Here is a 57,671-nt window from a genome sequence, read left to right as displayed (position 1 = left end):
CGACATCGCGACGTATCGAGGATCTGCTCTCCCGGATGACGGTCGAGGAGAAGGCCGCCCAGCTGGGCTCGGTCAGTCCCAGCCGGAACATCGCGGACGAGGCCGAGACCGAGGGCGACGGCGGAACCGCGCTGATCGAGGACGGCGAGCTCAACCGAGACGTGGCCGAGGAACTGCTCGCGGACGGCATCGGACACCTCACCCGCATCGGCGGCGAGGGGAGTCTCCCGCCCGAGCGCGCGGCCGAGATCACGAACGAACTCCAGACGCTCCTCACCGAGGAGACGCGGCTCGGGGTTCCCGCGATCCCCCACGAGGAGTGCCTCAGCGGCTACATGGGCCCGGAGGGCACCACCTTCCCGCAGGGCATCGGCATGGCCAGCACGTGGGACCCAGACCTGCTCGAGGCCGTCACGGACACCATCGGCGACCAGCTCGAAGCGATCGGCACGGCCCACGCGCTCTCGCCGGTCCTCGACGTGGCGCGAGACCTGCGCTGGGGCCGCGTCGAGGAGACCTACGGCGAGGACCCGTATCTCGTCGCCCAGATGGCCTGCGCGTACGTCTCCGGCCTGCAGGGCGACTCGCCGGCCGACGGCATCTCCGCGACGCTCAAACACTTCGTCGGCCACGGCGTCGGCGAGGGCGGGAAGAACCGCTCGTCGGTCAACGTCAGCGAACGTCAGCTGCGCGAGGTCCACATGTTCCCGTTCGAGGCCGCGATCCAGGAGGCCGACGCCGAGTCGGTCATGAACGCCTACCACGACATCGACGGCGTCCCCTGCGCGAAAGACGAGCGACTGCTGACCGACACGCTCCGCGGCGAGTGGGGCTTCGACGGCCACGTCGTCTCCGACTACTTCAGCGTCGACTTCCTGAAGGCCGAGCACGGCGTCGCCGCGACCCAGCGCGAAGCGGGGGTCGCCGCCGTCGAGGCCGGTATCGACGTGGAACTCCCCAACACGGACTGCTACGAGTACCTGCCCGAGGCCGTCCGCCGAGGCGAACTCGCCGAGGAGACCCTGGACGAGTCCGTCCGCCGGGTCCTGCGCGCGAAGTTCGAGAAGGGGCTGTTCGAGGACCCGACGGTCGACGTCGACAGCGCGACCGAGCCCTACGAGGACGAGAGCGCGGCGGACCTGGCCCGCGAGGCCGCCCGCGACTCGCTGGTCGTCCTCAAGAACGAGGACGACCTCCTGCCGCTCGACGGCGCCGACTCCGTCGCCGTGGTCGGCCCGAAGGCCGACGACAAGAAGGGGATGCTCGGCGACTACGCCTACGCCGCCCACTACCCCGAAGAGGAGTACGAGTTCGAGGCCGACACGCCGCTGGCCGCGGTCGAGAAGCGCGTCGACGCCGACGTGAACTACGCGCAGGGCTGTACCGCCACGGGCAACTCGACCGACAAGATCGAACGCGCCGTCGACGCCGCCGAAGGCGCCGACGTGGCGCTGGCGTTCGTCGGCGCGCGCTCGGCCGTCGACTTCTCCGACGCCGAGGGCGTGAAGGCAGAGCAGCCGATGGTCCCGACCAGCGGCGAGGGCTGTGACGTGACGGACCTGCGCCTGCCCGGCGTCCAGGAGGAACTCGTCGCACGGGTCCAGGAGACGGACACGCCCGTCGTCGTCGTCCTCGTCAGCGGGAAACCGCACGCGATCCCGGAGATCGACGCGAACGCCGACGCGGTCGTCCAGGCGTGGCTCCCCGGCGAGGAAGCCGGCAACGCCATCGTCGACGTCGTGTTCGAGGGCCACGACTCCGGCGGCCACCTGCCGGTCTCGATGCCCAAGTCCGTCGGTCAGCTCCCGATCCACTACAGCCGCAAACCCAACACGTTCACCGAGGACTACGTCTACGACGACGGCCAGCCCGTCTACCCGTTCGGCCACGGCCTGAGCTACGCGGAGTTCGAGTACTCCGACCTCGACGTCTCCGACGTGGAGGTCGATCCCTCGGGGACGCTCACCGCGAGCGTCACCGTCGAGAACACGGCCGACCGCGCCGGGAGCGACGTCGTCCAGCTGTACGTCTCCGCCGAGAACCCGGACCAGGCCCGCCCGGTCCAGGAGCTCAAAGGCTTCCAGCGCGTCGCCCTGGACGCCGGCGAATCCAAGCGCGTGACCTTCGAGCTCGGCGCCAGCCAGTTCGCCTACCACGACCGCGACATGAACCTCGCCGTCGAGGCGGGCGACTACGAGCTCCGCGTCGCTCACTCCGCGACGGAGGTCGCCGAGTCCGAGACCGTGTCCGTGACGGACACGAAGGCCGTGCCGCGAACCGCCCGACGGTACGTGACCGAGACGTCCGTCGACGGCGTCTGAACGCCCGGATCTCCGCGTTTGCGAGTGTGAAAACGCCCTCGTTCCGACTCGCGGCTATTTGATCTGGCTCCGGCGACGGACCGTGCGACCGAGTCACGATAATTATCGAACGTGATACAGAGGGCGGGATCTTCAGCCGCCCTGACTGTTCTCAGATGCGTTCGATTCTGTCGGCAGATCTCGAATATCGTCCATCTGTCGTTCAGATATATGGACAGATCTAACAGTCGGGCACGCGCGCGCGAATGGGTGTGCGATTCGTTCTCTCGGCTGATATCGGACGGCGGTCGTCGAACTTCCCGCCCCCGTCGTGGGAACGCTTTTTCACGGCGGCGACCAACCGATGGGCTATGAGTATCGAGTGGTCGGCGGGACGCGGAGGGGGTCGGACGTGAGCGAGTCGGCGGACGCGAACGAGGCGGACGCGAGGGAGAGCCGGGAGGTGCTGGCGGAGGCGCTCTGTGCCCGGTCTCGGAAGATCCTGGCCGTGTTCACGATCGCGGTCGTGTTCCTGTTCCTCCAGCTCCCGTACCTCGTCGTCGTGGAACAGGACTCGTCGCTGTTCGTCGTGGCGGTGCTCAACGTGATCGGCAGCAGCGCCTTCGCGCTCGCGAGCGGGAGCGTCCTCTGGTTCTGTCGCGAACGCGAGATGTGATCGGCAGGTGACCGCCCGTGTCGGGAGCGTCCGATAGCACCCGTTGTGAGTCGGTCGGGCGACGGACGCGTCGCTTTCGAATCGAGGTCGAAACGGAGAATCGGGGTGGCCGTCAGGCCGACGTGGTCGCGCGGGCGTACAGTTTGTTCGCGAACAGGAACCCGTAGATGGTCGTCCCGAGGAGGACCAGCGTCGTCCCGAAGATGCCCATCATCCCGGCGAGGACCTTGTGCGCGAGGACGGTCCCCTCCACGGGCTTGAACGTTCGGTGCTGTTCGGGGATCCCGTCCAGCAGCGCGATCGGGCCGCCTTCGCCGCCGATGACGATCGCCGGCGTCCCGTTGACGAGCGTCGCACCGAGGGCGATACACGCCACTCCCATCAACACGATCATCAGCGAGATGTTCCCCGTGACGAAGTAGTACAGCGCGAGCGTGTACGCCCTCGCACCTGTCGCCTCCTGCTGGGCTCGTTCGATAGCCTGCCTCATTGCGATAGACTGTTTCACACACGTATTTGAAACTTGCGCTTGCGTGGGCTGTCCGTCCCCCGCCTGAACCGACTGGCCACCATTCTGTAACCGATCTGACCACCCCCTCAGAGAACTCGTCAACAGAATAGATGATATTCGATTACAGTGTGAAATAATAGGGAAGTTTTATATACAAATGGCAGAAGGGTAGTGGTATGCGGAAGCCTGACAGCATCCGTGACAAGGAGTTATCGCGACGCCAGTATGCACAGATACTGGCTGGAATGGGAGCCGCCGGGTTGGCGGGCTGTGGGGAAGACAGCGGATCCACACCGGACGGGTCCGGTGACGACACCCCCACCCCGACCCCGAGCGGCGGCAGCGACGGTGACGGTGACGGCGACGGCGACGGCGGCGGTGACGGTGGGACGGAGACGGACGTGGAGACCGACCGGCAGGCGGTCACCGACACGATCAACTACGCGATCGCCAACTCGCCGGACGTGTTCAACTGGAACCCGTGGACGCCCCAGGACAACACGGCGGGCGACCTGTGGATGTCGGACATCCACGGACTCCGCAACGTCCACACGACGAACACCTCGTACAGCGGGACGACGGTGCAGGCCCCGCACAAGCCGGACCACGACGAGATCGAGATCATGACGTGGATCGCGGACTACGAGGTGTCTCCGCCGTACGACTGGCGGGACCACCACGACGAGCGCGCGAAATACTGGAACGGCGACCCGTTCGACGCGGTCGCCCGTGAGAAGCACAACCACGTCGACTGGTTCCAGGGTGGGAACAAGTTCGCCGAGGGTGCGACGTTCAACCAGAACGCAGAGAGTCAGTGGACGCTCCACCAGTGGATGGACAAGGGCGAAGTGCCCGACCAGGAACCCGATCCGACGGGTCGTGCGGTCCTCGAATCCGAGGCCGGCCCGGTGGACGGCAACCCGCCGATCCACCCGGACTTCACCGAGCCGTACCTCGAGCGCTACCGCGACGCCAGCAGCTCCGACCAGGCCAGTAGCGTCACGGACGACCTGACGAGCGACCGGATCAGCCTCGACCGGATGGCGATGGAGGGCGGCACCGACGAGATGCTCGCCGGCTCCGGTCCCTACCGGCTCGAATCGATGGACGACGTGGGCTCGGAGAAAGTCGTCCTCACTCTCAACCCGGACCACCCGAACGCCGGGCACACGAACGTCGAGAAACTCGCCCTCTACTGGGCCGAGGGCGACCGACGCGACACCCTCACCACGGAGGGCGTGCTCGACCTCGACGACGGCGCTATCACGCCCGGGGCGAACATCAACCGGGACGCGCTCCCGGACCACATCCAGGAGTTCACTCGCTGGCTGCGCGCCACGGGTGGCGACATGTGGAAGCTCAACTGGAACAACCCCCACCTCGAACGGCTGTGGGTCCGCCGCGCACTGGTCGAGGCCATCGACTGGAACGCGGTCAGCGCCAACGGCTGGGGCGAGGGCGGCTCGCAAGTTCTCGAGCACGACACGTTCATGCTCGACGCCCAGTCCGAGAGCACGTTCTCGGACGAGTTCCTCGACAACCTCCACACCTACTCCCGGTCCTCCAACAAAGAGCGAGCGACCCGCTACATGGAGAAGGCGGGCTACTCGAAGCAGGGCGGTCAGTGGGTCGACCCGCAGGGCAACGCCGCTTCGATCGACATCGTCGCGACGTCCGACATCACGGCGCACGTCCAGGCCGCCCAGACGATCCGTGCGAACCTGACGAGCTGGGGCTTCGGTGTCAATCTCAGCACGCAGGGCTGGTCCACCTGGTCGAACAACATCGACCCGAACGGCGGACTCAACTACGATTCGACCATCTTCTGGCACGGCGACCCGTACATCTTCCAGTACTACCACGACCGCGGTGCGTGGTGGGACGAGGCGCTCGTCGCCGGCAGTCCGACCGCCGCGAGCCCGTTCGACGCCGACCCCGAAGACGAAGTGGACACGCAGGGCAAGCCGATCACGCAGATGGTGCCCGACGAGGCCGGTGCCTTCGAAGCGCCCGACGAAGCGGGCGCGGCGCCGGACCTCGAGAACGCGACCGAGGTCAACCTCGTCGAGACGGTCAACGCGATCCGTCAGCCGGGGAACAGCGAGGAGGACCTGCAGGAGCTCTACCGGACCTGCGCGAAGTACTACAACTTCTACGTCCCGCACTTCCCGTTCCACCAGTACCTGATGGGCGCGTACGGCGACGTGCGCGACTTCGACTGGCCGGATCCGGGCGCGCGCGCCTTCGACTACGAGCGCTCGTTCGGTATCGAGGACGTGCTCGTGCTCGGCGGCATCGCACAGGCCAGCACCGACGAGGACTTCGAGCCGCCGCAGTAAGCGCTCGAACTCGGACTCGGCGCGGGTCGACGACTACCCCGGACGCGGGGCTTCTCCGTTTCTCACGTCGCGTAGCTACGCGCCCGTCACGTCGTCTGGGCGTCTCGCGGGACCGTCGTTCCAGCCGCGACGCGCCTCGAAAATCGGACGTTACTCGTCGGCCGCCGGCTCGACGACACCCTGTTTCAGCAGGTGAAACACCGGCTGGTTCCCGGGACCGGCGGCCCCGTACTCCGTGTCGCTGTCGTACTCGGGCCACTCGAAGTCGCGGGTGTTCCCCCAGAGACCGCCCACGCTGGTGCCGAGATAGATGTCGGGGAGGGCGTCGTTCCACCAGGTCGCGAAGGTCGATATCGCGTCGACGGTGGTCGCCCGGTCGCTGGGCCGCTGGATGTCGCGCCAGGCGTCGAAGAGGTCGACTGTGTGTCGGTCAGCGTCGGACGCGTCGACCTCGCCGGGCGTCTCCGGGACCGACGGTTCGACGGGTTTCCCCTGACTGGACAGCACCTCGTCGGGGCCGGAGACGCCGTACCCGATCGACGTGGCGGCGTCGCTGGACACGTCGTAGACGGAGTAGGGCCAGCCGTCGAAGCGCCAGAGCATGAGGTCGTACGTGTGATTCGTGATATCGTAGTGGATGTTGGTGTTCGAGACGCGGTCGATCGACACGTCGAACCCGAACCGTTCGAGCGTCTCGGAGACGACCTCGCTGGCGGAGACGAAGTTGTTCCACACGGGCGTCCCCATCTGTATCGTCGCGAGTCGGTCGTCGGGCCCGCGCCACCTGTCGTTCCCGTCACGCGTGTACCCGGCCGCGCGCATGTACTCCGCGGCGCGGTCCTCGTCGGCCTCGATCGGGTACTCGTGGAGTTTGTCGCGGAGCGCTTCCGGGAGCCACCGACGGTCACCGGGTGCGGCGAGCCCGGTCTGCAGTCGGGTCGGCTCGCCCCAGCTCGCGACTTCGACGACATCGTCGACCGGGAGCGCCGAGAGGATCGCTCGACGGACTCCGGGTCGAGCGAGGTGGTCGTTGCGCCAGTCGAGGACGAGCTTCGTCCCGGAGTTGACGCGAAACCGGGCGAGCTGTTCGAGATGCTCCGGCGGCGACCCTCGCTCGTTGCGGAGCAGACCGTTCCCGCCGTCGAGCCACCCCTTCTTGATGAGGTTCTCTATCGAGACCTCCTGGACGACCGGGAACCAGAGCCGCGGGATCGATATCTCGTCGGCGCGGGGGTGGTCGTCGAATCGCTCGAACATCAGCCGGTTTATCGACACTTCCACCAGCTCGTAGGGGCCACAGCCCAGTCCCTCGTCGGCTATCTCCTGGAGTCCCCGGCTATTGCCGCGGAGGTCCGAGATGATCTCCGCCCGTTCGTCCTCGGTCCCGGCGTCCCTGAGTCGATCGAGCCAGGGTTCGTACGTGTCGGCGTGGGTTCGGACGGCACCGCTCGCCACGGTCGAGAGGACGAGCGGTCTGTCGAGCGGCCGGTCGAACTCGTAGCGGAGCCGATAGTCGTCGAGGAGTTCGACGTCCGGCGTCGGCCGCTCGGTGACGAACGACTGGATGCGGTCTTCGATCCACACGTCCCGTGCGGTGACTGGGTCCCCCGACCACCAGGAGAACCCCTCCGCGAGGGCGACGTCCGCGGTCGACCCGTCGGAGTCGACGGAGTCGACGACGTCGCCGAGTCGCCGCCCCTGTCCGGGAGTCTTGTGAGACATAGCCTCGTGGAGTATCGGGTAGAAACCGAGCGGGTCGGAGGCCGACCAGGGGCCGAGGTGGACGCTCTCGGCGTCGTAGGGGAACTGGTACCCGAACACCTGCGGCGAGTCCACGATGTCGTTGGGTTCGCCACAGCCCGCCAGCGAACTGACCAGTCCGCCGGCACCGAGCGCGGTGAGATACTGCCGGCGTGTCAGCCCTGTCCCCCGCCCGTCGTCACGTCGCCCGTCCACACCTGGGTCCATTCGGCGAGAGCGTAGCGGGCGACCGGACTTAAGGGCTCCGTCGGTGAGCGCCACTGAGCCGCCGGTTCCGTGGTTCCGCCCGGCCGTACGGGGATGGGAACCGTTCTCTCGGGTGGCCCGCCCGTGGCGAGACACCGCCTGAATGGCGGAAATAACTGGGGCTGCTTGGCTCGTCCAAGCGGAAAAAACATATAGTGTGGATCGTACAAGTCGTAGTATGGATGATTATGTGTCACAGGAAGCCCTGCGGTTCGTCGTGATAGGGCTCGTCGCGATGGCCGCCATCGCGGTGGGCGCCGCGACGATCACGGCGACCGTCGATACAGGGGCTCCGACAGGTGGGGAAGCCCCGCAGGACCCGTCGCAGAACCCACGCGAAAACCAGGGTGGGGGCGGCGGTGACGACGGCAGCGGGGGCGGAAGCATCAACAGGAGCAGCGAGAGCCAGTCGGAGGAAGCGATCGAGTTCACGACGTGCATCAAACCGCTGACCACCTGGTACGGCGGGATCGCGTACTTCGGCGTGTTCGCGTTCATGGTGTACCTCGTCAAACGCCGCTACTCGTTCGGCGCGGCGTTCCTCGGCCTCTACGCCATCGCGCCCCCGGCGCTCCTGGGGTATTTCCTGGGGACCGACTGCGCGACCGTCGGTGGACCGGGGCTGGGTGACCAGGCGGTCAACGTTGGGACCAACAACACGAGCGGCCCACCGGTCGCGGGGTTGGACATCCCGCCGGCGGTCATCCTCGGCGTGTTCGGCGTCGTGCTGGTGGCGACCGCCGCCGTGTTGCTGCGAGCCTCCAGTGACCAGCAGATCACCACGATGGAAGAGGAAGAACCCGAGGCCGCCGAGGGTGCCGACGTGATGGACCTGGCGGAGGCGGCGGGTCGCGCCGCTGACCGACTCGAGGAGCACAACGTCGACGTCGACAACGAAGTGTACCGCGCCTGGTGGGAGATGACGAGCATGCTCGACGTGCCCAACCCCGACAGCGCGACGCCCGGCGAGTTCGCCGACGCGGCGATCGAGGTCGGACTCGGCACGGACGACGTGACCGAACTGACCCGACTGTTCGAGGAGGTGCGCTACGGGAAGCGCGACGCCGAGAGCCGCGAACAGCTCGCGATAGACGTGTTCCGCAACATCGAAGAGGAGTACGGCGGCACGACCGCCGGCGGACCGTCGGCGGTCGGCGACGACACGGAGGGTGACGATGGATATTGAAACTGTACTCAATCGACTGCTGATAATCATCGGCGCGGTGCTGTTCGTCGGCGCCGTCGCACTGATAGCGGTACCGGGCGCGGGGAGCGGCCTGCCGATCGGGCAGGAAGCGATCTTCCTCGTCGGACTGCTCGCGGCCATCACGGGGCTCGGGGTCGTCCGCCGACGGCTCAGGGGCGACGTCGAGGAGACGGTCACGCCCAACCCCGAACGGCCGGCCGGCAATCCGATGCCGGGCGAGGACGTCGACCGGATGCTCTACGAGATGACGACGCTCCGCCAGGGCGTCAGCGAGAACCGCGAACACCTGGAGGAGCGCCTCGAGAACCTCGCGGTCGCGGTCATCCGCAACCGCGAGGACTGCTCGGTCGAGGAGGCCCGCAGGATCCTCGAGTCCGGCGAGTGGACCGCGAACGAACAGGCGGCGTCGTTCTTCCAGGGCGAGCGGACGGCCGCACAGGAGGCGGGTCTCTCGGAGTCGCTGCTGTCGGGCACCGACGACGTGGCCTCCTTCGAGAACCAGTTCCGCGCGACCGTCGAGGAACTCATCGAGGTCGGCGACGTCGACGTGAGTCACACGGTCGACACCGAGGAGACCCAGCAGCGCTCGCTGAGAGAACGGATCTTCGGTGCCTCCGGGGACGACGAGGACGGCGACGACGTCGTCGAGACCAACTGGAACGAGACCCACTCGTCGGTCCCGTCCTTCGACACGACGGAACCGTTCGAGGACGTCGCGCTCCAGCACACCAACCGCTGGCTGGGCGTCACGGCGTTCGCGCTCGTCGCGATCGGCCTCGGCGCCACAACGTTCAACTCCGGGCTCCTGCTCGCCGGGACGGTCGGCATCGCGTACACAATCTACGCGCGCGTGTCCGCCGTGCCCCGGACGGAAGGGCTGGTCGTCGAACGCGAGTACGACACCGACGACCCCGAACCGGGCGATCTCGTCGACGTGACGCTGACGGTTCGAAACGAGAGCGGGTCGATGCTGCCGGACCTGCGACTGGTCGACGCGGTGCCGGACGCGTTCGTCGTCACCGACGGCGTGCCGCGACTCCACACGGCACTGCAGGCCGGCGCGCAGGCGCAGATCGAGTACACCGTTCGGGTCGAACGCGGCGAGTACGAGTGGCCGCTCCTCGTCGTCGCCCGTGACTTCAGCGGTGGCGTCGAGCGGACCTCGCTCGTCACGCCCGAGGCGGAGATGCGCGTCATCCCGCCGCTCCGCGTCACCAACGACGTGCCGGTCCGCGCGCAGACGACGCAGTACGCCGGCGACGTCGACACCAAGCAGGGCGGCTCCGGGCTGGAGTTCCACTCGGTGCGCGAGTACCGGCCCGGCGACCCGATGAACCGCATCAACTGGAAGCAGGTCGCGAGCACGGGCGACCTCGCGACGATCGACTTCCGACAGGAGAAGGCCGCGACGGTCACCATCCTGTTCGACACCCGCCAGAGCGCGTACATCTCCGACGGCGTCGACAAACCGCACGCGGTGGACCTGTCGGTCCACGCCGCGAGTGACGTGTTCGGCGCGCTGTACGACCAGGGGAACCTCGTCGGCGTCGCGGCGTTCGACACCGTCCCCTGCTGGTACGCGCCCGGCGCGGGGAGTTCGCACCTGGAGAACGCGCGGATGCTGTTCGCACAGCACCCCGCGCTGTCGCCGCGGCCGCCCGAGCGTCAGGACCACGAGAGTCAGTACATCGACCCGATGACGCACGTGCGCCGACGCCTGCCGAGCACCTCGCAGATCTTCCTGTTCTCGCCGCTCGCCGACGACTACGCGGCGGAGGTGGCGCGCAGGCTCGACTCCGAGGGGCACCTGGTCACGGTGATCAGCCCCGACGTGACCGTCGACGAGACGGTCGGGCAGCGACTCACGCGTATCGAACGGACGGCGCGGGTGCGGTACCTCCGCGAACGCGGGATCCGCGTCATGAACTGGGACCCCGACGAGCAGCTCTCGCTCGAGATCGAGAAAGCACAGACGAGGTGGGCATAATGAGCTTCGAGACAGACGACGATACGGCAGCGGTCGAGGTAACGCACTCGCCGGCACGATTCAGTAGTTCGGTCGCGGTCGCCGCCGCGCTGGTGGCGGTCGTGGTCACCGGGCTACTCGCCCCGGTCGCGGCGCTGGTCGGCCTGTTCGGCCTGGCCGGCGTCGCCGGCGGCCTGTTCGTCTTCGAGTCGGAGCGACTCACGGCGATCGGCACGGGCATCGTCTTCGTCGGCGTCATCGTCTCCGGCTTCTTCGCCGACGTGCCGGAGTTCCTCCTGTTCGCGAGCCTCGCGACGATAATCTCGTTCGACCTCGGGTCGAACGCCTTCAGCGTCGGCCGACAGCTCTCCGACCAGACGGAGACCCAGCGCGGCGAGTCCGTCCACGCGGCGGCGACCATCTTCGTCGGCGTCGTCGCGGCGGGGCTCTCCTACGGGATCTTCCTGGTCCCGCTGGGCGCACTGACGATCCCGGCGCTCGCACTGCTGCTCCTGTCAGCGCTGTTCCTCATCTGGTCGATCCGGCAGTAACGGGCCGGCCGACTTCCCCGCCGCTTCGGGCGCGCTCGAACCGGGCGACCGATCCGTCGGCGACCTGATATCCGCCGCCAGTTCCGGCCGCCGACCCCGTCAGACCGCCGTCCTACCTGTACTGTTAGTCAGTTTTCGTGCGGCGAAATCGCTCTAACACCGTCAGGGTTAAGAGGAACAGCACGGGCTATCTTACCATGGCACAGACCGACCTATCCATCCAGGAGGCCAGTGACGAGTTGGATGCAGTGATCGACGAGATACAGTCGTCGGTCATCATCGAGGAGGAGTTCCTCGAGACAGTTCTGGTGGGGCTGCTCTCGAAGGGGCACGTCCTGCTGGAGGACGTACCCGGAACAGGCAAGACGCTGACGGCGAACAGTTTCGCGACGGCGCTCGGCCTGTCGTTCTCCCGTATCCAGTTCACGCCGGACCTGCTCCCCAACGACGTGACGGGGACCTACATCTACAACGAGCAGGAGGGCGAGTTCGAGTTCAACAAAGGGCCGATCTTCGCGAACATCGTCCTCGCCGACGAGATCAACCGCGCGCCGCCGAAGACGCAGGCGGCGCTGCTCGAGGCCATGGGCGAGGGCCAGGTCACCACCGAGGGTGACACGCGCCAGCTGCCCGAGCCGTTCTTCGTCATCGCGACGCAGAACCCGGTCGAGCAGGAGGGGACCTTCCCGCTGCCGGAAGCGCAGATCGACCGATTCAACGTCAAGTCCAGTATCGGCTACCCCGACGTGGACGGCGAGGTCGAACTGCTCCGACGCCGCAACGACCGGACGTCGACGACGCCGTCGGTCGGGCAGGTGCTCGACCACCAGCGCGTCATGAACCTGCAGGCGGTCCCGGACACGGTGACGGTCACCGAGGACATGCTGGAGTACATCGTCGCGGTGTCGCGAGCGACTCGCGACGACCACCGCGTCGAGACGGGGATCAGCCCCCGCGGGACCCAGCGACTGTTCGAGACGACCCGCGCACAGGCGGTCATCGAGGGCCGCAACTACGTCACACCGGACGACGTGAAGACGGTGTCCCAGTCGGTCATCGCGCACAGGCTGGGTCTGACCGCTGAGTCGCAGGTCAACGACGTCGACAAGTCGGAGATCGTTCAGGACGTGCTCGACGAGATTCCCGTCCCGACCATCGAGGCACCGGCGTAAGGCTGACTGGAGGATCAACTTATGGGAGTTTCAAACGCCGTTCGCGACCCGGGTTCGTACATCAGCAGAACGCTGGGTCTGTACCGAACGCTGTTGACCGACCCGGAGACGTTCTACGAGGAATACATCGGCTCGCGCGGCATCAAGTCGGAGTTCGCACTGGTCCTCGTGACGGGACTCGTGGGGCTGATCGGCAACTACCTGATGCTCCAGGAGCTCTTGTTGCAACTCGAGACGATCGACGCCGTCGTGGTAAACGACGACGTCAACTTCCAGCTCCAGCAACGCGTCGTCGAGCCGCTGATCGGCGCGTTCATCCTGTGGATCTGGTACGGCTTCGGGATGTACGCGGTGGGCTGGCTGTACACGACGGTTGGGACGACGTACGTGACGATGAAACGGATGGCGTGGGCGCTGTTCCCGATCCTGATCGCGAACCTCGTGCACACGGTCGCGATGGTCGTGGCGTACAACGGCCTGGACGTCCAGCCCGACGACCTGGACCTCCAGACGCGGATCGCGGACCAGGTCGCAGCGGCCATCTGGTCGCTGGCCAGCGGTGAGATCGTCGTCGTCGCCGCGACGGCTCTGGGTGCCGTGTTCGCGGTGTGGGCCGGCTACATCGGCGCACACGCGATCAAAGATGTCCGCGACCTGACGATGGACGAGGCGTACAAAGTCGCGGCGGTCCCGACCGCCGGATACGTGCTGTACATCGTCTACAGCACGGTCACCGCGATCTGACCGAAGATATAAGATGCTGTGAGACACCAACACACACTATGAACTATTACATACGTCGATTCGCGCAAGCGATCGTGACGTTCGTCGTGGGGATGTTCATCACGTTCGCGCTGTACAGACTCGTCCCGGGTGGGCCGGTGGAGCAGATCATGCAGGACCGCATCCAGCGGATGCAGGACCGCGGCCAGCAGGTGGACACGAGACAGGTCGCGGAGATGGCCGAGCAACTGACGGGGATCAACCCCGACCAGCCGATCCCGATCTCGTTCTACGAGTGGCTCCGGGACATCGTCCTCTACCAGGACTTCGGCGAGTCCATCCTGTTCCAGGACCCGGTCTTCGACATCCTCTTTCGTGCGATGCCGTGGTCGATCTTCCTGAGCGTCTACGGGCTCCTGCTGGGCTTCACCGCGACCATCGCGGTGGGCGTGTTCATGGCCTGGCACGAGGGGACGAAGATCGACTCGGGGCTGACGGTGTTCGTGCTCGTGATGCGGTCGATCCCGTACTACGTGGCCGCCATCGTGATGCTCTCGGTGCTCGCCTTCCAGTGGGGCATCTTCCCGACTGGCGGCCGGGCGCCGCCGGCGGCCCAGCCCGGGTTCAACCTCGAGTTCATGACGGGCATCGCGCGTCACGCCGCGCTGCCCATCGCGTCGAACTTCATCGTCGGCTTCGCCGGCGGGGCCATCGGGATGCGGGCGCTCTCGGTCCGGGTCATCGGCGCCGACTACCTCCGGTCGGCCCGCCTGCGCGGACTGAGCACGAACCGCATCCTGTCGCGGTACCTGACGCGTAACTCGATCCTCCCCATCTACACCGGCTTCATGCTGGGCATCGCGGGGATGTTCAGTTCGAACGTCATCACGGAGGTCATCTTCCAGTACCACGGCGTGGGCTGGTTCCTCCTGGAGGCGGCGGTCAACCAGGACTACCCCCTGGTGATGGCCGCGTTCGTGTTCTTCTCCGGGATCACGGTGACGGCTATCATGGTCGCTGACTTCACGTACGGACTCATCGACCCGCGTGCCGGCACCGGCGCAACGAGGGAGAGCTTCTAACGATGTCCGAGAAAACACCAAAGAGCGACGGAGGCGTCACGCAGGAAAGCATCTTCGGCACCGACGAGGAGGCCGAGCGACGCAGGACGCCGCCGGCCGAACGTGCGCGACGCGCGTTCGACTTCTACGTCGCCACGCCGTTCCGGGTCGCGTGGAGCGACTGGCGGACCCGCATCGGCGGGGCCGGCGTCCTCTTCTACCTGCTCATGGGGACGGTCGGCGTCGTTCTCGTCCCGCCGCCCCAGATCAACGAGGGGCCCTACTACCTGAAGCCGTTCGTCGACTGGTCGATGCCGCTCGGGACGGACAACCTCGGTCAGGGCATCTTCAAGGCGCTCGTGCACTCGACACCCGCGATGATGAAGATGGCGCTGGCGGGGATCGTCTTCTCCGTCGGCGTCGCGGTGCTGGTCGGGATGATCGCGGGCTACAAGGGCGGGGTCATCGACACCATCCTGATGACGATGGCGGACGTGTTCATCACGCTCCCCGGTCTCCCGCTCATCATCGTGCTCGCGGCGATCTTCTCGCCCAAGGAGCCGTTCATCGTCGGGACCATCATCGCGATCGACCAGTGGCCGGGACTGGCCCGGATGCTTCGGTCGCAGGTGCTCGCGTTGCGTGACGAGGACTTCGTCGAGGCCGCGCGCTCTATCGGGCTCTCGACGCCGACGATCGTCGGGCAGGAACTGGTGCCGAAGGTGGCGCCGTTCGTGCTCATCTCGGCGGCGGGCGCCGCGGTCGCGGTCATCTTCCAGTCGGTCGCGCTGTACTTCATCGGCGTCCTCCCGTTCAGTTCGCTGAACTGGGGCGTCATGATGCAGCTGGCCTACCGGCAGGGGAACGCCGTGGCCGCGCCCGGACGCGCGGGCCACTGGCTCCTGTTCCCGCTGCTGGCTATCTCGGGCGTGAGCTTCTCGCTCATCCTGTTCTCGCAGGGGCTGGACCGCGTGTTCAACCCGCGGCTCCTCGCTCGCCACTCCGAGACGGTCCCGGAAGACGAACAGGAAGACGCGGGTGGGCTCTAATGGCGCCACTCGAATCGACTCGACGAGCGGAGGTGTGCTGACATGGCTATCGGACAACAGAACCAGACGACAGGCGACGACGAGACCGACGATGCCGACGAGGACATCGTCATGGAGGTACGGGACGCACGAGTACAGTTCGGGATGTCCCGCGGGCAGGCGTGGGTCCTGAACGACGTCGACATGGACGTCCGTCGTGAGGAGATCCTCGCGATCGTCGGCGAGTCGGGGTCGGGCAAGTCGATGTTCGCCGCCGCGCTGATGGACGCCGTCGAGGACCCGGGTCACCTCTCCGGCGACGTGACCTACTACCCACGGGAGACCGAGGACGACGGCACCCCGAGCACGGACCAGATCGGCTCGTACGACGCCGTCGGCGACGACTCCGTCGACGTGCTCGACATGAGCGACGGCGAACTCCAGTCGTTCCGCTGGGAGGAGGTCTCTATGGTGTTCCAGGGCGCGATGAACTCCTTCAACCCCACCATGAAGATCAAGGGCCACTTCCACGAGACGATCCAGGCCCACAACGCGGTGCTCGACGAGCGGATGGAGCACGTCCGGGACCTCTTCGAGGCGCTGCACCTCGACCCGGACCGCGTGATGAACTCCTACCCGCACGAGCTCTCGGGCGGGATGAAGCAGCGAGCGCTCATCGCGCTCGCGCTCGTGCTCGAACCGGAAGTGCTCGTGATGGACGAGCCGACCGCGGCGCTCGACCTGCTGATGCAGCGGTCGATCATCTCGATGCTGCGCGAACTGCGCGACGAGTTCGAGCTCACGATCGTCTTCATCACGCACGACCTGCCGCTGGTCGCCGGCCTCTCGGACCGTATCGGCGTCCTCTACGCCTTCGAGTTCGTCGAGGTGGGCGAGACGCGGTCGCTGCTGAAAGACGCGGCACATCCCTACACGCGGGCGCTCCTTCGGTCGGTGCCGAGCATCGACTCGGACATCGACTCGATGCAGCCCATCGAGGGCGCCCGTCCCGACCCGGTGAACATCCCGACGGGGTGTTCGTTCCACCCGCGCTGTCCGATCGCGGACGACCGGTGTGAGATAGAAGACCCGGACCTCGTGAGCGCCGGCGAGGACCACGACGCAGCGTGTTTCTACACGGATCAGGCCCGAAGCGAGCTGTCGTACATCCTCGACCACGGGAGCACGGAGGACTAACCTATGAGTACAGACGATCCCGCGGACGACATCGCACCGGACGACACAACCACGACGGAGCCCAGCGACGACCCGGTCCTCTCGGTCGAGGACGTGAAAGTCCACTACAAGCCCGGTGGCATCGTCAAGCGGGCGCTGACCGACAAGAAGGTGCAGGCGGTCGACGGCGTCAGCTTCGACCTCTACGAGAACGACATCGTCGTGCTGGTCGGCGAGTCCGGGTGCGGCAAGACCACGCTCGGCAAGACCGCGATCGGCCTGGAGAACCCGACGGACGGCTCGATCAAGTATCGCGGCCAGGACATCTGGGAGGCGAAGAACAACCCCAGGGACGCGGACATCGAGTTCAACGACATCCGTCGGTCCATGCAGATCATCCACCAGGACCCGGCGAACGCGCTGAACTCCTCGCGACGGGTGAAGGCGATCCTCTCGGACCCGCTGAAGAAGTGGCGGACGGAGCTCGGCCCGAAGGAGCGCGAAGACACCATCTACCGGTTCCTGGAGTACGTGGACATGATGCCGCCGGAGGACTACGCCGAGCGGTACCCCCACCAGCTCTCGGGCGGCGAGAAACAGCGCGTGGCGCTGGGCCGCGCCCTGCTGATGAACCCGGACGTCATCCTCGCGGACGAGGCGATCAGCGCGCTGGACGTGAGCCTCCGCGTCGGGATGATGGACCTCATCCTCGACCTGCAGGACACGTTCAGCACGTCCTACATCTTCATCAGTCACGACCTGGCGAACGCGCGCTACCTCGCCAAACGCGCGGGCGGTCGGATCGCGATCATGTATCTCGGCGAAATCGTCGAGATCGGTCCGCCGGACGAGATCCTCGGCAACCCGACGCACCCGTACACGAAGGTGCTCAAGTGGTCGACGCCGACCGTCGACCCGGACCTCGCCAGACAGCGTATCCAGGAGGACCCGCCCGTCCGGGAAGTGGACGTCCCGGACCCGGAGGACCCGCCGTCGGGCTGCAAGTTCCACACCCGCTGCCCGGAGGCCCGTGAGGTCTGTACGCGGGAGGAGCCCGAACTGTTCGACACGGCCGGCGAGTCGGACGTCTCCTGTTTCCGTGCGCTCGAATCTCACGAGTACTGGAACAGCACGGAACTCGCCGGCCCGGACGACGAGTACGGCCAGGAATCGACCGGCGTCGGCGACTGAACCGGTCCACAGACCCGTTTCTCACCGTTCTCGACGCGCAGAGTCGCTACGCTGCGGCCGGTGATCCTACCGGACGCCCACCGCCGGTAGTCGTCTCTCCCGCCGTCGACCTCGGGGCGTCCGAACGCGGACCGACTGCGTTCGGAAAGCAAATCTTATTTCCGCCAGACGCGGTTGTGCGTACACATGGCACGACAAATGGCGGACGGACCGATGGTGGTCCTCTCCGACGAATCGCAGCGGACGTCGGGCGAGGACGCCAGGTCCATGAACCTCGAGGCAGGTCGCGCAGTGGCGGAGACGATCCGGACGACGCTCGGTCCGCGCGGGATGGACAAGATGCTCGTCGACCAGGGCGGGAACGTCGTCATCACGAACGACGGCGTGACCCTCCTCGAAGAGATGGACGTCGACCACCCGGCGGCGGACATGGTCATCGACGTCGCGACGACACAGGAAGCCGAAGTCGGCGACGGGACGACCTCCGCCGTCATCCTGGCGGGCGCGCTCCTCTCGAACGCGGAGGACCTGCTCGACGACGACATCCACCCCACCTCCATCGTGGCGGGCTACCGCCACGCCGCGGAGACGGTCATCGACGTCTTCGAGGACATGGCGACCGAGGTCGAACCGGACGACATCGACGTGCTCGAACAGATCGCGGGCACGGCGATGACGGGCAAGGGCGCCGAGACCGCCAAGGATCTCCTCTCTTCGATGGTCGTCTCGGCCGTCCAGGCCGCCGTCCGCGACGACGGCACCGTCGACCAGGACTCCGTCGTCGTCCGCCAGTTCTACGGCGGTTCCATCGACGACTCGGAGTTCGTCGACGGCGTCCTCTTCGACATCGAACCGGTCAACCAGAACATGCCGCGTTCGCGCGAGGACGCGGACGTCCTCATCTACGAGGGCGACATCGAGGTCTCGAAGACGAACGTCGGCGCAGAGGCCACGGTCGGGAGCATGGACGACCTCCAGGGCTTCGTCGAGCGAGAGCAGTCCGAACTCTCCGACAAGATCGACAAGATCCTCGACGCCGGTGCGGACGTCGTCGTCGCCGACGGCGGCATCGACGAGTACGCGGCCGACCTGCTGGCCGAGGCGGGCGTCACCGCCTACCGCCGCGTCGAAGACGAGAAGCGCCAGCGGCTCGCCCAGGCGACGGGCGCCGAGCGCGTCGGCGACCTCGACCTGCTCACCGCCGACCACCTCGGCTACGCCGGTAGCGTCTCCGAGCGAGTCATCCGCGACATGACCGTCCGTCGGCAGGCGGACCACGAGAGCACGACGGTGTTCGGCGACCTCCCGACCGAGGGCGTCGGCACGATCCTCCTCCGAGGCGGTACCGAACACGTCCTCGACGAGGTCGAGCGCGCAGTCGTCGACAGCATCGGCGTGGTCTCCGCCGCAGTCGAGGACGGCGCAGTCCTCCCGGGCGGCGGTGCCCCGGAGATCGAAGCCTCGCTCGCGCTCCGCGAGGAGGCCGACTCCGTCGAGGGTCGCGAACAGCTGGCCGTCGAAGCGTTCGCCGAGTCGTTCGAGGACGGACCCCGAACGCTCGCCGAGAACGCGGGCCACGACGCCATCGACGCGCTGGTCGACATGACCGCCCGCCACGACGCGGGCGACGTCAACGTCGGTATCGACGCCGACACGGCCGACCTCGTCGACATGTTCGAGGACGGCGTCGTCGAACCCCTCCGCGTGAAGACGACGGCCGTCGACTCCGCCGTCGACGCGGCGACGATGATCCTCCGCATCGACGACGTGATCTCTGCGGGCGACCTTTCCGTCGGCGACGACGAAGAGGAAGACGGCGGCGCAGGCGGCCCGCCCGGCGGCATGGGCGGGATGGGCGGCGGCATGGGCGGCATGATGTAAGACCATCTTTTTGCCGCTCGGGTATCCTCGGCGCGCTCCGCGCGCCTCCGGGTACCTCTCGCGGCAAAAACATGGGTGAAAAAGGCCGCATCTCGGCCTCCGGCCTCGATGCGGTGAACCGCTCGCTCCGCTCGCGGATGCTAGACACCTATTCTGTGATTCAGAAACGACGTTACCGCAATAGTAGAAATAGAACGTCCGCGCGAACGAAGTGAGCGCGGTTCACCGGACGCGACCGCAGGGAGCGTCCGGCCTTTTTCACCCATGTTTTTGGCCGGGGGGTCGCCTGCGGCGACCCCCCGGCGAAAAAGATGGTTAGGAGTAATTATGTTCAAGTTCGACGACGTTGGCGGCGCCGAGAACGGCCTGCTGGAGGTCCTCGTAGAAGCGGTCGTCGTCGACGCGGTGGACGGGACAGGAGACGCTGATCGCGGCGATGGCACGGTCGTCGTCGTCGGTGACGGGCGCGGCGACACAGCGCAGGCCGTTGAGGCGCTCTTCCTCGTCGATGGCGTAGCCCTGCTCGCGGATCTCGTCGAGTTCGTCGAAGAACGGCTCCTCGTCGGTGATCGTGTGCTCCGTCTCGGCGGGCATCCCGTGTTCGGCGAGGATATCGGCGACCTCCTCTCGGGGGCGGAAACCGAGAATGGCCTTGCCGAGGCCCGTGCAGTGGAGGCGAACCTGCTTGCCCTCGTAGGTGTCGAGTTCGACGGCGTTCTCGCCCTGCGCCTGGTAGAGGTAGATGCCCATGCCGTTCTTCTCGACGAGGAGGTTGACGAGTTCGCCCGTCTCCTCCGCGAGCGTGTCCACCTGCGCGTGGGCGGCGTCGAAGATCTCGTTTCGCTTGCGGGCGTAGGCGCCGAGGCCGAGGAAGGCCAGTCCGACCTGGTACTCGTCGCCCTCCTTGAGGACGTACCCGCGGTTGGCGAGCGTGTTGAGGTGGTTGTGGACTGCGCTCTTGCCCACGTCGACCTGTGCCGCGATCTCCGAGACGCCCGCGCCGTCGAGCTCCTGGATGATCTCGACGATCTGGAGCGTCCGGTCGACCGTCGTGACCGGGTGTTTCGGCTCGTCCATACCATACCGTTCGCGGCCGACCACTTACCTGTTCTGCTCGGCGGAACTGCGTTCTCTATCCGTTCGACCGGTGCAACTCGTCGCCACGTGCCCCGAGTCCGCGGCCAACGAAGGCCGACGGGCGTGTCGGACGTTTCATAACGACGAACGCGCGGCGGGAGGTGTCGGCGGTTTTGCTCCTCGCAAACGACCTGGATCGGGAGAGCCCGCCCGAACGAGGTCGAACGTGAGTCTGGTCGGGTGTGCGGGCGACGAACGAGTGAAGAAGATGATTCGTCGGATCGGGCGACGCGGAAGTAGACGGTCCGCGCGCCCGTCGTGGCTAGCGCATCGTCAACAGCGACAGACTCGCTTCGCTCGTCCGTCGAGCGCGACGAAGTTTACGCCTCGTCGAAGAGGGTCTCGCCTTCGACCATGTTCTCCTCGACGGTGTCGAAGTCGAGGGTCAGGCCGAGGCCGGGCTCTTCGGGGATCTCCATGTAGCCGTCCTCGATGAGGTCGTTCTGGTCGACCAGGTCCTCCCACCAGCCGAGTTCGTAGGAGTGGTACTCGACGGCGAGGGAGTTCGGGATGGCGGCCGCGAGCTGCGCGGAGGCCATCGTCCCGATGGGCGAGGAGACGTTGTGCATGGCGACGGGGATGTAGTACATGTCGGCCATGTTGGCGATCTTCTGGCCCTCGCGCATGCCGCCGACGCGCGGGATGTCGGGGGCGATGATGTCGATGGCTTCCTTCTCGATGAGGTCGCGGTTGCCGTGGGTGCGGTAGACGTTCTCGCCGGTCGCGGTCGGCGTGGCGGTCGACTGCGTGACCTCGCGCTGGGCGTCGTGGTTTTCCGGCGGGACGGCGTCCTCGAGCCACCAGACGTCGTACTCCTCGAGGCGTTTGGCGAGTCGCTTGGCGCTGCCGGTGGCGTACGACCAGTGGCAGTCGAAGGCGACGTCTGCGCGGTCGCCGACGGCCTCGGTCGTCGCCTCGACGATCTCCGCCTTGTGCTCGATCTCCGGGGCGCGCATGTGGCGGTTCGCGCGGTCTTTCTCGTGGCCGGAGGGGACGTCGAGGTCGAACTTGATGGCGTCGTAGCCGAGGTCGGAGACGACGCGGTCGGCCTCTTCGGCGCAGGCCTGCGGGTTGGCCTCGTCCTCGGTGTGCAGGTCGCAGTAGATGCGGACCTCGTCGCGGTACTTGCCGCCGAGGAGCTGGTAGGCGGGGAGGTCGACGAGCTTGCCAGCGACGTCGTGGAGTGCGATCTCGATGCCGGAGATAGCGGAGATGACCTTGCCGGAGATGGAGCCCTCGCCGGACATCTTCTGGATCATGTGCTCGTAGAGCCGGTCGATGTCGAGGGGGTTCTCGCCGACGATGAACGGCTTCATCCGCTCGATGATGGCCGTGTCCCCACCGCCCCAGTAGGACTCGCCCGTGCCCACGACGCCGGCGTCCGTGTAGACGCGGACGAGGATCCACGGGTAGTTCCCGTCGACCATCGTCGTCTGTACGTCCGTGATCTCTGCGTCTCGAATGCCACCGCGCTCGTTGGAGACGCCCATCGTCTCCGCGGAGAGGTCGCGCATCGTATACTCAGCGTTCGGGTCGCTGATCTTGTCGTAATCGACCATAACGAGTAATGCTCTATACGTAACTCGCTTAAAGTTTCCCACATCCGCTCGGAGTCGGCGCTCGGTGATCGAGATACGGCCCCTGCATATCCTGTATGGAAACTCGTAAGTGGACGCCATACGACCGTTAGATCGTATGACAGACACCACGAACCTGTACATCGACGGCGAATGGGTCCCGGCCGAGAGCGGGGACACCTTCGCGGTCGAGAACCCCGCGGACGCGACAGAGACTGTGGCCGAGTACGCGAAGGGCTCCACCGAGGACGCCCAGACGGCCATCGACGCCGCGAACGAAGCCCAGAGCGACTGGGAAGCGATGCCGGCCCCGGACCGCGGCGACATCCTCCGCGAGACGGCCAAGCTGCTGGAAGCGCAGAAAGAGGAACTGACCGAGCAGCTCTCCCACGAGGAAGGCAAGACGCTGTCGGAGGCCAGCCCCGAGGTACAGCGGGCCATCGACATCTTCTACTACTACGCCGAGAAGGCCGCCGACAACGCCGGCAAGCGCAAAGGCCCGAGCGGCGGTCGCACGTCCGTCTACACGAAGCGAGAGGCCCTCGGCGTCGCCGGCCTCGTCACGCCGTGGAACTACCCCATCGCCATCCCGGCCTGGAAGATCGCCCCGGCGCTGGCGACGGGCAACACGATCGTCCTCAAGCCCGCCTCGGCCGCGCCCGGCCCGGCCGCCAGCATCGTGCAGGCGCTCGAAGAGGCAGGCATCCCGGACGGCGTCATCAACTTCGTCCCCGGCTCCGGCAGCGACGTCGGCGCCGAGCTAACCTCGAACGACGGCATCGACGCCGTCTCGTTCACCGGGAGCTCCGAGGTCGGTCACCACGTCTACGACGCGGCCACCGACAACATGGCCCGCGCGCAGGCCGAGATGGGCGGCAAGAACCCCGCCATCATCACGGACAGCGCGGACGTCGACGAGGCGGTCGACATCGTCGGCGCCGGCGCGTTCGGCGTGACGGGTCAGGCCTGTACGGCTTGCTCCCGCGCCATCGTCCACACGGACGTCTACGACGAGTTCGTCGAGGGTATCGTCGAGTACGCCGAGTCCATCGACATCAGCGACGGCCGCGACGACCCCGGCATGGGTCCCCACGTCACCCAGAGCGAACTCGAATCCACGCTCGAATACGTCGACGTCGCCGCCAACGAGGGCGCGACCCACGAGACCGGCGGCGAGCGACTCGAGGGCGACGAGTACGACGACGGGTACTACGTCACCCCGGCCGTCTTCTCCGACGTCGAGCGTGACATGCGCATCTTCCAGGAGGAGGTCTTCGGTCCGGTCCTCGCCGTCACCGAGGTCGAGGACTTCGAGGACGCCATCGAGACCGCCAACGACAGCGAGTTCGGTCTCTCCTCCTCGATCGTCACGACCGACCTGAACGAGGCCCACGAGTTCATCGAGCGGACCGAAGCGGGCGTCGCGAAGGTCAACGAGAAGACGACCGGTCTCGAACTGCACGTCCCCTTCGGCGGCGTGAAGGACTCCTCGACGAACACCTACCGCGAGCAGGGCGACGCTGGTCTCGACTTCTTCACCGAGATCAAGACGGTCTACCTCAACACGTAGACCCGCCCGATTCTTTCGACCGTCCGGGTGCGGCGGTAACTCGGACACACCTGCCGTTCACTTCCTACGGATAGCCCCTCGGCCGCTGGATTCCCCGTTCGACACGAGACCGCTCCTCCCTCGATAATTCGAACACGGGTCGATTTCGTGACTGTAAGTCCGTTCCGATATTCTGAACAGAGTTCTGTAAGTAACCTTTCCTATACTCCGTGTCAGGACGACGGCTGCTCTATCGACTCCCGGCTCACCCGAACAATGAGCGACGAACTCCCGTCTCGATTATCGCAACTCTCGTTCCGAAATACAGAACGACAATTCGATTCGTTCCTCGGGCCACTCCCATGTGTGAGGTCGACTAACAGCCATGACAGTACTACGGGTGTAATCTGTACCGTCCAACCTGTAAACTAGCTGTGAGCAGCCCGTTGGCGAGGCCGAGCGACTGTGTTGGTCCACACGACCAGATCCTCGGATTGTGGGCCTAAGAGCGACTGTGTACGCGAGGTCCCGCCGGCCCGGATACGGCGACACACCTCCAATTCGATATATCGATATATGATTTATGAGTTCGAACCGAGACGCCGTGTGGGCGTCGAGTCGTGAGAGACTACGAGAGTTTTCAGACGGCTGAACTTCGAACGCGCTAGAGGAGGCGGTAGATGTGGTCCACGTACACCTCGCGGACGCGGTCGCCCCAGTCGTGCGTGTAAGTGTCGATGACGTCCTGGGCGACGTCACCCCGGAGGTACTTCACGATACCGCGGTCTCCGGTCCGGTCCCGCAAGTGCGTCGTGAAGAAGTGTCGGAAGTAGTGGGGCGTGACGTTCTCCGCGGCGCCGCCGCCGGCGCGATACCAGCCCTGCTCGCGTGCGTGCGTTTCGACGATGTGATGGACCATGTCGGGCGTGAGCCGTTTCCCCCACTCGTCGGCTGTGCTCACGAACACGGGGTCAGCCGGCGAACGGGGATCGGGGCGAACCGCCAGCCAGTCGACGATCACGCTGGTCAGTTCCTCGTCGACCGGGATCGTCGTCGCCCGCTTGCGCTTGTTCGAGGCCGTACGAACCTCCCCGTTGTACTCCTGCTCGTTCGCAGGCACGTCGTCGACGTACACCGAATCCGGTTTCCCGTCCAGCTGTGGCCGGTGCGGCGACTCGAACGGACCGCCGGTGAGAGACAGGTCCCGGCGATCCAGATTACACAGCTCGCCCGCTCGCATACCGGTTTTCAGCAACGTGACGATCACTGCGCGGTCCAGAGGGTGAGTCACGTCGGCGACGAACGAGCGCATCGCCGGGACGGAGATGTCGCGTCGGTCGGGATCGACGTTGATCGACTCGTCGATCTCCTCGAGGACGAGCGCCATGGGATTCTCCTCGAACGTCCCAACTTCGGTCATGTAGCTGTAAAACCGGTGGAGATACGACGCGTACGTCGCGACCGTACTCTCGCCCACTGCCCCACGCAATCGGTGGATCCAGGCCATACAGTCTCGGTGGTTCGCTTCGGCCAGTTCCAGCCCGCGTTCGGTGAGGTACGCCTCGAACTCCCGAAGAACCCGTTCGTAGGCGTCCCGCGTCCGCTGGGTCTTCCCCTGGAACGTGATGTCGTCGAGAAAGTACGACACCGGGTCCTCGGCTGGAGCAGTCCCGCGGTCCGCGCTACTCATCGACCGTGTATCCTCCGTTGCGCCCGCTGTAGGTTACTCGACCGTTCGACTGGAGGTCCTGGAGGGTCTCTTCGAGGCTCGCCTCGATGTCGTCGGTCACCGCGTCGAGCAACTCCTCCCAGGAGAGATACTCCGCCGACCGGAGAGCTTCGACGACCCTGTCTTCCAGGTCCGAACCCTGGGGGTCGTCGTCCGAAGACGGGGCTTCACCGGATTTCTCGGTCGACGACTCTTGTTCGGAGCGTTCGGGGCCCGAGGTGTCGGTATCGCCACCGAATCCGCGGCGCCCGGCCTGGACCATCGTTCTGACGAACTCGCTTCGACTCATCCCGAGGTCCTCGGCGTGGGCGTCCCACTCTTCACGCTGATAGGCCGGGACGTAGGTCCGTACCGAGACCCGCGACGTGTCGACGTCGGACTCTGCCATCGTGAAACGGATTACATCCCACCACAATCAATCTATCGCTAGATATCAGGATAAAATTCTGACCCCGAAGATACGCACGTTTTAGCGCCGATAGAGCCGCAAATCGACGACCCAAAAATGGCCCTTTGGATCCAAATAACATCATTTATCCGTGAACGTGGTTTTCGGGCCGGAGCCATCGGTCGTCGAGAGCGATTCATTCTCCGCTGGAGAGGGTGTCCCTCCAGCCGGTGCCCTTGTGTCGGAATATTGTCATTCGCGAACACAGATTGAACAGGCATTCGCCGGCAGGAGCGACGAGTGCCACCACCTGGTCTACCCGTCACCGTCCGATGGAATACACACGGGGGTGGTAGCGACGTCGTCGTCCGACCTAGCCCAGGCACGAGACTGGCAAGGGCAGAGATCGCTCCCGAGAGATCCGGCTGCGACTCGATTCCGAACGCGGAAGTATATCGCGGTGAGGGCACGCGACCGAACACGACGGAGTCCCGGACGTCGAAGCCGTCCGTCATCTTCGGCGCCTCCGTACCGTCCGGGCGATGAGAGACGCGGTGTCGATACTCGAACAGTCGCTTAGACGAAGTAGCGGTGCTGACGGAACGGCGAACCGGACGCGTATTTGGCACGACCGCAGAAGATGCGAACAGTGACCGGGTTGATCGTCGAGTCCTCCGTGGAAACATCGGATTTGGCGACGGTACCCCCATCCTATCCGACGCCATCTGGGCAGCGGCTGGTTCGAGAGCGACGAATACAGTGTTAACCAGTCGAGACCGGATCGCGCCCTCGAGCTCTGGCAGTGAAGTCTCGGAACTACTCGGAGAACTCGTCGGTGTATTCGTTCAGCAGTCGAACGAAGGGTTCGATCCGAGAGTAGTTCGGACCCCGGAACACCGTGTTCGCGTCGCGGTCCCAGTCGACGTAGCCGTCCGACTCTAGCGTCGGGATGTGGACGTGGTGTAACTGGACCCTGTCGTCTTCGAGGTCGTTCGCTCGTTCGAGGATGGCGACCCCGTCTTCGGAGGTGTCGTCGAGGAGCGTCTGGAGGACGAATCGTCTCGCCCGTTCGCCGAGTGTTTCCATCATGGAGTCGACCTGTGAGGAACGCGGGGGCTCCTGCTCGCCCAGGTTTCGGGAGATCGTCTCGTCAGTGGGCGGACCAGTCCACTGGTTCACCTCGTACGTCGCCCACAGTCCGATAACTTCGAGGAGAACGATCTCTTCGTCGACGATCGGGGGCTCACGCGGAATGGTGTCCGCGAAGCAGAGCGTCCCGTAGAGTTCGTCCTCGACGGTGACGGTCGTTCCGACGTAGCTCCTGAGGCCGAACCGTTCGTAGGCGGGGTCGTTCGCCCACCCCTCTGCCAGCGCGTCGTCGATCACCAGCGTCCCGGTGGGGTCCTCGATCGTTTTCTGGCAGTAGCTGGCCGAGAGCGGGATGCTTTCCCCGGCCTCGATGGCGTCGTTGGGCGCGTGAACGACTTCGAACTGCTTCGACTGGACGTCTCGGTCGATACGGGAGAGAAACGCGTATTCCAGACCGAACTCCTCGGTTTCAGTGTCGAACAGACGTTCGAGTTTGCTCCCCATATCCAGGTCGGGATCTAACAGTAGATTCCACAGCTCGTGGAAATAAGTCGATTCTTCACTGCCTGACGCTGTACAGACCGTATGTGCCATTCACATCATTCCAAATTTGTGGTCGAATCTGATCGAACGATCGAGCGCCTACCGTATCCAAGAAAAAGCTACGAGGAGTGGACGTAAAGCAATTATCGTTATTCACTTACGTGGTACATACTACCGCTAGAGGCGCCGAGTGACCGGATATGACTCTCTGGCAGTTCTCCGGTACTCGAGTGCAGGGGTCCCATCCCGCGTAGATCGCTCCGGTTCAGCGCTTCGAGGCAGTCCGGGCCAGTTCGGTTATCTATATCGACATACGATTTACGGCAGGCGCCGCTTCGTGACCGGATCCGGCGTTCAGGCGCTGTGTATCGACTGATATCCAGTATTCTTCTGGTTTGAGAGGGCCGCCGTCGTCGGACGAACGGGTACTGCTGGTCAGAGGCGAACCCAACGCTGGAGGATGTCCAAGTTTCGATCGGATTCCTGCTCGCTGCCGAACGAGCAGCGATTGTGGGGCGTCGGACCGAGTCACGGGGTGGGACGTATCGAAAAGTAGCTCCGTCGAAGAATCGTCCTGCCACATGAAGAGCTCGAAACCCTGGGGAGTAGATCCGCGACGAACGTTCCCGCCGCCAGATACGCTCCTTCTCGTATCGACCAGTCATTTCGAACGTTCGCGTTTGCCACCCCGAATATCGCAACCGCGTCTTTCGGCTCACGTCGACGCGAACCCAGGGGGTCAGGCCCGTGAGACACCCCCTCTTCACGACCCGTACTTTGGGAGCGAATCCTCGTACACATACCAGGTCCGGGCATCCTGTGGCCGGAGTCCGAGATGGGGTGTGCGACTCTCCCCGAATTAGGAGACGAACCATCGCATCGACGATCGTGCCGGCACGCCACCAGTCAGACAGGAGCCCGTGGACACCACGAACGGTGTGTCGCACTGATCATCCCTACGTTCACGGATAAAGACCCTTATTTGTGCCAGCAGACATTGATTGGTGCCCCGGGAATAGTCTTTAGGTGTGAATCTGACTCACAGATCGTCGCTGTGGCCATCTACCCACAAATAAAAAGTTCGGCGCACCGGATCCCATTCTCGTGCCCCCTGGTGGGAGGTGTCGTAGTCATTGCAGCGGTCGGCGAGCAGGGGGTGGAATGAAGAGGGGAGAAGGGAGGGGACTCGACCGGAACGACTCGAACAATCCACCGAGAGCGGCCAGAATGCGATCCGATCGAGTCCGATGGGTGCTCGGTGCACTTCGGATGGCCGGGTTTCTACGGTAAATGGGGCTATCCAGGGGATCCCGCTCCGAGTTTCAGAGATCGGTTAGACCAGCTGAGCGGGCGCTCATCGGGGAGGAACGCTTCGGACCGGTACCGGCCCCTGGCACCATCGGAGGGGGAACGCGGCGGTTCACGTTGGTCTCGGAGAGCGACCTGCCCACCGTAGGGTCCAGCGACCTGAAGTCGAGCTCCCCCCGCCGAGCGACGAAATCGGGCGCTCGCACCCTCGTCGATCCCGTCTACATCGATAATTTCCCCGGCCTTTCGGATCTCTCTCACTGTCCACAGCGTTCCTGCAACGCAATGGCCGCCAATCGCACTGTGCCACTCGGGCCCTGACTTTCGAGCCGCCATTCACCGTCTCGTACGGGTCCGCGGCCGAGATCACCTGGCGCCTCCCGGTGCCTCAGCGGCCTGGAGCTGTCTCTCCGTCTTCTGGGCGTGGATTCGGGCTGCACCACCCCTCTCGCGCGGTGCTTTCGCTGGATCGGCGTCGTATTAATATCAGTATTTGTATGATACAGGGTCCGAACCCATTCTATTTCAAACTCGTAAACGACATATCGCTATATGTAATCGTCGAACGACCGGATGGACACGGATTGTTCGAAATCGGACTGAGATGGCTGTTCTGGGCCTGATTCACCATTTTTGTCGGAGGGAAGACCGGTCGATAGCTGCACAGCCTTCGATCGATACTCCGACCGGACGGCGACGGAGTCTCGTCGACGGGACCGAGGACCCGCAATCGATCAGGACGGAACCGGAGTCTCTGTCTCGCGGCTCCTGTTTCGAATGGGCGGTGCCTCTCGGACTGCCGATTCGACCGTCTGCTCGAATCGCCAATCCGGGGGATCTCACATCGGATGAGCGATCGAACAGGCGTGAACACCGATAAGCCGGAAAAGGAGCCACTCGGCCGGACAGTTCTCAGCAACCGCGCTTCCCGGTAGCTAACTCCTGGGGAGACTGTGCGGCGACACAGCTGTAAGGATTCAGCGTCTGCTCGACCACGTCCGACGACGGACTGCTTCTCGGATGGTCCACGTAGCGGACGAGGCTACTGTGAAAGTCGGCTGGCACGGAGGAGCGGCTATCGAACAGAGGAGATCGACTGAAGTCTCGATTCGGTTTCCGCGGTCGGTCGAGCAATACCCACCCGTCATCTGCACAGATGAGGGGACGCCAGCGGTCGAACGCGGCACTGTAGCGCGACACGGGCCGGTCCGATTTCGGAGTCCCCGTCGCGACGGGAACACAGTGAGTTCGTTCGGCAGGCAGGTATCGACCGTTGGTCGGCGTCAGGGACGTGGCGAACGCTCGGGAAGCGCTCTACCTGAACAGCACGTCGAAAAGAACGGACGGAGTAAGGCCGCCTTACTCCTCGGCGGGTTCGTTCGTGTCGTCGGCGTCGTCGGGACCGGGCGAGCCTGCGCCGGTCTGGAAGACGAACTCGTGTTCCTCTTCGGTCTCGAAGTTGCCCAGCCCGTCGCCCAGGTACTGGGCGTAGCGGGTGAGCTCCTCGGCGCGCGAGGAGACTTCGTTCAGCTCTGCGGCCTGTTCCTCGGCCGCGCCCGCGACGTTCTCGCTCTCGGACATCGTGTCCTCGGCGAGGTCCGCGGCCTCTTCGATCATGCTCGCGACTTCGCGGATGCTGTCGAGCGAGTCGCCGAAGTCGACGTCGGGGTTGTCGTCGGCGAAGTCCTCGAGCTGACCTGCGACGCCGTCCATCTCCTCGGAGATGTTCTGGAGTCGTTCCTTCTGGTCGTAGGCGTCGTCGGAGATCATCTGGATGGAGTCCGCGACCTGTTCGCTCGCGTCACGAACCGTCTCGGCGCTCTGCTGCACCGAGCGCCCGCTCTCCTCGACCTCGACGGCGAAGGTCTTGAGCTGACCGGTCGTCATCTCGAGTTCGGTCAGCATCTCGTTGAAGTTCTGTGCGATCTGGTCCATCGCCTCGTTCTCGCCCTCGGGCTCCATCCGCTGGGTGAGGTCACCCCGAGCGCAGGCCTGCATCGTCTCGGAGTACTCCTCGGCCTTCTCCTGGAGGTAGTTGCTCATCTCCATGGCCTCGGCCCTGGAGACCTCCGCTTCCTTCCGGGCGCGCTCTGCCTCGTCGATCTGTTCTTTGAGCGAGTCGCGCATCGAACCGAAGCCGGCGTAGAGCTGGCCGATGCTGTCGATGCGGCCCGACTGGATGTCGACGTCGAGGTTCCCCTCCTCCATCTCCTGTGCCTTGCCTTTCAGGCGGTTCATCGAGGAAGAGGTGTTGTACCCGAGCACGGCGCCGATGAGGAGCATCAGCAGGACGGCCATACCGGTCGCGATCATCCCGGACTGCGTGACCGACTCGACGTCTTCGAAGAGGACGCTCGTCGGTGCGTGAACGAGCACGGCCCAGTCGTTACCTCCCGAGACGAGCACGGGTGCGAACCCGACGGCGTACTCTTCGTCCATCACGTTCTGATTCGTCCGGTCCGAGACGACGTCACTCGAGATCTCGAGATTGATCGCTCGATCGACGATTTCGTCGTCACCGTAGTTTTCGAGCGTCGCGTCGCCCCCACTCATCTCGGCGGTTTCCGCCCGCTCGTCGATGAGGATGGTGCCGCTCTCGTTGACGACCGTCGTGAACCCGTCCTCGGCGCGGTCAGCACCCTGAAGCTGACCCCCGATGTCGTTCGTCGTCACCTCGACGACCAGATATCGGGATTCGGTCCCGTTGACCCGACTCGCGAAGCCGACGACCGGGATCCCGGCCGACGTTCGGTACACGCTGGATATCTGGACGTCGGCCGTGCCAGCGAACGTCTCGTCGACGATCCAGTCGCGGTTACCACTTTCCACGGGCGTCCCCGGCGGGACGTTCGTGCTGGCGACGTGTTCCCAGTCCCCGGAGGACTGATCGACGAGGTGCATCGCGTTCACGTCGCTCGGCATCTCCTCGCTCATGCGGTTGCGCAACGTGTTCGCCATCTTCTGGCCGTCGTCCCCCGTGTAGGCGGGTTCGCTCGACGCCAGTCGGGTCGAGAGGCGGTTCGTCTCCACCCACTGGCTGACGAGGTTCGACTCCTGCGCCGCGAGTCCGCGATACTCGCCTTCGGTCTGGTTGCGCGTGTGATCACTGAACTGCTGGGTCCCGACGTACCCGACGGCCGCGATGCCCAGCCCCATCACCAGCAAGACGATGAGGAACTTCAGTGCGAAGCGCTTCCTGACGAAGTCCGGAACGATAGTCCGAACGATGCCGATGCCTGTCCCACCGCTACTTCCGCTGTCGTCACCACTCATGTGTCGTCTCCCACGGTTACTCGTCGGTCGGTACCAGCGAACGAGTCAGCTCCACCCCGGGAAACGCTCCCGGAATCCTGACTCGATGAATCGGCTGTGCCCCAGTTGCCCATAGGATGCCATGTCCGATCATATCATATATAGTTTTGGAGTACGGTGGGCCTCACCGACGAGTTTCCGGCACGTACTCCAGCTGTTCTCGCCCGTTTCTGGGACGTAACCGGTCGATTTCGTACGCTATAGGGGCGAGAGTAAAGGATCGAACGCACGCGCACGTGTGGTGGAACGGATCCCTCCAGATTTAAGCCCGGCCCCATCGCAGCCAGACGTATGACAGATCTCGTTACGTTCGGTGAGTCGATGCTCAGGCTCTCTCCCCCGGGACAGCAGCGCCTGGAAGCGATCGACGAACTTGACGTCCACGTCGCGGGCGCGGAGAGCAACGTCGCAGTCGCCGCCCAGCGCCTCGGCCTCGACGCCGCCTGGGTCTCGAAACTCCCCGACTCGCCGCTGGGTCGTCGCGTCACGAGCGCGCTCGGCAACCACGGCGTCGACTCCGACATCGTCTGGGACGACGACGCGCGGATGGGGACCTACTACGTCGAGATGGCCGGCAAGCCCCGCGGGACGAACGTCATCTACGACCGCGCCGACTCGGCGGTCACCACCGCCAGCACCGACGAACTCCCCACCGACCGGTTCGCCGACGCCGACGCCTTCCACATCACGGGCATCACGCCTGCGCTCTCGGAGACGCTGCTGGAGACGACCGAGGACCTGCTCACGCTGGCCGGCGAGCACGACACGACGACCGTGTTCGACGTGAACTACCGCTCGAAGCTCTGGCCGCCCGCGGACGCACGCGAGACGCTCGAGGAGCTCTTCCCCGAGGTCGACGTGCTCGTCGTCGCCGTGCGCGACGCCCGGAACGTCCTCGACCGCGAGGGCGACGCCGAGGCCATCGCCCGCGAACTCGCCGCGGAGTTCGACTTCGAGCTGACGCTCGTCACCCGCGGCGGCGACGGGTCGCTCGCGCTCCACGAGGGAGAGGTGTTCGAACAGGGCGTCTTCGAGGCCGACGAGTACGACACCGTCGGCACCGGCGACGCCTTCGTCGGCGGATTCCTCGCCTCGTGGCTCGACGGCGCGGCCGTCCCCGACGCGCTCGAGTACGGGGCCGCGACCGCGTCGCTGAAGCGAACGATCCCGGGCGACATCGCCCTCGTCACCCCCGAAGAGGTCGAGCGCGTCGTCGAGCAGGGCGAACAGAGCGGGATCTCGCGGTAACTCGACCGGTTACTGTCTCTTTCGCGGAGCGGTAGTCGAAATCGTCCGGCCGTTACGGCCAGAGCCCGCGGTATTCGTGAGCGTCGGCGATCCGCGAGAGCGCGACGATGTAGGCGCCGTCTCGCCAGGACACGTCGCGGGTCTCGACTTCCCGGCGGACCGCCTCCCACGCGGCGAGCATCTCCGTCTCGAGTTCTTCGTTGACCCGTTCACGCGACCACGCTCGCCGATTGATGTCCTGAAGCCACTCGAAGTAGCTGACCGTCACGCCGCCGGCGTTGGCCAGGATGTCCGGGATCACTCGCACCCCGCGGTCGTCGAGGATCGAGTCTGCGGTGAACGTCGTGGGGCCGTTCGCTCCCTCGACGATCAGATCTGCCTGGACGTCGTCGACGTTGTCTTCGGTGATGACGTTTCCCACCGCTGCCGGGACGAGGAGGTCGACGTCGAGTTCGAAGATGGCTTCGTTGCTGATCGTCTCGTCGGCGTAGGTGGTCACGGCCTCCGGTTCTTCGTCGTGGGACGGGATCGAACGGGTGTCGAGGCCCTCGGGGTCGTAGGCGGCGCCGTTGACGTCGCTGACCGCGACCACCGTCGCGCCCCAGTCGTCGAGCAGACGGGCCGCGTTCGCACCGACGCTCCCGAACCCCTGAACCGCGACAGTGGCGTCCTCCAGCGGATTGTCGTAGTACTCGAGCACCTCGCGGCTGACGATAGCGACGCTGCGTCCGGGGGCCTCCTCGCGGCCTTTGCTTCCGCCGATGACGGGCGGTTTCCCCGTCACGACACCCGGCGTCGTCTGAGATTCCTGAACGCTGTAGGCGTCCATGATCCACGCCATCGTCTGGGCGCCCGTCCCCATGTCGGGCGCCGGGATGTCCGTCATTGGGCCGATGATGTTGCGGATCTCGTTGGCGAAGCGGCGAGTCAACCGCTCGGTCTCCGCGTCGCTCAGGTCCTTCGGGTCGACGACGATACCGCCTTTCGCGCCGCCGAAGGGGATGTCCATCACCGCGCACTTCCAGGTCATCCACATCGATAGCCCGATACACTCTTCGCGGGAGACGTCGGGATGATAGCGGAGACCGCCCTTGTACGGGCCACGGACGCTGTCGTGTTGCGCTCGAAACCCCTGGTACATCTGGACCGTGCCGTCGTCTCGTTTCAGCGGGACCGTCACCTCGTGGACGGCCGCGGGGTGGTTGAGTCGCTCGACGATGTTCGGGTCGATATCGATGATCGACGCCGCTTCGGCGAGCTGATGCCGAGCGGTCGCGAGAGCGGACTCGTGGGCCGGGTTCGGTTCCGATGCCGTATCCTCCGCTGTCGAAGTGGACTCTGAAACCATAATAGGGTGCTCCTCGGAGGTCTATTCGAGCGATTTCGCCCGGTTCTGGAACTGGCCGCCACAGTCACAGCTCCCGGGGTGGGACTCGGATTCGACGATGTCCCCGCACTGCAGGCACTCGTACTTGGACGACTCGGTCGGATCGTTATCGTGTTCGACGTCCTGGCCGTGAGGCATAGCTCGGTTTCGGCCTCCGCGAGTAAGTATTAACCGTTATAGGAATATAAGTGCATATTAATACTGGCCGCACTCAGTCCGTTTCGAGCACGTGTGACCGCATTCGATCTACGATCGGTCGCTTCCGGCGTGACGTGCGGCGCGCTCTCGAGAGCGCTTCGATAGCCACCAGCAACGACTGTGTGGCGGGATCGTCCGACACCGGATGGCCCATTAGCGGTCACTGCTCGGACAGCTGGATCCCGCGGGCGACGACGTACAGGAGGACGACACCGGCCCCGACAGCGAGGACGAACTGTCCGAGCAGCGCCAGTATCGCGCCGACCGCCGAGTTGCCGAGCGCCAGGAACACGAGTCCGAACGGGACGAGCGCGATCCCGACGAACAGCACGACGAGTTTGGCGAGCGGGACCGCTTCCGAGAGTATCTGTCCGGTGTCCAGTTCCCCGGTTGTCGGGTCGACGAACGGTCTCGTGGAGGGCATCCTCTCGGGGATCCCCGTCCAGTAACCAGAGCGTTGCGGTTCCGGCCACGCGGTTTCGAGGCCGTCGCGACCGGTATGGCGCCGACCGGGTGAGCGCCGAGCGCACGGACCAGGAGCGAACTGACGGGACGGAAGTTTTCACCGCCGTTTCCTCTCGACGGGCAGCCACACGCCCCCGGAGCGGCCACGAACACCCACCAGCCGTAAAGAACGGTAGACAAACCCTTTATCCCTGCCGGGGGAAGCCGTTCACATGAACGGAACACGCATCACAACGGGGGTATCTCGCCGCCATGCGTAGCGCGAAGATCGTTTGCACGCTCGGACCGGCCAGCCAGTCCGAGGAGATGATCGAGAGCCTCGCGCGGGCGGGGATGTCGGTCGCGCGGATGAACGCGAGTCACGGCACGCCCGAACACCGCAGGGAGATCGTCGACAACATCCGAACGGTCGACAGGCGGATAGACCGGCCGGTCGCGGCGATGCTCGACCTGCCGGGTCCCGAGGTCCGAACCGCGCCGATCCCCGAGGAGATCACGCTCGAGGCCGGGTCGACGGTCACGTTCGCCGAGGGGGACGAGGCGACGCCCGAGGAGATCGGCGTCTCGTACGACATCTCGGCGGTGTCGCCGGGCGATACGGTGCTGCTGGACGACGGGCGCATCGAGACGACGGTCGAGTCCGTCGAGGACGGCGTCGTCACTGCAACCGTCGAGAACGGCGGCGCCCTCGGCGCGCGCAAGGGCGTCAACGTCCCCGGTGTCGACCTAGACCTCCCGGTCATCACCGAGCAGGACCGCGAGGAGTTGCGAGTGGCCGCCGACAAGGAGGTCGACTTCGTCGCGGCGAGTTTCATCCGCAACGGCGAGGACATCTACGAGATCAGGGACGCGCTGGACGAACTCGGCGCCGACATCCCGATCATCGCGAAGATCGAACGCGAGGTCGCCGTCGAGAGCCTGCCGGGAATCATCGACGCGTCCTACGGCGTGATGGTCGCCCGGGGCGACCTCGGCGTGGAGTGCCCCCTCGAAGACGTCCCGATGATCCAGAAGCGGATCATCCGGCGGTGTCACGAGGAGGGCGTCCCGGTCATCACGGCGACGGAGATGCTCGACTCGATGGTCACCGCACGCCGCCCGACCCGCGCGGAGGCCTCAGACGTGGCCAACGCCGTCCTCGACGGCACGGACGCGGTGATGCTCTCGGGGGAGACGGCCATCGGCGACCACCCCGTCAGAGTCGTCGACACGATGAACCGGATCGTCAAGGACGTCGAGGAGTCGCCCGAGTACGCCGAGAACCGCGAGCAGCGGGTGCCGGCGGCCGACGAGACGCGTACCGACGCGCTCGCCCGGTCGGCGCGCTTCCTCGCGCGCGACATCGACGCGAGCGCCATCGTCGCGGCCAGCGAGTCCGGGTACACCGCGCTCAAGGCCGCGAAGTTCCGCCCGTCGATCCCCATCGTCGCCTCCGTGCCGGGCGACGAGGTGCGTCGCCGCCTCGCGCTCTCCTGGGGGATCATCCCGAAAAGTTCGCCGTACACGGCCGACGGCGCCGACGCGGTCATCAACAACGCCGTCCAGTCGGCGCTCGACACGGGCGCCGCCGACAGCGGCGACACGGTCGTCGTCCTCTCGGGGATGATGACCGAACTCGAGGGCGTCAACACGGCGAACATGCTCAAGGTCCACGTCGCCTCCGAGACGATAGCGTCCGGCCGGTCGGTCGTCGAGGGACTGGTCTCCGGCGAACTCCACTGGACGGACGACGGCGACCTCTCCGAGGTGCCCGAGGGCGCGGTCCTCGCCGTTCCCGAGAACTTCGAGGGCGAGTTCGAGGGGGGCGTCGAGAAACTCGGCGGGATCGTCGACCGACACGGCGGCATGACGAGCTACGCGGCCATCGTCGCCCGCGAACTCGACCTGCCGATGGTATCCAACGCGTCGCTCTCGCGTGACGTCGCGTCCGGGACCGTCGTGACGCTCGACGCCGAGCGCGGCATCGTCTACGACGAGGCGATCCAGAGCCGGGCTCGCGAGCGGGCCGCCGAGCGGAGCGACCTCTAACTGGTCGCCGCCAGGGCGACCGATTTACTACTCGGTGGCGGGTGAATATGTGCAGTTAAGTAGCGGAGGGTCCACCCATCTATCACCATGGCCACGTACGCTGGTGTCGACCTCGGCGCGACGAACATACGCGCCGTCGTCGGGGACGAGTCGGGGCACGTCATGGCCTCAAAGCGGGCGGCGACGCCCCAGGGGCCGAACGGCATCGCCGTCACCGAGGCGGTCCTGGACACGCTTCGGGACGCCTGCGAGGAGGCGGGCGTCGACCCGACCGCCATCGCCGCCGTCGGCATCGGCTCGATCGGTCCGTTCGACCTCGCGGAAGGGCTGATCGACAACCCGGCGAACCTCCCCGACACGATCGACCTGATCCCGCTGACCGGTCCTATCGGCGAACTCGTCGACAGCGACAGCGTCTACCTCCACAACGACACGGCCGCGGGTGTGATCGGCGAGCGCTTCTACTCCGACCGCAACCCCGACGACATGGCCTACCTGACTATCTCGAGCGGCATCGGCGCCGGCGTCTGCGTCGACGGCAACGTCATCACCGGGTGGGACGGTAACGCCGGTGAAGTGGGCCACACGACCGTCGACCCCAACGGCTTCATGACCTGCGGGTGCGGCATCGACGGCCACTGGGAGGCGTACTGCTCGGGCAACAACATCTTCCGCTACGCTCGCCGGCTCCACGACGAGGACCCCGTCGACACGTCGATGCCGCTGGACAGCGCCGATTTCGACTCCGCCGACGTCTTCGCCCACGCCAACGAGGGCGACGAGTTCGCCGAGTACGTCATCGATCAGGTCAACGAGTGGAACGCCATCGCCGTCGCCAACATGGTCCACAGCTTCGCGCCGCTGGTCATCTACGTCGGCGGCGCCGTCACGCTCAACAACCCCGACTGGATACTCGACCCCCTTCGCGAACGGCTCGACGACATCGTCTTCTCGAACGTCCCCGACGTGCAGCTGACGACGCTCGGCGACGACGTCGTCGTGAAAGGCGCGCTCGCGAGCGCGCTCACGGGCGGCACGGGCGATCGTTCGCGCGTGCGACGATAGTAGTCGACGGCCGTCCACGTTTGTACCGCTTCTCACTCCGTCCGCGCCGACCTCGGTTCTCACTCCGTCCGTGCCCAGTCCAGCGACCGCTCGACGGCGTCGCTCCAGCGGTCGTATCGCGCGTTCGCGGTCTCGGGGTCCATCTCGGGGTCGAACTCGCGGTCGACCTGCCAGTTCGAGCGGAGTTCCTCGAGCGAGTCCCAGTAGCCGACCGCGAGGCCGGCCGCGTACGCCGCCCCGAGCGCGGTCGTCTCGTCGACTCTGGGCCGAACGATCCCGGTCTGAAGGACGTCGGTCTGTAGCTGACAGAGGAAGTCGTTTTTCACCGCGCCGCCGTCGACCCGGAGCCGCCCCATCTCGACGTCGGCGTCGGCTTCCATCGCCGCCACCACGTCGCGAGTCTGGTAGGCGATCGATTCCAGCGTGGCCCTGACGATGTGCGCCCGGCCGGTCCCCAGAGTCATCCCGACGATAGTCCCCCGCGCTCGGCCGTCCCAGTGGGGCGCCCCGAGGCCGGTGAACGCCGGGACGACGTAGACGCCGTCCGTCGAGTCGACCGAGCGGGCGAGGCGTGCGGTCTCGCGCGGATCGTCGACGAGGTCGACGTCTTCGAGCCACTCGATGGCCGCGCCGGTGGCGAATATCGACCCTTCGAGGGCGTACTGGACTGGCTCGCCGGAGCGCTGGAAGCCGATGGTCGTCAGGAGGCCGTGTTCGGAGGAGACCGCCTCCTCGCCGGTGTTCATCAGGAGGAACGACCCCGTCCCATAGGTGTTCTTGGCGTCGCCCTCGTCGAAGCAGGTCTGGCCGAACAGCGCGGCCTGCTGGTCTCCGAGCGCGCCGGCGACGGGGACTTCCGCGCCGAGAAATCCATCTGGGTCGGTGGAGCCGTAGGTCGCCTCGTCCGAGGAGGGACGGACCTCCGGCAGCATCGACTCGGGAACCCCGAACTCCTCGAGGAGCGCGTCGTCCCACTCGCCCGCGTGGACGTCGTAGAGCATGGTCCGGGAGGCGTTGGTCACGTCCGTGACGTGCTCGCCGGTGAGGTTGTAGATCAACCAGGAGTCGATCGTCCCCGTCAGGAGCTCCCCGGCTTCGGCGCGGTCTCGCAGATCCTCGGAACGCGCTCGGTTCGTCTCTATCGGGTCCGCGTGGTCGAGGATCCACTCGGTCTTGGTGGCGGAGAAGTAGGCGTCGGGTTCGAGGCCGGTCGTCTCGCGGATCCGCTCGACAGTCGCGTCGGCTTCGAGGTCGTCGACCCTGTCCGTCGTGCGGCGGTCCTGCCAGACGAGCGCGTTGTGGACCGGCTTTCCGGTGTCCTCGTCCCAGACGACGGTCGTCTCGCGCTGGTTGGCGATCCCGAGCGCCGCCAGTTGCGTCGGGTCGAGCGTCGCCCGCGAGAGGGCGGTGGTCACGGCGCGCTGGGCAGCTTCCCAGATCTCGACGGGGTCGTGCTCGACCCAGCCGGGTTCGGGGTAGATCTGCTCGTGTCGCTCGTAGGCGTTGGCGACGACCCGCCCCTCGCGGTCGAACACCATGAAGCGCGTGCCGGCCGTCCCCTGATCGATCGCGCCGATGTACGTGTCTGGCATTGTCTCTCGGTCGTCGCAGTCCTCTCAGATCGCAACAGACCCGTCCCGCGAGGATAAGAATTCCCCCGGGCGCTACTGTCGGAGGTCGTACAGTCGGCGGAACGCGGTCGGCGGGAACCGCAGTTCGACGCGGCTCGGCGGCCGTCCCTTGTCGTTGCTGGTCTCGGACTGGACGCGTTCGACGACGCCGACCTCGGCCATCTCGTAGAGGAATCGCTTGACCGTCCCCGTCGAGAGGTCGACCGACGGGCTGGAACTGATCGCCTCGGTCGTCTCCGTGACCGAGGTGCGCTCCTCGGGGTCCAGGTCGACGAGTTCGCGGAGGACGAGCTGTTTGTTTGCCGGGAGCGCCAGCACGCGGCCGAGCGACACCGACGGCGACGGGATCTCCTCGATCGCCGCGTTCACGTCGGAGTCGGTGAGGCGGGTCCGCTCGTCCCTGGTCGCCCGGTCGGTGGCGACGAACAGCGCCGCCAGCGCGTCGTGGGCGTTGCCGTCGGCCCAGTCCGCGATCCGGCGGGCGAGTTCGTGGTCGAGCGCCTGCTGAGTGAGCCCGACGGAGGCCCTGGTCATCAGCACGTCGACGAGCATCTGTCGGCGGTAGCGGTCGACGCGGATCGACGTGGCCGTGTACTCGGTGAGCGGCGTCTCGTCGGGGTCGTCGCGGCCGACCGCGAGCCAGCTGACGTTGCTCGGGAGGCCCGCGAACATGTCGACGAGTTCGTCCGCGTCGGTGTCGTGGGGGCCGCAGACGTGGTCGACGGCGACGACGATGCCCGTCCGGGACTGGCCGAGCAGGTCGTGCAGGCGGTTCCGGAGGTCGTCGGTGCTGATCCCGTGGTCGGGGACGGGTTCGTCGACGAGCTCGTCGAGGACGCGGTGGTAGAACGCGAACTCGCTCGTGGTCTCGCGCATGTCGACGTACACGAACCCCGGCGCGGTGGGGGTCGCCGCCCGCGTGCTCGTGTGGATGATAGACCGGGTCTCCGTCGAGAGCTGGTCGAGATGGCGAAACAGCGCCGTGACGATGGCGGACTTCCCGGAGCCGAACGGGCCGGAGACGTAGGCGTTCGGCGGGAGCTGTCCGTCGAAGACCGGGTCGAGATGGTCGAGCAGTCGTTCGAGCACCGGCCCGCGGTCCGACGGTTCGTCGATGTGTGCGACCGGCGACAGCGACTCGTAGTCCTCGACGAGACGAGGGCCGTCCGTGCGACGTTGTCGCCGTTTGATTCTCGCGTCAATGTCCATGAGAGCACCGGATGAGTTCGTTGGGGGTCAGTTCCGTCCTGCAGTACAAAAGAACCGCGATGGTTCGGTCGGGCCGAAGCGGTGTCGGGACCGTCACCCGACGACGGGTTCAGACGTACCCGGCGTTGGGCAGGATCCCGAGGATCGCGAGGACCGCCACGATCGCCATGGCGAGCGCGATCGCCATCGCGGGCGGGTCGACGTGCGTCCCGGAGTGCGCGTAGAACATGCGCTGGGTGATCTCTCCGAAGAGGCCGCTGACTGCGCCGAAGACGCCGGCCGCCAGCAGCGCGGGCACGGCGCCGGCGACGGGCATCATGACCACCGCACCGACCGCGCCGATGAGCGTGATGTGGTGGGTCACCGGGATCTTCTCCACGCCGAGTTCGAGGAACAGCAGGCTCATCGCGGAGATGGCGTAGCCCATGAAGATGCTCCCGGTCTGGATCCAGATGTATCCGCCGAGGATACCGCCGACGAGGCCGATCGTCGTGACGCCCGCCCACTTGTACTGGTGGGGGAGCCACGGTTCGGTCGCGAGTCGGCCGGCGTGTTCCTGGGGGACTTCGCCGCCGTCGGTCGCCATGCGCGGTTCCTCGCGCTCGAACGGCGTCATGTCGAGCAGGCCGTCGCCCGCCGACTTGCCCACGATCGGGTAGCCGAAGACGATCCGCGCGATGAACGCGGTCGCGACGACCGACAGCGCGATGCTGTCGGTGAGCCCGGTCCCGCCGACCGTGAGGACGGCGGCACCGAACTGGTTGATGAGCATCCCGAGGACGCCGAAGACCGCACCGACCGCGAGGATGTCCGGCTTCGTGCCGAACGCGTACAGGATGTTCTTCCCGAAGTGGTAGTCCCAGCCGTCGGGCTCCATCTCGGGGTACTTCTTGCCGGCGTAGGCTGTGGCGGCCACGCCGCCCGCGAAGGCGATGTGCGGGCCGGTGATCGCCCCGAACCCGATGACGCCGGTGACGCCGGTGGCGAGTTCGCCGGAGCCCACGTCGGGGACGGCCGCGCCGACCTCACGCTGGAGGATGGCCAGCCCCTCGCCGAGGAAGACGACGAAGCCGGTGAAGATGAACGCGGGGAGCGCGCCGATGGCGGCGCCGAAGGCACCGCCCGCGAGAGCCGTGATGAGCAACAGGAGAAACTGTTCCCACTCCATGCCGATGACCGGCACCTGGAGGAGCGTCTCGTACATGGGTCACTCCTCCTGCGCCCAGTCGAGCGAGCGCTCGACGGCGTCGTCCCAGCGGCTGTACATCCGGTCGGCCTCGCTCGCGTCCATCTCCGGTTCGAACTCGCGGTCGACCTGCCAGTTGTCGCGGAGTTCGTCGACCGTGTCCCAGTAGCCCACCGCGAGGCCGGCCGCGTAGGCCGACCCCAGCGCCGTGGTCTCGTCGACCTGCGGACGGACGATCTCCGTCTGGATGATGTCGGACTGCAGTTGACAGAGGAAGTTGTTCTTGACCGCACCCCCGTCGACGCGCAGGCTCGTCGTCTCGATGCCCGAGTCGGCCTCCATAGCCTCGGCCACGTCGCGGGTCTGGTAGGCGATGGACTCCAGGGTCGCCCGGACGATGTGCTCCTTCCGGGTACCGCGGGTCATCCCGACGATGGTCCCGCGGGCGCGGCCGTCCCAGTGGGGAGCCCCGAGGCCGGTGAAGGCGGGTACCATGTACACGCCGTCGGTAGAGTCCACAGAGCGGGCCAGTTCGGCGGTCTGGGCCGCGTTGTTGATCAGGTCGACGTCTTCGAGCCACTCGATGGCCGCGCCGGTGATGAATATCGACCCTTCGAGGGCGTACTGGACGGGTTCACCGGACATCTGGAAGCCGATCGTGGTGAGCAGCCCGTGTTCGGAGGAGACCGCCTCCTCGCCCGTGTTCATGAGGTAGAACGACCCCGTCCCGTATGTGTTCTTGGCGTCGCCCTCGTCGAAACAGGTCTGGCCGAACAGCGCGGCCTGCTGGTCACCGAGCGCGCCGGCGACGGGAACCTCTGCGCCGAGGAAGCCGTCGGGGTCCGTGGTGCCGTAGGTCGCCTCGTCCGAGGAGGGGCGGACCTCCGGCAGCATCGACTCGGGAACTCCGAACTCGTCGAGGAGTTCGGGGTCCCAGGACATCCCCTCGATGTCGTAGAGCATGGTCCGGGAGGCGTTGGTCACGTCCGTGATGTGGTTCCCGGTGAGGTTGTAGATCAACCAGGAGTCGATCGTCCCCATCAGGAGCTCCCCGGCCTCGGCGCGGTCTCGCAGGTTCTCGGTGCGCGAACTCGAGAGCTTCAGGGGCTCGGCGTTGTCGAGGATCCACTCGGTCTTGGTGGCCGAGAAGTACGCGTCGGCCTCGAGCCCCGTCTTCTCGCGGATCCACTCGACCTTGTCCTCGGACTCGAGTTCCTCGACGCGGTCGGTCGTCCGCCGGTCCTGCCAGACGAGCGCGTTGTGGATCGGCTTCCCGGACTCCTCGTCCCAGACGAGCGTCGTCTCGCGCTGGTTCGTGATCCCGAGGGCCTCCAGCTGCGAGGGGTCGAGGTCGGCGTCGTCGAGCCCCCGCGTCACGACTTCCTGCGTGTTCTCCCAGATCTCGACGGGGTCGTGCTCGACCCAGCCGGGCTCGGGGTAGATCTGCTCGTGCTGTTCGTAGGCGTTGGCGACGACCTGCCCCTCGTGGTCGAACACCATGAACCGCGTGCCTGTCGTTCCCTGGTCGATCGCACCGATGTACGTGTCTGACATAGTGGATTGTCTCCATCCGGCGGACAGTTTATCCTGACTCCCGCCTCGGTAGTAAACAATATAGTGAATCATTATAAAAGTTACTGACGGTTATGGAAGGTTCAGTAAACTAAACCGCGCACGCTCGCTCACAGCGTGACGAGGGAACTCGACTCCGCCGTTTTCGCTGAACCGGTTATCCGAGTAAGCGGCCGTTAATCGTCTCTAAGTGTGTTTTAGTCAGTCTGCCGATCCAACTCTGTAGACGCAGTCCGTGACACAGGGGCGAAGCGGTCGCGGTCGCGATCGGTGATCGGTCGTGTACAATCGTAGTATTTATCGACGATATCGGGGCGCCGGTGAAGTAAAGTGGGTGGACTCCGAAGTGGGCGGATAGATGGCATCGACACCCCATATCGCGGTCGTCGGGGGCGGTTCGACGGGAACGGGCGTCGCGCGCGACCTCGCGATGCGTGGGTTCGACGTGACGCTCGTCGAGCAGGGGAACCTCACGCACGGGACCACCGGACGCATGCACGGGTTGCTCCACAGCGGCGGTCGCTACGCGGTCTCCGACCAGGCCAGCGCGACCGAGTGTATCGAGGAGAACCGCGTCCTCCGGGACATCGCGAGTCACTGCGTCGAGCTCACGGGCGGGCTGTTCGTCAAGCGCCCCGAGGACTCCGAGGAGTACTTCCAGGAGAAGCTCGCGGGCTGTGAGGCCTGCGGGATCCCCGCCGAGGTCGTCTCCGGCGCCGAAGCCCGCGCCATGGAACCCCACCTCGCGACCGACGTCGAGAAGGCGATCTCCGTCCCGGACGGCGCCGTCGACCCGTTCCGACTGGTCGTCGCGAACGCCGCCAGCGCCGTCGAACACGGCGCACGCGTCGAGACGCACTCGAAGGTCACCGACCTCCTCGTCGAGGACGGCGAGGTCGTCGGCCTCGAAGTCGACCACAGCTCCGGCCCCGGGGTCCGCGTCCACGGCACCGAGGGCGGTCGGGAGACGATCCGTGCAGACCACGTCGTCAACGCGACCGGCGCCTGGGCGGGCCGGATCGGCGACATGGCGGGTCTCGACATCGAGGTCCGCCCCTCCAAGGGCGTGATGACGATCATGAACGTCCGGCAGGTCGACACCGTGATCAACCGCTGTCGGCCGAAAGGCGACGCGGACATCGTCGTCCCCCACGAGACCACCGCGATCCTCGGGACCACGGACGAGGAGGTCTCTGACCCCGAGGACTACCCCGAGGAGCAGTGGGAGGTCGACATGATGATCGAGACGCTCTCGGAGCTGATCCCGATGCTCGAGGAGGCACGGACGATCCGCTCGTTCTGGGGCGTCCGCCCGCTGTACGAGCCGCCGGACGTGGGCAGCGAGGACCCGACGGACATCACGCGCGACTTCTTCCTGCTCGACCACGACGAGCGCGACGGCCTGCCGGGCATGACCAGCATCGTCGGCGGGAAGTTCACCACCTACCGGATGATGGCCGAGGATATCGCCGACCACGTCTGCGACCGCTTCGGCGTCGACGCCGACTGCCGGACCGCCGACGTCCCCCTCCCCGGCAGCGAGGACTTCACCGTCCTCCGGGACTACATGGACGAGTTCGGTCTCCAGTCGCCGATCGGCCGCCGGAGCGTCGAGCGCCTCGGTTCTCGTGCCGAGGAAGTGCTCGACGTCGACGGCCCCAATCCGACGATCTGCGGCTGTGAGGCCGTCACCCGCGCGGAGGTACAGGACGCCATCGAGAGTTCCGGATCGGACCTGAACGCGGTGCGCATCCGCACGCGCGCCTCGATGGGCAACTGTCAGGGCGGCTTCTGCGCCCACCGGCTCGCGGGCGAACTGCAGGACAGCTACGACGAGCCGACGGTGCGTGCGGCGTGGGACGAACTCCTCCAGGAGCGCTGGAAGGGCCAGCGCCACGCCCTCTGGGGCCAGCAGCTCTCGCAGGCGATGCTCAACTACGCGCTGCACGCGACCACCCAGAACCGCGACCGCGACCCCGCCGACAGCGCCGAGGCCGTGGACTTCGCCGCCTTCGACGACGGGTCGGGCGCCGACACCGGGACCGGTCCCGCGACGGACGCCGGCGTCGCGACCGACGGAGGGCGCGATGGCGATTGAGTCCGAGGTGGTCGTCGTCGGCGGCGGGCTCGCCGGCGCGTTCTCGGCGCTCGCCGCCGCACGCGAGGGCGCGGACGTACGTCTGGTCTCTTACAAACAGAGCACGCTCGCGCAGGCGTCGGGCCTGGTCGACGTGCTCGGGTACGCGCCCGGCGGCGACGGGCCGGTCGTCGACCCGTACGACGCTATCCCGGACCTCCCCGAAGACCACCCCTACGCGACGGTCGGCGTGGACGGCGTCCGCGCGGGGATGGCGCTGTTCGACGAGGTTGCGGGCCGATACCGCGGCGACCACACCGACCGGAACGCCATGCTCCCGACCCACGGCGGGACGGTCAAACCGACCGCCCGGTACCCCTCCGGCGCTGCCGCGGGCGTGGCCAGCGACGAACGCGACGCCCTCCTCGTGGGGTTCGACGCGCTCGTCGACTTCGACGCGCCACACGCCGCCGACCACCTGCGCAACGCCGGCGTCCCCTTCGACGTGCGCGGGGTCTCGATCACCTTCCCCGGCGACCTGAACGCCGACGCGAAGGTGACTCGCTACGCGAAACTGCTCGACGCCGACGCCGAGGTGCCCGTCGGCGGGAGCACTCGCACCGCCCGCGCCGCGCTGGCCGCGACCGTCGAACCGCACCTCGACGGCGCCGAACGGGTCGGCTTCCCGGCGGTCCTGGGCGACGACGACCCCGCAGCCGTGCGGGCGTCCCTCGAATCCGCTCTCGGCGTCCCCGTGTTCGAGGTACCGATGGGACCGCCCTCGCTCCCGGGGCTTCGCCTCGAAGACGACCTCTACGCCGCGCTCGACGAGGCGGGCGTGAGCATGGAGACGGGCAACCCCGTCGTCGACTACGAGGACGAGGAACGCGTGACGCGTGTCGTCGTCGACCGAAACGGCGCGAAGATCCCCTTCGCGGCCGACCAGTTCGTCCTCGCGACGGGCGGCCTCGTCGGCAAAGGCATCGACTCCGACCGCGAGGGCGTCAGAGAGCCGATCTTCGACTGTCACGTCCCGCACGCCGACGACCGCTACGAGTGGTTCGACCACGAGGCGTTCGGCGACCACTCCTTCGCCCGGTTCGGCGTGCCGACCGACGAGACGTTGCGACCCCTCGACGCCGGGGGCGATGTCGAGTTCGAGAACCTGCGGGCCGCGGGGTCCGTACTCGGCGGCGCGGACTTCGCGGCGGAGAAGTCGGGGAGCGGCGTCTCTATCGCGACCGGGCGCGCGGCCGGCGTGAGCGCCGCGGAGGCGGCACGATGAGCGGCACGGACGACGCGGCGAGTGACGCGGAGGCGGTCCGATGAGCGACACGGAAGACACGATGAGCGACACAGAACCCACGACGGACTTCGACCCGGTGGAACCGAACCCGAACGAGGAACACGAGACCGTCGACGTCTTCGGCGACGCCAGGGAGTTCGACCTCCGGCCCGGCGCCGACTCCTGTTACAAGTGCACCTCCTGCGACACCAGTTGCCCCGTCGCGGAGGTCGACGACGACTTCCCCGGCCCGAAGTTCCAGGGGCCCGAGCAGTGGCGGCTCACCCAGACCGACGAGGACTTCGAGGTCGACGACTCGGTGATGGACTGCTCGAACTGCATGCGCTGTGACGACGCCTGCCCGTCGGGCGTCCCCCTCTCACAGATGCACAACACCACCCGCGGGCGCTACGTCGACGAGCAGATGAGCAAGCTCTCGACGGAGTACTGGCGCAACCGGATCCTCGCCAACTACCGCATCTCCGCGTTCGTCGCGAGCAAAGTCCCGCGCCTCGCGAACGTCGCGATGAACTTCGGTCCGGCCCGGTGGGTCATGGAGAAGACCCTCGGCGTCACCAGCGAGCGGGAGTTCCCGGCGTTCGCGACGGAGACGTTCCGCGACTGGTGGGCCAGCGAGGGGGCCGCGGCGGGGTCGAGAGCCCGCGCCCGCGAGCACCGGAAACGGCGCGGCGAGGACCCCGCCGCCGACAAGAAGGTCGCGTACTTCCACGGCTGCTACGCCAACTACAACACCCCGGAGGTGGGGAAGGCCATGGTCCGACTGTTCGAGCGGTTCGGCTACGAGATCGTCGTCCCGGAGCAGGGCTGTTCGGGCACGCCGATGTTCGCGAACGGCATGCTGGACGACGCCCGCCGCGACGCGGAAGTCAACGTCTCCTCGCTCTCGGATCTGGTCGATCAGGGCTTCGACGCGATCTGCTCGTGTACGTCCTGCTCGATGTCGCTCCGCCAGGAGTACCCCGAACTGTTCGACTTCGAGGGGACGGCAGACGTGGCGGCTCACACCTACGAGGCCGTCGAGTACCTCCGGATCCACGAGGACCTCTCGGGCGCCGTCGCCGAGGCCGACGTGGCCGGCGAACTCGCCGAGGAGTTCGCCTACCACGCGCCGTGTCACGCCCGCAATCAGGGACTGGACAGGCAGGCGGTCGAGCTATTCAGGGAACTGGACGGCGTCGACGTGGAGGACGTGGGCGACTCCTGTTCGGGCATCTCGGGCACCTACGGCTGGAAGGAGGAGAAGTACGAGAAGTCGATGGCTATCGGCGAGGAGATGTTCGAGCACATGGAGCACGCGGAGGGCGAGACCGGCATGACGGAGTGTCCGACCTGCGCGATGCAGATGGAACACGGGTCGGGCTACGAGGTCCGCCACCCGCTCGAGGTGCTGGAAGCCGCGCTGGTCGACCGGGCATAGAGCCCGGCAGCGCGACCGCCCCGGACCATCACGGTCGCCGCCCGTCGCCGATTCACCCGCTCCTGACGAACGTCACCGGACAGGGCGCTTCGAGCAGGACGGTCTGTGCCACGGACCCGAAGACGGCCTTACCGGAGGGGCGGCGCCTGCGGCCGCCGACGAACACGAGGTCGGCGTCGGTCTCCTCCACGAGGGCGACGATCCCTTTCCCGACGTCGCCGACCTGGCCGCGGATTCGCACGTCGAGGCCCGCCTCTGTGAAGCGGTCCCGGAACTCCATGACGGTCGCCTGACGCGCTGCGACGGCGTCGGGGACGGCGTCGTCACCGAACCCGAGGCGGTCGCCCATCTCCTCGAACCGGGTCGGAGAGAACACGTGCCCGAGCACGACGGTCGCGTCGGCAGGTCCGGCCACGTCGCTCACGGCGGTCACGACGGGGTCCGCGCGGTCGGCGTCGCCCGGCCCGACGGCCACAAGAACGGAGTCGAGTGCCATGTGAGGAGTTGGCGTCCTCGCCGCAAGCGCCTTTCGTCGGTTCACGAGCGCTCGGAGGCCCGAGCCCGGAGTAAGGGGATCCTATCCGGTGTTCTTCATCCCGGCGGCGATGCCCTGCACGGTGAGCCGGAGCGTGCGGGTCTCGGCCTCGGTGAGGTGGGACTGCGAGAGCAGGCGTACCTGCAGGAGGTTGAGCGGGTCGACGTAGGGGTTGCGCCGTGCGAGGTTCTCCTCGAGCCACTCGCGCCGCAGGAGGCTGTCGCGACCGGTGATCTCCTGGATCATCTCGACGCTCTCCTCGTACTCGGAGCGGATGCGCGGGAACAGGTCCTCGCGGAGGTCGTCCGGCGCGAGGTCGGCGTACTGCTCCGCGATCTCCATCTCCGAGCGAGCGAGCGCGAGCGACGCGTTGTCGAGCGTCGTCTGGAAGAACAGCCACTCGTCGTACATCTCCTGCAGGGTCTCCACGTCGCCGCCCGAGTCCAGGTACGCCTCGAGCCCGGTCGCCAGCGAGTACCAGCCCGGGAGGATACAGCGGGCCTGCGTCCACGAGAACACCCACGGGATCGCCCGCAGGTCGTCGACGCTCCGGTCCTCGGAGCGGGAGGCCGGGCGCGAGCCGAGGTTGAGGTTCTCGATGACGGTGATCGGCGTCGCCGTCTCGAAGAACTCGACGAACCCGTCGGTCTCCAGCAGGTCGACGTACTCCTCGCGAGCGGCCTCGGCGGCCGTCTCCATCGCTTCCGCCCACTCGTCGGGGACGTCCTCGACCGGGTCCTCGATGGCGTTGTGGCGCGCCCGGATCTGGGCGTTGAGCATCTGTTCGAGGTTGCGCTCCGCGATCTTGCGGTTGGCGTACTTCTCGGAGATGGTCTCGCCCTGCTCGGTGAACTTGATCTGCCCGGAGACGGTCTCGTTGGGCAGGGCGAGCATCGCGTCGTTCATCGGGCCGCCGCCGCGGGAGATAGAGCCGCCGCGCCCGTGGAACAGGCGCATCTCCACGTCGTAGTCGTCGGTGATCGCCGCGAGGCGGCGCTGGTTGCGGAAGAGGCTCCAGTTCGCCGCGAGGAAGCCGTTCTCCTTGTTGGAGTCGGAGTAGCCGAGCATGATCTCCTGGACGCCGTTGCGCGCGTCCAGCGCCTGCTGGTAGGCCTCGTTTTCGAACAGCGTTCCCATGATCCGGCGCGCGCCGTCGAGGGCGTACTTGGACTCGAGGAGCGGGACGACGTCCAGTCCGCAGTAGCCGGGGAGGTCGACGATGCCCGCCTGGTCGGCGAGGAACAGCACTTCGAGGACGTGCGAGGGCTCCTCGCACCAGCTGATGGCGTACGTGTCGATGGCGTCGACGCCGTAGTCGCGCTGCCACTCGGCGGTCTCCGCGAACAGGCGGAGGACGCGCTGGGCCTCGTCGGAGAGCCCCTCGCGGTCTTCGAGGTCGATCACCGTGCTGTCCTGCAGGATCGCTTCGGTGAGGAACTCCACGCGCTCGTCCTCGGACATGGACTCGTAGTCGATGCCCTCGGGGTCGACCGCCTCGGCGATGGCGTTCGTGTGTTTCGCGCGGTGGTCGCGCAGGTCGAGGCTGGCGAGGTTGAACCCGAACGTGTCGACGGTGCGGTACAGCGGGTCGACGTGCGACTCGGCGACGACGTCGGCGCCGTTGGCCCGCAGGCTCTCCGCGATCGATTCGATGTCAGCGAGGAACTCGTCGACGTGCTCGTAGCCGCCCGAGCGGACGTCGTTGACCCGGAGGACGCTCTCGCGCATGAGCTTGAGCTTCTGGCGGTAGGGCTCGTCGGGATAGCGCTCCGCGGCCTCGTCGGCGACGGCGGGCAGGCGGTCGCGGTGGGCTTCGAGGCGTTCGTCGAAGCGCTCGCCCGTGTCGATCTGGTCGGCGTCCTGACTGAGAACGCCGGACAGGGCTTTCAGTCGGTCCCGGTAGAGCGGGAGCGCGACCGACTGCTGTCGGTCGAGCGTCTCCTCGGTGACCTCCGGGGTGACGAACGGGTTGCCGTCGCGGTCGCTGCCGGCCCACGAGCGGAACTCGTAGAGCTTCGGCACGTCCACCTCGCCGTCGAACTCCGCCTCGACGGCGCGTTCGAGGGCGTCGTACACCTCGCTGATGACCTCGAAGAGGACGTTCTCGAGGTACCACTGGACGTTCAGCGCCTCGTCGGTCACCTCGGGACGCCGCTCGCGGACCTGCGGCGTCTGCCAGAGGCTCGTCACCTCGGCCTCGAGGTCGCGCTCAACGTGGCGCTCCTCGTCGTTCGTCAGTCGCCGTTCGTCGAGCGTCTCCAGGTGGTTGGACACCGACCGGAGCTTCGCCTTGACGGTCTTGCGCCGCGCCTCCGTCGGGTGGGCCGTGAACGTCGGCTGGATGAGCACGTCTTCGAGGACCGACTCGACGGTCTCCGCGCTCAGGTCCCGCTCGGCGAGTTCCTCGACCGCGTCGCGGACGCTGTCCTCCAGCGTCCCCTCGTGGCTCCCCTCGCGGATCTCGCGGACCCGCTGGCGCTCCTCCGCGAGGTTGATCAGCTCGAAGTACGTCGTGAACGCCCGCGCGACGACGTCCTGCTCCTCCGCCGAGAGCCCGTCGAGCGTCTCGTGTATCTCCGTTCGGTCAGCCGCGTCACCGCGCCGGTAGGCGACCGCCGCGGTCCGAATCTGTTCGACGATGTCGAACGCAGATTCGGAGCTCTGCTCGACGATGATCTCCCCGAGGAGCTCGCCCAGCTCCCGGACGTCCTGGTTGACCTCTCTGGCATGTAATTCCATAACAGTCCGTCAACGGGGGACTCGTATAATTGTAGCGGAATTCGAAATCTATCAGGGACGTGTATGCGGGATCGAGCGACGGCGGCGCGCCGTGACGAGCCGTTCGGACGGGCCAGAGGTGACAGGATCCACATTCATGCTATCCGAATGTCCGTGTATGCGGTATGTGTGCCGTGAATTTACCGTCGAATGGCGATCTGGCTGCGCTAATTCCGGGAGAGCGTGTTCGGAACGACGACGCGGGGTTCACACGTGAACGTCCGGGTTGATGGGGAGCGAGTACGACGTGATCGACATGCCGTACGCGAGGAACGACGGGGCGCGGCTCGCCTACGAACTCGACGGGCCATCGGGGGCCGAGACGGTGACCTTCGTCGAGGGGCTGAGCTACGGGACCTGGATGTGGAACTGGCAACGCGAGGCACTGACGGAGTACCGGACGCTCGTCTGGGACAATCGGGGGACCGGCGACTCCGACGAGCCGGAGGGGCCGTACACCGTCGCCGACATGGCGGCCGACCTGGAGGCCGTCCTCGACGACGCCGGAGTGGAGCGAACCCACCTCGTCGGCGCGAGCCTCGGCGGGATGATCGCACAGCGCTACGCGCTCGACTACGACCGGGCCGAGTCGCTGGCGCTCCTCTGTACCATGCACGGCGGTGACGAGGCGGTCCCGATCCCCGAGGAGACACAGGAGCGCATGCTGAACGTCCCCGGGGAGTACGGACCCGCTGAGACCATCCGCTACAAGATGCGCCCCGCGTTCACCGAGGCGTTCTGGGCGGAGCACCCCGAAGTCGTCGACAGCATCGTCGACTGGCGCCTCGACACCGACCCCTCCGACCGGGCCTACCAGTGGCAGAGCGGGGCCGCCGTCACCTTCGACGCGAGCGACCGGCTCGACGAGATCGACCTGCCGACGCTCGTGCTCCACGGGACCGACGACCGCGTCCTCCCCGTCGAGAACGGGCGACTCCTCAGCGACGGGATCCCGGGTGCGGAGTTCGCCGAGGTCGAGGACGGGGGCCACCTCTTCTTCATCGAACGGGCCGACCGCGTGAACGACGCGCTCCGGGAGTTCCTGACCGATGCGTAGCCCGCAGGGGTGGGTCGGCGACTGGAGCGGCAAGCGAGCGGCGCTCTCGCCCGACCGCGTCGGGCTCGTGGACGCCGCCACCGGGACGGAGTACACCTACGCCGCGCTCGACCGCCGGGCGAACCGCTGTGCCCGGTTGCTTGCCGACCACGGCGTCACCCGAGCGGGCGACGGTGCCACCGACGAGGCGGGCGGGCGCGTCGCCGTCGTCTCTCGCAACCGCCCGGAGTACGTCGACCTGTTCTTCGCGACGGCGAAGACCGGCGGCGTGCTCGCGCCGCTCTCTCACCGGCTGGCCGCGCCGGAGCTGGCCGAACTGCTCGACAGCGTGGACCCCGCGCTGGTCGTCGTCGAGGAACCGTTCGCCGACCTCGTCGGGGCGGCCGCGGACACCGAGACGTGGGACGCCGACTGCCCGACCCTCTCGCTCCCCGTCGACGGCGCGGGGACGTGGACCGACTACGAGTCGGCCCTCCCCGACGACGATTCGTCCTTCGACGGGCCCGCCGTCGCGCCGGGCGATCCGCACCTGTTCCTGCACACCGGCGGGTCGACCGGGACGCCGAAGGAGACCGTCATCTCTCACGAGGCCATCGTCTGGAACTCCGTGAACACGATCACGGCGTGGGGCCTGCGCGACGACGACGTGACGCCGATGGTGTTCCCGATGTTCCACACCGGCGGGTGGAACGTGCTGACGATTCCGCTGGTCCACATGGGCGGACAGGTCGTGATCGACCGCGAGTTCGACCCCGGGCAGATCCTCCGGAGCGTCGAGGAGCGGGCGGCGAGCGTCCTCGTCGCCGTCCCCGCCGTCCTGCGGATGATGGTCGAACACGACCGCTGGGACGAGACCGACCTCTCCTCGCTCCGGTTCGTCAAGTCCGGCGGCGGCCCCTGTCGCGAGTCCGTCATGGACGCGTGGTGGGACCGCGACGTCGACCTCTCGCAGGGGTACGGCCTCACCGAGTGTGGTCCCAACAACTTCGCGATGCCGGACGACTGGCCGCGCGAGAAGGCGCATACGGTGGGCGTCGCGAACATGCACGTCGACGCGCGCGTGGTGGACGACGACGGCGCGGAGTTGTCGCCCGGTGAGATCGGCGAACTCGAACTTCGGTCGCCCCACGCCGCCGACGGCTACTGGGGCGCGCCCGAGGAGACCGCCGAGACCTTTGGCGAGTGGGTATCGACCGGTGATCTCGCTCGCGTCGACGCCGACGGCTACGTCTCCATCGAGGGCCGCAAGAAGAATATGTTCGTCAGCGGCGGCGAGAACGTCTACCCCGCCGAAGTCGAGGACGCGATTGCTGACCATGCGGCGGTCGCCGACGTGGTCGTCGTCCCCGTCTCCGACGAGCAGTGGGGGCAGGTCGGGAAGGCCGTCGTCGAACCCTCGGCGGAGAGCGGCGCCGACCCCGCCGTGGACCCGCCGCTGGCGCTTGACGAACTCAGGGAGTTCCTCGACGGCCGCCTCGCCCGGTTCAAACATCCCCGGTCGCTCGCGTTCGTGGAGGAACTTCCGACAAGTGGTCCCTCGAAGATAGACCGCGACGCCGTCGAAGCCGAGTTCGGGGAGTAGGAGGCTTAGAACCCGGCAACCCCCGCCCGGTAAGAGCCCCCTATACCCCATAATACCCACGAGGGTAGAATCATTTATGTTCGTGAGGGATGTGGTCCGAGAGTAGGGTGCCCCGCGTATGATCGATATCGCGATGGACATGGAGCAGTACGACTGCCCGTTCATCGACACGACGGCGGACCACGGGGTCGCCTTCTCGGCGATCCACTGGGACTTCGACCGGTCGCGGCGGGAACTGGAGACGCGGATGGTGGTCGAGGGCGGCGACCGCGACCAGCTCTCGAACGGGCTCGACGCGCTCCGTGGTCACGACAACATGCACGATTACTCGCTCCTGAGCCGGCGCGACGACGTGGCCCACATCAAGACGGTCATCGACGAGACCGCGGCGATGCAGACGATCCGGGGCAACGACGGCTACATCACCGGTCCCTTCTACATCGAGGACGGTAGCGAGGTGTGGCACGTCGGCTTCGACCGCCCCCGACAGGCCGACGACACGCTCTCGGAACTCGACCGCGACAACGAGTTCGAGGTCGTCGAGCGGACGAACACCGCCCTCCCGGACATGCAGGACCTCGTCCAGAACGCCGGCGCCGCGATGACGCTCATCCAGGGCTGCGAGGACCTCTCGGAGACCGAACGCGAGACGCTGGAGACCGCCGTCTCCTCTGGCTACTTCGAGTCCCCCCGTGACGCGACGCTCGGCACGCTCGCCGACGAGTTCGACGTGTCCAAACCCGCCGTCTCCAAGAACCTCCGCCGGGGCCAGCGCAAGATGATCCAGCGAGTCGTCGACGCGCTCGACGACCTGGAGTGACTGCCCGCACGCGACCGCTTCTCCCTCCGCCGAACTTCTATCGACCGGACCGCACTCCTACCGACCGAACCGCACTCCTACCGACCGGACCGCCGTTTCGCACTCCCGAACTCGTTCGTTAACATGTGAACCCGAGGGGATATGGAGTCTACTGCGCATATTATAGACATCATGCGAGAGCATATCACGCGGAGACGGGCGCTGAAGTCGATGGGCGTGGCCGGTGCGGTGGCGCTGGCCGGCTGTTCGGAGAGTGACGGGACACCGACCGACGGCGACGGCGGGGACGGTGACGGTGACACCGGTGACACCGGCGGCGACGGCGGAGACGGCGACACGGACGGAGATTCCACGATGAACGGGACACCGACGGGCACGCCGAGCGACGTATCGGGAGAGATGACCATCGGCGTCCTCCAGCCGATGTCGGGAGACCTCTCGTACTACGGCCAGCAGAGCGTCTGGGGCTTCCTCTCCGGGCTGGCGTACAAGGCCGGCGAGGACCCGCCCGAGGACCCCGGGACCGGCGAGACCACCGTGTCCGTCGGCGACGTGGACTATCGTCTGCTGGTCCGCGACACGGGATTCACCGCGGACGGCGCGCAGTCGGCGGCGACGACGCTGGTCCGGGAGGACGAGGTAGACATGCTCTTCGGCTGTTCCTCCTCGAGCGCGGCCCAGCGAGTGATCGGGCAGGTCGTCACCCCCTCGCAAGTCCCGTACATGGCCGGGCCGGCGGCGTCGGCGGCGATCACCTCCGACGGCGAGAGCTGTAGCGACATGGTGTACCGGGCCAGCGAGAACACGGCGATGGACGCCCGCTCCGGCGGGCGGTACGTCGCCAACGAGACCGACGTGTCGACGGTGTACCTGTTCGGCGCGGACTACAGCTTCGGGCGTGCGGTGGTCAACAACTACCGGACGGTTCTGGAGGCCGAGGGCGTCGAGATCGTCGGCGAGCGGTTCGTCGAACGCGGCTACGCCGAGTGGGACGGCCTGCTGGACAACGCCGAGGAGGCCGGCGCCGAGGGTATCGTCGGCGGGTTCACCGTCGCGACCCTGCCGAACCTGTTCAGTTCGTTCCTCTCGGGCGACTACTCCTACCGAGCGTTCGGTGGGTTCGCCACCCGGATCACCAACGCCGTGGTCGGCAACACGATGAAGAACGTCCTCGGCGAGCCGCTGACCCAGGAGAAGATCCAGAGCTCCCAGCTCGGACCGTTCACCACGCGCTACCACTGGAACCAGTACGACAACGAGATCAACGACTCGTTCGTCGAGACGTACACGAACGCCTACGGCGTGGTCCCGGATCTGTTCACCTCAGGGACGTTCACCGCCGCATCGGCCATCCACCAGGCCGTGCAGTCGTCGGGCTCGACCGAAGGCGCCGACGTCGCCGGTGCGCTCAAGGGGATGACGGTCGCGGACACCCCGAAGGGCGAGGACGCCTACACGTTCCAGGAGTACAACAACCAGGCTCGGTCGGAGATGACCGTCGCCGACCCCATCCCGACGCAGGACGAGTGGGCGGAAAGCTGGGCCGCGGACATCCAGCCCGGCGAGCCGAAAGCGCGCATCTCGGGTGACGACGCGACCATCCCGGCCGACAGCCCGGACATGGACTGTTCGCTGTGAGCATGCTGCGGACGACAGGACTCACGAAGCGGTTCGGCGGCCTCACCGCCG

At 66.5% G+C, this 57,671-nt stretch carries 42 protein-coding genes (2 of these 42 only partly in view); 25 read left to right on the top strand and 17 right to left on the bottom strand.

The window, feature by feature from the left end:
• Both D1409_RS04385 and D1409_RS04380 read left to right on the top strand, forming a co-directional pair.
• Positions 1-2,321: the 3' portion of a glycoside hydrolase family 3 N-terminal domain-containing protein gene (locus D1409_RS04385; RefSeq protein WP_394339011.1), read on the top strand. Its footprint begins 43 nt before the window's first position; 2,321 of the gene's 2,364 nt are visible here — the last part of the coding sequence; its start codon lies beyond the left edge, outside the window; it ends in the stop codon at positions 2,319-2,321.
• A 391-nt stretch (positions 2,322-2,712) separates the two neighbouring features.
• Complete coding sequence (locus tag D1409_RS04380; protein WP_164471557.1) at positions 2,713-2,976, top strand: hypothetical protein; 264 nt, start codon at positions 2,713-2,715, stop codon at positions 2,974-2,976.
• A gap of 112 nt (positions 2,977-3,088) precedes the next feature.
• Here D1409_RS04380 and D1409_RS04375 read toward each other — a convergent pair whose 3' ends face one another.
• Positions 3,089-3,466, bottom strand: coding sequence for a hypothetical protein (locus D1409_RS04375; RefSeq protein ID WP_123534385.1), 378 nt, complete (start codon positions 3,464-3,466; stop codon positions 3,089-3,091).
• Positions 3,467-3,663: 197 nt separating this feature from the next.
• Between D1409_RS04375 and D1409_RS04370 the strand changes: the two genes are divergently transcribed.
• Complete coding sequence (locus D1409_RS04370; protein WP_235853495.1) at positions 3,664-5,826, top strand: ABC transporter substrate-binding protein; 2,163 nt, start codon at positions 3,664-3,666, stop codon at positions 5,824-5,826.
• A gap of 150 nt (positions 5,827-5,976) precedes the next feature.
• Here D1409_RS04370 and D1409_RS04365 read toward each other — a convergent pair whose 3' ends face one another.
• Positions 5,977-7,794 carry an ABC transporter substrate-binding protein gene (locus tag D1409_RS04365; protein WP_123534381.1) on the bottom strand — a complete coding sequence of 606 codons (1,818 nt, stop codon included), beginning with the start codon at positions 7,792-7,794 and terminating at the stop codon, positions 5,977-5,979.
• A 217-nt stretch (positions 7,795-8,011) separates the two neighbouring features.
• Here D1409_RS04365 and D1409_RS04360 point away from each other — a divergent pair, with 217 nt between their 5' ends.
• The 10 genes from D1409_RS04360 to thsA all read left to right on the top strand — a co-directional run bounded on the left by D1409_RS04360 (position 8,012) and on the right by thsA (position 19,789).
• Positions 8,012-9,019 (top strand): DUF4129 domain-containing protein, encoded by a 1,008-nt coding sequence (locus D1409_RS04360; RefSeq protein ID WP_235853494.1) that lies wholly within the window; start codon positions 8,012-8,014, stop codon positions 9,017-9,019.
• Entirely contained in the window at positions 9,009-11,027 is a 2,019-nt protein-coding gene (locus D1409_RS04355; RefSeq protein ID WP_206424965.1) for a DUF58 domain-containing protein, read from the top strand. Before D1409_RS04360 ends, D1409_RS04355 begins: the two co-directional genes overlap by 11 nt.
• Positions 11,027-11,557, top strand: coding sequence for a DUF7519 family protein (locus D1409_RS04350; protein WP_123534377.1), 531 nt, complete (start codon positions 11,027-11,029; stop codon positions 11,555-11,557). The genes D1409_RS04355 and D1409_RS04350 overlap by 1 nt, the downstream gene beginning before the upstream one ends.
• A 197-nt stretch (positions 11,558-11,754) precedes the next feature.
• Positions 11,755-12,729, top strand: coding sequence for an AAA family ATPase (locus tag D1409_RS04345; RefSeq protein ID WP_123534375.1), 975 nt, complete (start codon positions 11,755-11,757; stop codon positions 12,727-12,729).
• Between the two features lie 21 nt (positions 12,730-12,750).
• Positions 12,751-13,473, top strand: a complete 723-nt coding sequence (locus D1409_RS04340; protein ID WP_123534373.1) for a YIP1 family protein — start codon at positions 12,751-12,753, stop codon at positions 13,471-13,473.
• 38 nt (positions 13,474-13,511) lie between these two features.
• Positions 13,512-14,534 carry an ABC transporter permease gene (locus D1409_RS04335; RefSeq protein WP_123534371.1) on the top strand — a complete coding sequence of 341 codons (1,023 nt, stop codon included), beginning with the start codon at positions 13,512-13,514 and terminating at the stop codon, positions 14,532-14,534.
• A gap of 2 nt (positions 14,535-14,536) precedes the next feature.
• Positions 14,537-15,562 (top strand): ABC transporter permease, encoded by a 1,026-nt coding sequence (locus tag D1409_RS04330; RefSeq protein WP_123534368.1) that lies wholly within the window; start codon positions 14,537-14,539, stop codon positions 15,560-15,562.
• A gap of 42 nt (positions 15,563-15,604) precedes the next feature.
• Positions 15,605-16,738, top strand: a complete 1,134-nt coding sequence (locus D1409_RS25350) for an ABC transporter ATP-binding protein (RefSeq protein WP_123534366.1) — start codon at positions 15,605-15,607, stop codon at positions 16,736-16,738.
• 3 nt (positions 16,739-16,741) lie between these two features.
• Positions 16,742-17,908: an oligopeptide/dipeptide ABC transporter ATP-binding protein gene (locus tag D1409_RS25345; RefSeq protein ID WP_123534364.1), complete on the top strand. Its 1,167-nt coding sequence runs from the start codon at positions 16,742-16,744 to the stop codon at positions 17,906-17,908.
• 198 nt (positions 17,909-18,106) lie between these two features.
• Entirely contained in the window at positions 18,107-19,789 is a 1,683-nt protein-coding gene (thsA, locus tag D1409_RS04315) for a thermosome subunit alpha (protein ID WP_123534362.1), read from the top strand.
• A 315-nt stretch (positions 19,790-20,104) separates the two neighbouring features.
• On the opposite strand, the gene D1409_RS04310 is transcribed toward thsA, so the two are convergent.
• Together D1409_RS04310 and D1409_RS04305 are read right to left on the bottom strand one after the other, a co-directional pair.
• On the bottom strand, positions 20,105-20,866 hold the full coding sequence (locus D1409_RS04310; RefSeq protein WP_123534360.1) for an IclR family transcriptional regulator: 762 nt from the start codon (positions 20,864-20,866) through the stop codon (positions 20,105-20,107).
• 380 nt (positions 20,867-21,246) lie between these two features.
• Complete coding sequence (locus tag D1409_RS04305; RefSeq protein ID WP_123534358.1) at positions 21,247-22,485, bottom strand: mandelate racemase/muconate lactonizing enzyme family protein; 1,239 nt, start codon at positions 22,483-22,485, stop codon at positions 21,247-21,249.
• Between the two features lie 136 nt (positions 22,486-22,621).
• Here D1409_RS04305 and xacF point away from each other — a divergent pair, with 136 nt between their 5' ends.
• Positions 22,622-24,073: a 2,5-dioxovalerate dehydrogenase gene (gene xacF / locus D1409_RS04300; RefSeq protein ID WP_123534356.1), complete on the top strand. Its 1,452-nt coding sequence runs from the start codon at positions 22,622-22,624 to the stop codon at positions 24,071-24,073.
• A 643-nt stretch (positions 24,074-24,716) separates the two neighbouring features.
• Here xacF and D1409_RS04295 read toward each other — a convergent pair.
• The 4 genes from D1409_RS04295 to D1409_RS04280 all read right to left on the bottom strand — a co-directional run bounded on the left by D1409_RS04295 (position 24,717) and on the right by D1409_RS04280 (position 32,382).
• Positions 24,717-25,742 carry a tyrosine-type recombinase/integrase gene (locus tag D1409_RS04295; RefSeq protein ID WP_123534355.1) on the bottom strand — a complete coding sequence of 342 codons (1,026 nt, stop codon included), beginning with the start codon at positions 25,740-25,742 and terminating at the stop codon, positions 24,717-24,719.
• On the bottom strand, positions 25,735-26,169 hold the full coding sequence (locus D1409_RS04290) for a DUF5805 domain-containing protein (protein ID WP_123534353.1): 435 nt from the start codon (positions 26,167-26,169) through the stop codon (positions 25,735-25,737). Before D1409_RS04290 ends, D1409_RS04295 begins: the two co-directional genes overlap by 8 nt.
• A gap of 816 nt (positions 26,170-26,985) precedes the next feature.
• On the bottom strand, positions 26,986-27,762 hold the full coding sequence (locus D1409_RS04285) for a GAF domain-containing protein (RefSeq protein ID WP_164471556.1): 777 nt from the start codon (positions 27,760-27,762) through the stop codon (positions 26,986-26,988).
• A gap of 2,706 nt (positions 27,763-30,468) precedes the next feature.
• Positions 30,469-32,382 (bottom strand): HAMP domain-containing protein, encoded by a 1,914-nt coding sequence (locus tag D1409_RS04280; protein ID WP_123534349.1) that lies wholly within the window; start codon positions 32,380-32,382, stop codon positions 30,469-30,471.
• A 330-nt stretch (positions 32,383-32,712) separates the two neighbouring features.
• Between D1409_RS04280 and kdgK1 the strand changes: the two genes are divergently transcribed.
• On the top strand, positions 32,713-33,669 hold the full coding sequence (gene kdgK1 / locus D1409_RS04275; protein WP_123534347.1) for a bifunctional 2-dehydro-3-deoxygluconokinase/2-dehydro-3-deoxygalactonokinase: 957 nt from the start codon (positions 32,713-32,715) through the stop codon (positions 33,667-33,669).
• Positions 33,670-33,721: 52 nt separating this feature from the next.
• Here kdgK1 and gdhB read toward each other — a convergent pair whose 3' ends face one another.
• The 3 genes from gdhB to D1409_RS04260 form a co-directional block, all read right to left on the bottom strand.
• Positions 33,722-35,017 (bottom strand): glutamate dehydrogenase GdhB, encoded by a 1,296-nt coding sequence (gene gdhB, locus D1409_RS04270; RefSeq protein WP_123534345.1) that lies wholly within the window; start codon positions 35,015-35,017, stop codon positions 33,722-33,724.
• Positions 35,018-35,038: 21 nt separating this feature from the next.
• A complete protein-coding gene (locus D1409_RS04265; protein WP_123534343.1) occupies positions 35,039-35,194 on the bottom strand; it encodes a rubrerythrin-like domain-containing protein in 156 nt (51 codons plus the stop codon).
• A 220-nt stretch (positions 35,195-35,414) separates the two neighbouring features.
• Positions 35,415-35,678 (bottom strand): hypothetical protein, encoded by a 264-nt coding sequence (locus tag D1409_RS04260; RefSeq protein WP_123534341.1) that lies wholly within the window; start codon positions 35,676-35,678, stop codon positions 35,415-35,417.
• Positions 35,679-35,971: 293 nt separating this feature from the next.
• Here D1409_RS04260 and pyk point away from each other — a divergent pair, with 293 nt between their 5' ends.
• Positions 35,972-37,747 carry a pyruvate kinase gene (pyk, locus tag D1409_RS04255; protein ID WP_123534339.1) on the top strand — a complete coding sequence of 592 codons (1,776 nt, stop codon included), beginning with the start codon at positions 35,972-35,974 and terminating at the stop codon, positions 37,745-37,747.
• Between the two features lie 87 nt (positions 37,748-37,834).
• On the top strand, positions 37,835-38,812 hold the full coding sequence (locus D1409_RS04250; protein ID WP_123534337.1) for an ROK family protein: 978 nt from the start codon (positions 37,835-37,837) through the stop codon (positions 38,810-38,812).
• 59 nt (positions 38,813-38,871) lie between these two features.
• On the opposite strand, the gene glpK (D1409_RS04245) is transcribed toward D1409_RS04250, so the two are convergent.
• The 4 genes from glpK (D1409_RS04245) to glpK (D1409_RS04230) all read right to left on the bottom strand — a co-directional run bounded on the left by glpK (D1409_RS04245) (position 38,872) and on the right by glpK (D1409_RS04230) (position 44,392).
• Complete coding sequence (glpK, locus tag D1409_RS04245; protein WP_123534336.1) at positions 38,872-40,404, bottom strand: glycerol kinase GlpK; 1,533 nt, start codon at positions 40,402-40,404, stop codon at positions 38,872-38,874.
• A 72-nt stretch (positions 40,405-40,476) separates the two neighbouring features.
• Positions 40,477-41,652, bottom strand: a complete 1,176-nt coding sequence (locus tag D1409_RS04240; RefSeq protein ID WP_123534334.1) for a Cdc6/Cdc18 family protein — start codon at positions 41,650-41,652, stop codon at positions 40,477-40,479.
• Between the two features lie 109 nt (positions 41,653-41,761).
• The gene (locus D1409_RS04235; RefSeq protein WP_123534332.1) at positions 41,762-42,856 is read right to left on the bottom strand and encodes a hypothetical protein; all 1,095 of its coding nucleotides are present in this window, start codon (positions 42,854-42,856) and stop codon (positions 41,762-41,764) included.
• 3 nt (positions 42,857-42,859) lie between these two features.
• Complete coding sequence (gene glpK, locus D1409_RS04230) at positions 42,860-44,392, bottom strand: glycerol kinase GlpK (RefSeq protein ID WP_123534330.1); 1,533 nt, start codon at positions 44,390-44,392, stop codon at positions 42,860-42,862.
• Between the two features lie 376 nt (positions 44,393-44,768).
• Between glpK (D1409_RS04230) and glpA the strand changes: the two genes are divergently transcribed.
• The 3 genes from glpA (at position 44,769) to D1409_RS04215 (ending at position 49,210) form a co-directional block, all read left to right on the top strand.
• Positions 44,769-46,508 (top strand): anaerobic glycerol-3-phosphate dehydrogenase subunit GlpA, encoded by a 1,740-nt coding sequence (glpA, locus tag D1409_RS04225; RefSeq protein ID WP_123534328.1) that lies wholly within the window; start codon positions 44,769-44,771, stop codon positions 46,506-46,508.
• A complete protein-coding gene (gene glpB, locus D1409_RS04220; protein WP_123534326.1) occupies positions 46,498-47,772 on the top strand; it encodes a glycerol-3-phosphate dehydrogenase subunit GlpB in 1,275 nt (424 codons plus the stop codon). The genes glpA and glpB overlap by 11 nt, the downstream gene beginning before the upstream one ends.
• Positions 47,773-47,833: 61 nt before the next feature.
• Positions 47,834-49,210, top strand: coding sequence for an anaerobic glycerol-3-phosphate dehydrogenase subunit C (locus D1409_RS04215; protein ID WP_394339015.1), 1,377 nt, complete (start codon positions 47,834-47,836; stop codon positions 49,208-49,210).
• Between the two features lie 52 nt (positions 49,211-49,262).
• Here D1409_RS04215 and D1409_RS04210 read toward each other — a convergent pair whose 3' ends face one another.
• Together D1409_RS04210 and ppc are read right to left on the bottom strand one after the other, a co-directional pair.
• Entirely contained in the window at positions 49,263-49,706 is a 444-nt protein-coding gene (locus D1409_RS04210; protein WP_123534322.1) for a universal stress protein, read from the bottom strand.
• 81 nt (positions 49,707-49,787) lie between these two features.
• On the bottom strand, positions 49,788-52,484 hold the full coding sequence (gene ppc, locus D1409_RS04205) for a phosphoenolpyruvate carboxylase (RefSeq protein ID WP_123534321.1): 2,697 nt from the start codon (positions 52,482-52,484) through the stop codon (positions 49,788-49,790).
• Between the two features lie 295 nt (positions 52,485-52,779).
• Here ppc and D1409_RS04200 point away from each other — a divergent pair, with 295 nt between their 5' ends.
• From D1409_RS04200 to D1409_RS04180, 5 genes are all read left to right on the top strand, one after another.
• Entirely contained in the window at positions 52,780-53,580 is an 801-nt protein-coding gene (locus D1409_RS04200; RefSeq protein WP_123534832.1) for an alpha/beta fold hydrolase, read from the top strand.
• Positions 53,573-55,162 (top strand): AMP-binding protein, encoded by a 1,590-nt coding sequence (locus D1409_RS04195; protein WP_123534319.1) that lies wholly within the window; start codon positions 53,573-53,575, stop codon positions 55,160-55,162. Before D1409_RS04200 ends, D1409_RS04195 begins: the two co-directional genes overlap by 8 nt.
• A 118-nt stretch (positions 55,163-55,280) precedes the next feature.
• A complete protein-coding gene (locus tag D1409_RS04190) occupies positions 55,281-55,982 on the top strand; it encodes a helix-turn-helix domain-containing protein (protein WP_123534317.1) in 702 nt (233 codons plus the stop codon).
• Positions 55,983-56,153: 171 nt separating this feature from the next.
• The gene (locus D1409_RS04185; RefSeq protein WP_123534315.1) at positions 56,154-57,620 is read left to right on the top strand and encodes an ABC transporter substrate-binding protein; all 1,467 of its coding nucleotides are present in this window, start codon (positions 56,154-56,156) and stop codon (positions 57,618-57,620) included.
• Between the two features lie 2 nt (positions 57,621-57,622).
• Positions 57,623-57,671, top strand: the 5' end (the start) of a protein-coding gene (locus tag D1409_RS04180; protein WP_123534313.1) for an ABC transporter ATP-binding protein. Its footprint extends 770 nt past the window's final position; only the first 49 of its 819 coding nucleotides appear in the window; the start codon lies at positions 57,623-57,625; its stop codon lies beyond the right edge, outside the window.

The sequence above is a fragment of the Halosimplex salinum genome (assembly GCF_003730195.1).
Lineage (GTDB): Archaea > Halobacteriota > Halobacteria > Halobacteriales > Haloarculaceae > Halosimplex > Halosimplex salinum.
Note: the sequence above shows the minus strand (reverse complement) of the source record. Positions and strands in the feature narration are given on the sequence as shown.

Bases quoted from the DNA above. Each gene is read 5' to 3' on its own strand.
- D1409_RS04370 (WP_235853495.1), top strand. From the start codon at position 3,664: ATGCGGAAGCCTGACAGCATCCGTGACAAGGAGTTATCGCGACGCCAG.
- D1409_RS04365 (WP_123534381.1), bottom strand. From the start codon at position 7,794: ATGGACCCAGGTGTGGACGGGCGACGTGACGACGGGCGGGGGACAGGG.
- D1409_RS04335 (WP_123534371.1), top strand. From the start codon at position 13,512: ATGAACTATTACATACGTCGATTCGCGCAAGCGATCGTGACGTTCGTC.
- xacF (WP_123534356.1), top strand. From the start codon at position 22,622: ATGACAGACACCACGAACCTGTACATCGACGGCGAATGGGTCCCGGCC.
- D1409_RS04340 (WP_123534373.1), top strand. From the start codon at position 12,751: ATGGGAGTTTCAAACGCCGTTCGCGACCCGGGTTCGTACATCAGCAGA.
- D1409_RS25350 (WP_123534366.1), top strand. From the start codon at position 15,605: ATGGCTATCGGACAACAGAACCAGACGACAGGCGACGACGAGACCGAC.
- D1409_RS04200 (WP_123534832.1), top strand. From the start codon at position 52,780: ATGCCGTACGCGAGGAACGACGGGGCGCGGCTCGCCTACGAACTCGAC.
- pyk (WP_123534339.1), top strand. From the start codon at position 35,972: ATGCGTAGCGCGAAGATCGTTTGCACGCTCGGACCGGCCAGCCAGTCC.
- D1409_RS04295 (WP_123534355.1), bottom strand. From the start codon at position 25,742: ATGAGTAGCGCGGACCGCGGGACTGCTCCAGCCGAGGACCCGGTGTCG.
- D1409_RS04375 (WP_123534385.1), bottom strand. From the start codon at position 3,466: ATGAGGCAGGCTATCGAACGAGCCCAGCAGGAGGCGACAGGTGCGAGG.
- D1409_RS04280 (WP_123534349.1), bottom strand. From the start codon at position 32,382: ATGAGTGGTGACGACAGCGGAAGTAGCGGTGGGACAGGCATCGGCATC.
- D1409_RS04355 (WP_206424965.1), top strand. From the start codon at position 9,009: ATGGATATTGAAACTGTACTCAATCGACTGCTGATAATCATCGGCGCG.
- glpB (WP_123534326.1), top strand. From the start codon at position 46,498: ATGGCGATTGAGTCCGAGGTGGTCGTCGTCGGCGGCGGGCTCGCCGGC.
- D1409_RS04345 (WP_123534375.1), top strand. From the start codon at position 11,755: ATGGCACAGACCGACCTATCCATCCAGGAGGCCAGTGACGAGTTGGAT.
- D1409_RS04285 (WP_164471556.1), bottom strand. From the start codon at position 27,762: ATGGGGAGCAAACTCGAACGTCTGTTCGACACTGAAACCGAGGAGTTC.
- gdhB (WP_123534345.1), bottom strand. From the start codon at position 35,017: ATGGTTTCAGAGTCCACTTCGACAGCGGAGGATACGGCATCGGAACCG.
- D1409_RS04265 (WP_123534343.1), bottom strand. From the start codon at position 35,194: ATGCCTCACGGCCAGGACGTCGAACACGATAACGATCCGACCGAGTCG.
- ppc (WP_123534321.1), bottom strand. From the start codon at position 52,484: ATGGAATTACATGCCAGAGAGGTCAACCAGGACGTCCGGGAGCTGGGC.
- glpK (WP_123534336.1), bottom strand. From the start codon at position 40,404: ATGCCAGACACGTACATCGGCGCGATCGATCAGGGGACGGCCGGCACG.
- D1409_RS04210 (WP_123534322.1), bottom strand. From the start codon at position 49,706: ATGGCACTCGACTCCGTTCTTGTGGCCGTCGGGCCGGGCGACGCCGAC.
- D1409_RS04305 (WP_123534358.1), bottom strand. From the start codon at position 22,485: ATGGTCGATTACGACAAGATCAGCGACCCGAACGCTGAGTATACGATG.
- D1409_RS04235 (WP_123534332.1), bottom strand. From the start codon at position 42,856: ATGTACGAGACGCTCCTCCAGGTGCCGGTCATCGGCATGGAGTGGGAA.
- D1409_RS04260 (WP_123534341.1), bottom strand. From the start codon at position 35,678: ATGCCCTCCACGAGACCGTTCGTCGACCCGACAACCGGGGAACTGGAC.
- glpK (WP_123534330.1), bottom strand. From the start codon at position 44,392: ATGTCAGACACGTACATCGGTGCGATCGACCAGGGAACGACAGGCACG.
- D1409_RS04360 (WP_235853494.1), top strand. From the start codon at position 8,012: ATGGATGATTATGTGTCACAGGAAGCCCTGCGGTTCGTCGTGATAGGG.
- thsA (WP_123534362.1), top strand. From the start codon at position 18,107: ATGGCGGACGGACCGATGGTGGTCCTCTCCGACGAATCGCAGCGGACG.
- D1409_RS04195 (WP_123534319.1), top strand. From the start codon at position 53,573: ATGCGTAGCCCGCAGGGGTGGGTCGGCGACTGGAGCGGCAAGCGAGCG.
- D1409_RS04330 (WP_123534368.1), top strand. From the start codon at position 14,537: ATGTCCGAGAAAACACCAAAGAGCGACGGAGGCGTCACGCAGGAAAGC.
- D1409_RS04240 (WP_123534334.1), bottom strand. From the start codon at position 41,652: ATGGACATTGACGCGAGAATCAAACGGCGACAACGTCGCACGGACGGC.
- D1409_RS04350 (WP_123534377.1), top strand. From the start codon at position 11,027: ATGAGCTTCGAGACAGACGACGATACGGCAGCGGTCGAGGTAACGCAC.
- kdgK1 (WP_123534347.1), top strand. From the start codon at position 32,713: ATGACAGATCTCGTTACGTTCGGTGAGTCGATGCTCAGGCTCTCTCCC.
- D1409_RS25345 (WP_123534364.1), top strand. From the start codon at position 16,742: ATGAGTACAGACGATCCCGCGGACGACATCGCACCGGACGACACAACC.
- D1409_RS04310 (WP_123534360.1), bottom strand. From the start codon at position 20,866: ATGGACGAGCCGAAACACCCGGTCACGACGGTCGACCGGACGCTCCAG.
- D1409_RS04190 (WP_123534317.1), top strand. From the start codon at position 55,281: ATGATCGATATCGCGATGGACATGGAGCAGTACGACTGCCCGTTCATC.
- D1409_RS04185 (WP_123534315.1), top strand. From the start codon at position 56,154: ATGCGAGAGCATATCACGCGGAGACGGGCGCTGAAGTCGATGGGCGTG.
- D1409_RS04250 (WP_123534337.1), top strand. From the start codon at position 37,835: ATGGCCACGTACGCTGGTGTCGACCTCGGCGCGACGAACATACGCGCC.
- D1409_RS04215 (WP_394339015.1), top strand. From the start codon at position 47,834: ATGAGCGACACAGAACCCACGACGGACTTCGACCCGGTGGAACCGAAC.
- D1409_RS04290 (WP_123534353.1), bottom strand. From the start codon at position 26,169: ATGGCAGAGTCCGACGTCGACACGTCGCGGGTCTCGGTACGGACCTAC.
- glpA (WP_123534328.1), top strand. From the start codon at position 44,769: ATGGCATCGACACCCCATATCGCGGTCGTCGGGGGCGGTTCGACGGGA.